The sequence below is a fragment of the Rhodococcus sp. NPDC003383 genome (assembly GCF_053589115.1).
Genome location: NZ_JBSFRG010000031.1, coordinates 1 through 57,420 on the forward strand (window position 1 = coordinate 1; position 57,420 = coordinate 57,420).

Here is a 57,420-nt window from a genome sequence, read left to right on the forward strand (position 1 = left end):
CGGTAGCAGTCCGTCCGATCGGGATGTCGATCATCTCTGTGTCCGTTCCCCGCGTTGGTTGCCGGGTGTCTCACGACCATCCTGGCAACCAACGTACAGCGTGAGCGGATTCGCACTCGCCGCGTGGATCGCCCCGGCGGGCGGTTCGGGGCCGCGGCGTGGCTGGCACACTGGGAGCGGTGCGCGCCGGAACCACGACAGCAAGAGGCCCGCTGCGGCCGTTCGAGATCGCGGCCGCGGCGGTGTTCGGAGCACTGACAGCCGTCGTCACCGTCGTCACCGGGTTCATCCCGGTCGGAGCCGCGCAGGTTCTCATCACCCTGCCGATCGCATTCCTCGCCGCAGGAAACCGGATGCGGTCCGCGATCGCAGCGACCGTCGCGGCGAGCGTCGTAGCCCTGATCGCCGGCGGCCCGTTCGGGGTCGTGATGTTGCTCGTCCTCGTCGGCGTGGGAATCCTCGTCGGATATGCCGAACGCCGCTGGGGCAGGAACGCGGGCTTCGTGGTGTTCGCCGGGTCGATCCCCATCGGGCTCGTGCTCGCGGGATTCACCGTCGGGATGCTGCTGTTGTTCGAACGGACCCGGATCCTGCTGCTCGACTCTCTCGCCGCCTCGCTGCAGGGCGCCCTGCGGGCATTCCGGGCAGCCGGTGCGGGACAGGCATTCGTCGACGCCTTCACCCGCACCGCCGATTTCCTCGTCGAGTACTGGTGGCTGTGGATCGGCGGTGCCACGGTCGTCGGCATCGTCGGCAGCGCACTGCTCAGCTTCGGGATCTTCCGCACGATCGCGCTGCGCACGCGGTGGAGCAGCCCGCCCACCGAATGGCCGGCCACGGCCCAGGCGGAACCGGCACCGCTGCCCGTGCACCTGCGGTCGGTCACCTACCGCTACCCGGGAGCCACCACCGACGCGCTCACCGACATCGATCTGACGATCACCGCCGGGGACTTCGTCGCGGTGGTCGGAGCCAACGGCTCGGGCAAGTCCACCCTCGCGCGGATCCTCGCCGGACTCGACCCGACAACCGGTCTCGTCGACCGTCCCGGCCACGTCGGTCTCGGTGCCCCGGGCGGCACGGCACTGGTCTTCCAGCACCCGGAATCCCAGATCCTCGGCCGCACGATCGCCGAGGACGTGCGCTGGGGACTCGACGATGCCGACGGCACCGTCGACGTCGACGCATTGCTCGAGAGGGTCGGGTTGGGTGGGCTCGCGGACCGTCCCACCGAGGACCTGTCCGGCGGGCAGTTGCAGCGGCTGACGCTCGCCGGTGCGCTCGCCCGCCGCCCGGCCCTGCTGATCGCCGACGAGATCACCGCGATGGTCGACGACGCGAGCCGCGGCGCCCTGCTCGACCTGCTCGCCGGCATCGCCCGCGACGGCACGGCCGTCGTGCTCGTCACCCACGTCGAGGGGGAAGCGGCCACGGCTCGTCGCGTCGTCCACCTCGACCGCGGGCGACTCGTTCCCGCGCCCGCGCGGACCGCCCGGGCCGTGACGGTGGCGACCCCACCGGCCGTCGTCGACCCGATCCTCGAACTCCGCGATGTTACCCACACCTACGCCGCCCGGACCCCCTGGGCGCACACCGCGCTGCGGAACGTGACGCTGACGGTCGGTCGCGGCGAGGGGGTGCTCGTGGTGGGTGCGAACGGCTCCGGCAAATCGACCCTCGCCTGGGTACTGGCCGGACTGCACCGGCCCACCGCCGGCACCTGCACGCTGAAGGGCACCCCGACCGCCGATCTGCGCGGCGACATCGGACTGGTGTTCCAGCAGGCGCGACTGCAGCTGCAGCGACCCACCGTCGCCGAGGAGATCTGCGACGTCGCCGGCCTCGACTACATCGACCGCCCGTACGTGGCCGCGGTGCTGCAACGCGTCGGCCTGGGCACGCACCTGGTGGACCGTGCCGTCGACAGGCTCAGCGGCGGCGAGATGCGGCGCGTCGCGATCGCCGCACAACTCACCCGCGCCCCGCGCGTGCTGGTGCTCGACGAACCGCTCGCCGGGCTCGACGACGCCGGCCGCCACGAGCTCGTCGGACTCCTCGGGTACCTGCGCGAGACCGAGCACATGACGATCGTGGTCATCTCCCACGACCTGCACGGCATGGAAGCGGTGTGCTCGCGCACCGTGGTGCTCGATGCCGGCACGATCGTCGACGACCGGACGGTGGCGGCATGAGACGCACCGGCGCGCGAAGCCCGAACCGGAGCACCCGGCGTCCCCTGATCCTGCTGCGCCCGGTGCCACGTGAAACGCCCGTGCACCGGCTGTGGGCCGGCACCAAACTCCTCGCCGCCTCCGCGCTGGCGGTGACGGTCGCGTTCGTGCCGTCGTGGACCGGCCTGCTGGTGCTGGCCGTCGTCCTCGCGACGGCGATCACCGTGGCGCGGATCCCGCGCGGCGCGGTGCCCACCGTCCCGTGGTGGGTGTTCGCGTCCCTCGGGTTCTTCGCCGTGCTCAGCTCGTTCGGCGGGGGCCTCGACCCGTATGTGCGATCGGTCCTGGTGGGCCTGGCGCTGCTGGTCTGCGCGTCGCTGGTGGGGTGGACGACCCGGCTCGGTGACATCGTCGACACCCTCCCGGTGCTGTTCGCGCCGCTGCGGCTGCTGCGGTGCCCGGTCGACGAATGGGTGACCACGTGCACCCTCGCGCTGCGCGTGCTGCCGTCCATCCGGGAGGAGTTGCGCATGGTCTTCGCGGCCCGTGCGCTGCGCGGCCGCCCCGGTGTGCCGACCCCGCGCGGGCTGTGGCACCAGGTCGTCGACGCCGTCGGAGCCGTCGTGTCGGTGTCGCTGCGTCAGGTCCGCGACCTCGGCGACGCACTGGCGGTCCGGGGGCAGCGGACCGTGGTGCGGACCCGGCCGCGTCTGGGAATCGGGGATCTCGTGACGGTGGTGGCGGTCGCCGCCGCGTGCACGGTGATGGCCGTCTGGGGATGAGCGATCCGTAGGCTGCCGCCATGCCCGAGATTCGCGTCCTCGACACCGAACCCGATCTCATCGCATCGTCGAACCTGTTCCGCACCGCCATGGTCGGCCTGCCCGCCGTGCCCCCGTACGAGCCGGGGCAGATCCGGGAACTGCTCGAACCAGGGCGCACACTCGGCGCATTCGTCGACGGCGTCATGGTCGGGACCGCGGATTCGGCGACCAGCGGCCTGATCCTGCCCGGTGGCCGGAGGGTGCCGCATGCCGCGGTCACCCACGTCGGGGTCCTGCCCACCCACACCCGGCGCGGGGTGCTCACCGCGCTGATGCGTCACCAGTTGCACGACGCCCGCGACCGCGGCGAGGTGGTCGCGACCCTGCGCGCCTCCGAGGCGACCATCTACGGCCGCTTCGGGTACGGGGTGGCGAGCACGTCGCACACCCTCGAGTTGGACGTGCGGCGAGCGCGACTGCTTCCGTCGGTGGCCGGGGGAGGACCGGTGCGGCTGCTCGAGCCGGGTGCGGTGTGGGACGTGCTGCCGCGGATCGTCGACACGCACCCGTCGACACGGCCCGGCACCATCGACCGCATCCCGCTGTGGTGGCGCGGTCGCGAGTTGATGGCACAGGCCGGTAGCGGGCCGAATTATGTTGCTGTCCACGGTGATCCGGGTTCGGAGGACGGGTTCGTCCGGTACCGGCCGATCGGCACCGACCGCTGGTTCGGCGGCCGCGACCGCACCGTCGTCGTCGACGACTTCTACGCCCCGACCCGCACCGCCTATCTGGGACTGCTCCGGTTCCTGCTCGCGCTCGATCTGGTCGACATCCTCGTGTTCAGCGCCGTGCCGGAGGACGATCCGCTGCCGTGGCTCCTGACCGACCGGCGCGCGGTGCGGTTGCGCAGCGCCGACGACGAGACGTGGCTGCGGATCCTCGACGTACCCGCCGCGCTGGATCACCGGGTCTTCGACGGGGACGCCGCGGTGCGGATCGGGGTCGTCGACGAGCTGCTGCCGGAGAACACCGGCACCTATCGGATCGCCGCGACCGGAAGCGGCCGCACGGACGCCGCACCGCAGGTGGAGGTGGAGGTCGCGACGCTTGCCGCGGCGCTGCTCGGCGGAACCCGATGGCACCGGCTCGACCGTGCCGGACTGGTCCGTGTGCACGACGACTCGGCGCTGCCGCAGCTCGAGCGGTTGTTCGCGACCACTGAGGCGCCGTTTGCCGGGGTGATGTTCTGAGGCGCCGTTCGCCGGGGTGATGTTCTGACGGTGTCCTAACGGATCTCGGTGGCCGGGTCCAGGTGCAGCAGCACCTGGGTGGCGACCCGTGCCCCGCCGAGCGCCCGGGCCGCGCGCTGCGCGGTGTCCTCGGCGCTCGCGGTGAACTCGGCGACGTCGATGTTCGGGTCGGCGTGCACCGTCACCGACAGGGTCGGCAGATGCCGCTCGACGACCGCCCGGCTCCGCACCGACCGCACCCCCGGCAGCGCCGCGAGTTCGGCGGCGACCCCGTCGGCGACGGGGCCGAGTTCGACGCCGAGCGTCGCGTCCGTGACCTGGTCGTAGAGCTGCACGGTGGAGGTGCGGCGCCGCGACAGGTTCACCACGAGCAGCACGATTCCGACGGTCAGGCCCACCGCGACCGCGCCCCACAGCGCCGCCGTCCACCACGGCTGGTCGGGCACGTCGATGACGCGGGGCCGGTCGAGCCGCGCGAGGGAGTCGCGGGTGAACGGCACCCGGCCCACCCAGGCCAGGGCGAACGCCCCCAGGCCGAGCAGCGCGAGTCCGACGGCGAACGTCACGAACCGATTGACCAGGACGGTGCGCAGTTTCACCGGTTCACCTTCACGACGAGGGGGATCGGCTCCGCGAGCAGGGCCAGGTTCGGTTCCACCGCGGCCCGGACCGCGGCGGTGAGATCGGCGACCGGGGTTTCGTCCTCCACGGTGATCCGGACGACGGCGCGGCGCCGGTCGACGACGGTGCGGGCGGTCGCCACCCCGCTCAGGGACGACGCGTGGGCACTGCACATGCGGGCCAGGTCGGTGCGCCGCATCCACACCGTCGCGACCGGCCCGGCGACCTGCAACGGCAGGTGGGTGCGGCGCCGCGGTTTGCAGGCGACCGCGAGTAGCACGACCCCGACGGCGACGCACGCCGCGGCGGCCACGGGGATCCACGGCTCCCAGTGCAGCCGCCCGAACCACTCGAAGGAGTTCCGCAGCCACGGTGCGCCGCCGTAGGTGCCCCGCACGATGAGCAGCTCCCGCGCGGCGGTGAACGCCAGGATCAGCGCCGCGACGGCGATGAGCGCCGCCGCGGGAGCAGCGGCCGGGTAGGCGAGCGGCGGCAGCGGCGCGACGACGGGAACGGGGGTGCGTGGTTCCGTACGGCCGGCGACGATGTCCGATTCGAGATACTCGACGGGAATCGCCGCGTCGCTGTCCGCGTCCTCGGGGACGGCCGTGGCGGCGACGACCACGTTCAGTTCGTGCACGGACAGGCCGGTGAGTTCGCGCAGTTGCCGTTCCACCGAATCGTGCACGCGGCGGGTGAGCATCGCCGCGTCGTACGGCCATTCGGCGGCGACGTACAGGTTGACGGCGACGGCGTTGCCGCCCGTGGTCACGTCGGCGCGCGGCAGTTCACGGCCGGTGAGGAGGCTCAGACCGCTGCTGCGCCGGACCACACCGGGAACCTGCAGCGCTGCGGCGGTGGCGATCCGCGCGACCGCGCGGTCCTTGATGAGGAGCGAACCGCGGTGGCCGCGGGTGTCCTCCGGTGCGGGCTCGGCCGGTGTCTGTGTGTGCGGCTCGGCCGCGGTCTGCGTGTGCTGCTCAGCCACGACCCCGGCTCCTGAGCAGGGCACCGAGGTCGAGCAGGCCGTCGCGGTGTGCGCCGATCGCCATGCCGAGGGCGCCGAGCAGTACCGCGAACAGCAGGCCGCTGAATCCGCCGATGATGCCCGCGATGGCCAGCAGCAGTCCGGCGAGGAGACCGATGACGGTGTTGTTGATGGGCGTGTGGTTCACGGTGCCGCCTCTGTGCGCTCGTAGGGCTCTGTGTGCTCGTCGGTCTGCAGATCCTCGATCGTCACCTGCACCGGCACCGCGACCATCGGGGCGATCCGCGCGTGCACCGCCTCGGCGACCGCGGGCAGATCCGCCGGGTAGCGGGCCACGATGTGCACCGCGCACAGGTCCGCGCCGATCCGGATGCCCTCGATGCGCCGGCCGGGCAGATAGGTCGCGATCTCGCCGAAGACGCCACCGTGCAGTCCCGCGACACCGGGGACCGCGAGCGCGGCCTCGGCGACGCGTTCGGCAAGTTCCGCCGTGGGCGGCGTCCCGGCGATCGTCACTGCACTCGCGGCTTGGCGTCGTCGACGAGACCGGCGGCTTCGTCGGGCAGCACGACGTCGAACACGGTGATGTTGACCTCGGTGACTTCGAGACCGGTCATCCGTTCGACCGCGCCGATCACGTTGTGGCGGATGGCGACCGCGAGTTCGTGCAGTGCCACGCCGTATTCGGCGATGATGCCGATGTCGATCGCGGCCTGCTTCTCACCGACCTCCACGGCGACACCCTGACCGTGGTTGATGCGCGCGCCGGGGATCCGGTCGCGCAGCGCCCCCACGACGCGGGTGGTGCCGGCGCCGACGTCGAACACGCCGCTGATCTCGCGGGTGGCGATGCCGGCGATCTTGGCGACGACGGCGTCGGCGATGATCGTGCGGCCCTGTGTGTCGACGGGGCCGGGCGAGACGCCGGCGCCGAACTGTACGCGGCTGATTCCTGCGCCGCTGTCGCTGGTCATGAAGGACTCCTCGGAAGCGCTGCCGGTGTGTCCGTGGTCGACTCCGTTGTCTGCACGTTGTCCTCGACTCTAGTGACTCCCGGGACCGGATGGGACGCGCGTGGGGCGGTGTTTCCCGGACCGGCTGCCGAAGCGTAGGACTGTCGCCCGTGATCACCGTTTGGTAGAAAAGTTGAACGGTATCGAGGGTGACCGGCGTCACCACTATCGAAGGATGAATACGTGTCGACTGATCATGTGACCGAGGGCGGGACGGGGAGGGTCGTCGTCGTCGGCGCCGGTCTGGCCGGGGTTCGGACCGCCGAGGAGCTGCGGCGGGCCGGATTCGACGGTGAGATCGTCCTGGTCGGTGCGGAGCCGCACCTGCCCTACGACCGCCCGCCGCTGTCGAAGGACGTGATCCGCGGCGAACGCGAGGACACGACGCTGCGGCCGCGCGAGTTCTTCGACGAGCAGCGCATCGACCTGCGGCTCGGCGTCGCGGTGGAGTCGCTCGACGACGCCGCGCGCACCGTCGCGCTGGCCGACGGCACCTCGCTCGGCTACGACGAGCTGGTCGTCGCGACGGGTCTGCGTCCCCGCCGCATCCCCGGCCTGCCCGAGCTCGCCGGAGTGCACGTGCTGCGGTCCGTCGAGGACAGTGTGGGTCTGCGCGCCGACATCCGCCCCGGCGGCACGGCCCTGATCGTCGGCGCCGGTTTCATCGGCTGCGAGGTCGCGGCGAGCCTGCGGGCGTGCGGCATGGACGTCGTGCTCGTGGAGCCGCAGCCCACACCGCTCGCGTCGGTGCTCGGTGCCGAGGTCGGCGGGTTCGTCGAGCGCCTGCACACCGCCGAGGGTGTGGACGTGCGCTCCGGGGTCGGGCTCACCGAGCTGCGCGGCGACGACCGGGTCACCGGCGCGGTCCTCGGGGACGGCACCGAGGTCGCGGTGGACCTGGTGGTCCTCGGTATCGGATCGGTCCCGGTCACCGAGTGGCTGGACGGTTCGGGTGTGACCGTCGACAACGGCGTGGTGTGCGACATCGTGGGCCGCACCTCCGCCGATCACGTGTGGGCGGTCGGCGACGTCGCGTCCTGGCAGCTGCCCGAGGGCGGCCGGAAGCGGGTCGAGCACTGGACGAGCGCAGGGGAGCAGGCCGCCGTGCTCGCGAAGGCGCTGCTCGGCGCCGACGGCGACCGGGCTGCTCAGGTCCCGTACTTCTGGAGCGACCAGTACGACGTGAAGATCCAGGGTCTGGGCGCGGTGTCGGCTCAGGACACCGTGCACGTGGTGCACGACGACGGCCGTAAGTTCCTCGTCTACTACGAGCGGGACGGCCGACTCGTCGGGGTGGTCGGCGGTGGTCTGCCGGCCCGGGTGATGAAGACGCGCGCGAAGATCGCGGCGGGTGCTCCGATCGAGGAGATGCTCGCACCGACCTCGTGATCGGGCACGTCCTGTGCCCGCCCCCGCCCGCCGCATCGGCGTCGCGCGCTAAATTCGTACGGTGATCGTTGCGCTCATCGACTCGGGATTCGGTTTGCTGCCGACCTCGGCGTGGCTGCGCCGATTGCGGCCCGACCTGGATCTGATGCTGTCGATGGACCCGGCCGGAGCGCCGTGGGGCCCGAAGCCGCGGGACTGGGTGATCGAGCGGGTCGTCACCACCGCGCGGCGCGCGGTCCGGCGCGGCGCCGACGTGGTGGTGCTGCCGTGCAACACCGCCTCGGTCACCGCCCTCGACGAGGTCCGCCGCGACCTCGGCGACGGCGTTCCCGTGGTCGGCACGGTCCCGGCGATCAAACCGGCCGCGGCGGTGTGCGACTCGGTGGCGATCTGGGCGACCGCCGCGACCACCGCCAGCAGCTACCAGGCCGATCTCATCGCGCAGTTCGCGAACGGCAGCGAAGTCGTCGGCGTCGCGTGTCACGGGCTGGCCGACGCCATCGACCGCGGCGACCGGGCGGGCGCCGCAGCGGCCATCGCCTCCGCGGTCGAGCGCACCCCGGCCGACGTCAGCGGGGTCGTGCTCGGCTGCACGCACTATCCGCTGGTCGCCGACTCGATCGCGGCGCAGCTGCCCGCCGGTGTGCGGTTGTTCGACAGCGCCGAGGCCGTCGCCCGCCAGACCCTGCGCCGCATCGATGCGCTCGGCCGGGAGGATCGCGGAGCGGGCCGCGTCGAGGTGTTCCTCAGCGGTGAACCGGGAGCGTTGCCGGCGGGGGCCCGGGCCTTCGAAGCCGGGAGGATCCTGCTCGCCCCCGCCGGTGACGCCGTCGGCTGACCGCTCATCCGAACGAGAGCTTCCCCATTCCGGTCATCCCGGCCGCGATGACCCGGGCGACGGTACGCAGGTCCTCGCGGTTGCGGGGCAGTCCGTCGAGGTCGAGCCACCGGTCGGTGCTGGCCGCCGAGAACATCGCGGACACCCACGCGGTCGCGCAGGCCCGCAGGGTGCCCGGCTGCACCGGGCCGGGGGCGCTGGCCTGCAGCAGCCGCACGGTGATGTCGTGCAGGTGCGAGCGCAGCCGGTACAGGTGGGACCGGATGTCCGGATGGGTGTCGGCCTCGCGCCAGATGATCACCCGCAGCACCGACGACCGGTGGTCGCGCAGGTTCAGCGCGGTGTCGAGGTTCACGAGGCTGGCGGCCGGGTCGCCGGGTTCGACCAGCGCGTTCACGTCGTCGATGGGTTCGGTCGGCATTCGTTCGGCGACGAGTGTTTCGAGAATGGCCTCCTTGGTCGGGAAGTAGTAGAAGATCAGGCCTTTCGGCACGTCTGCCGCCGCAGCGATGGACGCGGTGGCGGTTGCGTCGAAACCGTGGGTCGCGAACAGCTTTTCGGCGGCATCGAGGATGCGGGTGCGGGCCTCGCCGTCCTGTTGCGGGCGGCGCCGGCGTCGCCGGGGAACGTGTGTACTCACCTGCGCACCACCTTCGGTGATCCGAGAGGGGGCGAGGGCACGTCGGCCGCTCGCCCCGGGTCCCGGTATCAGGTGCGGATCAGTGATGGGTCGCCAGTCCGCCTCCGTGCATGCGAGCGTTCATGACGGGCAGGGCCGCGACGGCGACGACGACGGTGAGAACACCGACGATCCACGCGGTCCACGAGGCGCCCGTGTACTCGGTGTATCCCAAGACCCAAGGGGACAGGAACATCAGCACACCGAAGACACCCATTGCGTAGTCGATCGCGGCCATCGTCGGCCGTGCGATCTGCGCAATGCCGCACAATGCGACCAGCACACCGAGAACGATCAGCGACCACATGGCCGCGTCGTTGGTGTCCAGCCACAACGGCGACAGGGCGGCGAAGACGCCCAGAACCACGGCCACATAGTCCTGCAGCCGGCTGTCGGAGAACATGGTGAGCCTCCTCGTGAGAGTGTGTCCTTCCGTCTTTCGGTATAGGTCTGATCGACCGGTCGGTCAAGATGTCCGACGGTTGCGGTGCGGTAACGCTGCTCCCCAGGTCAGGGCGCGTTTTTGCCGGATCGTCATCTGGCGGTCGGTGGGCGTGACAACGGCCCCGATCCGGGTCGATCCGCCACATGATTCGGAATCCGCCCACGCTGCAGGATGAGCGAATTCCGGCTCGTGCGGCCGATCGGAAGGCGCGCCGGTGCGGACGCCGTACTCTCGTCAGCCGTGACCGATGAGAAGAGCGCCGAAGACGTGCGGGTCGCCCTCGACGCCCTCGCCGACCCGGCCGCGGCCGCGCACCTACGCCGGTTCTTCAAGACCGGACCGGGCGAATACGGGGAGGGCGACGAGTTCCTCGGGCTGCGGGTCCCGCAGACACGGGCGGTCGTCCGCCGCTTCCGGACATTGCCGATCGCCGAGGCGCGGGCCCTGCTCGACAGCCCGATCCACGAACACCGCCTGGCGGGACTGCTGATCCTCGCCGACCGGTTCGCCCGCGACCGCGACGCCCGGGACCGGATCGTCGAGTGCTACCTCGACGCACTGAACCGCGGTCGCGTGAACAACTGGGATCTGGTCGACTCGTCGGCGGACCGCATCGTCGGCGAATGGGTGCGCGAGCATCCCGACCGGGCCGGGCTGCTGACCGAACTCGTCGACGACCCGGACCTGTGGCGCCGCCGGGCCGGGCTGCTCGCGACCTTCGCGTTCGTCAAGGCAGGGGAGGCCGAACCGACGCTGACGCTGGCCGCGCGAGTACTCGACGACCGGCGGGACCTGATCCAGAAGGCGACCGGGTGGATGTTGCGGGAGGTCGGCAAACGCGTCGACCGCGCGCTGCTGGTGAGTTTTCTCGACGTCCACGCCGCGGCGATGGGCCGCACCGCGCTGAGCTACGCGACCGAGCACCTCGAGCCGGCCGAACGGGCCCGGCTGCGGGCACTGCGCTGAGCCGGCGGACACCCGGGCGCCCGCCGTCTCAGCGCTTCAGCGTGTCAGAACTGGATCTTGAGGTTGTCGCTGACCGGCTTGGCCTGGCAGCCCAGGATGTAACCGGACTCGATGTCCTCGGGGTCGAGGATGTCGCAGTGCTCCATCTCCACCTCGCCCTCGAGGACGGTGCACGCGCACGAACCGCACTCGCCTTCCTGGCACGAGTAGGGCACGTCGATGCCCTTCGCGAGCATGATGTCGACGAGCGTCTGCTTGCGCGGCCACGTCAGGGTGTGGGTCTCGCCGTCGAGCTCGACCTCGACGGTCGCGGCGTCGGCGGCTTCCTCGTCGCTGACCTCGACCGGCGCGACGTCGGCGAACGGATCACCGGCGAGCGAGTTGAACACCTCGGCGTGGACCCGGCTGCGCTCCATACCCGCGGCGTGCAGCGCGGCGTGCACGGTGTCCATGAACGGGCCGGGGCCGCACATGAACGCCTCGTACCCGGTGTACGGGGCGGCGAGCGCGGCGAGCTGGTCGGCCGTGGGCAGACCCTGCACGGATTCGAGCCAGTGCACGACGGTCAGGCGCGTCGGGTACTTGTCGGCCAGGGCGCGCAGTTCCTCGGCGAAGATGACCGACGATTCGTCGCGGTTGGCGTAGACGAGCACGACGCGGCCGCTGCCCTGGGTCAGCGCCGACTTGAGGATCGAGATGACCGGGGTGATGCCGCTGCCGGCGCCGAACAGCAGGAAGTCCTGGTCGAGCGACTTCGGGGTGAACACGCCGGACGGCGGGAGCACCTCGATGCGGTCGCCGGCGGAGATCTTGTCGCACAGCCAGTTCGAGCCGTAGCCGTCGACGGTGCGCTTGACGGTGACCTTGGGAGAGTCGTCGGTGAACGGCGAGCTCGCGAGCGAGTAGCAGCGTGCCACCGAGCCGGTGAGGTCGCTGGGGATGCGCAGGGTGAGGAACTGCCCGGGCTTGTACGCGAACTTGTCCCGCAGGTCGGCGGGTACGTCGAAGACCAGCGAGCGTGCGTCGGACGTCTCCTCGATGACGGCTGAGACGGTGAGAATCACCGATCGTGAGCCGTGCGGCACCTCGACTGTCGTCATGGGGTGTTTCGTCCTCTCGTCGTGCAGGCTGCGCTTTCGAACAGCTGGGCCTCGGAACAGCCGGGCCTTGAACATGTGGTGCGGTCGCCGCCCACTCAGCCGAACCAATCTAGAACGTGTTCTAGTTCAAGGGTAGCAGCCGGACCAGGCGACAAGGAAACGGTACCGGGCACCCCGTGGCATCGACGTCGCCGCATCCCGGTCGGCGGGACATGCACCCTGCCCGATCGGGCAGGTGGCCGCACTCGACCGGACGGCTTCGGTGCGTAAACCGGACGGTTCCGGCCGGTAGCTCTTCACCGGCGGGCGGGCGTCGGCCACGGTGGACCCCGGATGAGATGTGGGTCACAACCGTGAGCCACCCGGCGACCGAGGAGAGACACGATGGCCATCGAGCTCAATCAGATCTGGGACTTCCCGATCAAGGAGTTCCATCCGTTCCCGCGCGCACTGATGGGTGTGGGCGCACACGACATCATCGGTGTCGAAGCCAAGAACCTCGGATTCAAGCGTGCCCTGCTGATGACGACGGGTCTGCGCGGCTCCGGCATCATCGAGGAACTGATCGGCAAGATCGAATACCAGGGGGTCGAGGTCGTCCTCTACGACAAGGTCGAGTCCAACCCCAAGGACTACAACGTCATGGAGGCCGCCGCCCTCTACCAGCAGGAGAAGTGCGACTCGATCATCTCCGTCGGCGGCGGCTCGAGCCACGACGCCGCCAAGGGCGCCCGCGTCGTCATCGCCCACGACGGCCGCAACATCAACGAGTTCGAAGGCTTCGCGAAGTCCACGAACAAGGAGAACCCGCCGCACATCGCCGTCTCCACGACCGCCGGCACCGGCTCGGAGACGTCCTGGGCGTACGTCATCACCGACACCTCCGACATGGATCACCCGCACAAGTGGGTCGGCTTCGACGAGGCCACCATCGTCACCCTCGCCATCGACGACCCGCTGCTGTACTACAGCTGCCCCCAGCACTTCACCGCCTACTGCGGCTTCGACGTCCTCGCCCACGGCTCCGAGCCGTACGTCTCGCGCCTGGACTTCGCGCCGTCGCTGGGCAACGCGCTCTACTCGATCGAACTGGTCGCGAAGAACCTGCGCGAGGCCGTCTTCGAGCCGCGCAACCTCAAGGCCCGCGAAGGCATGATGAACGCCCAGTACATCGCCGCGCAGGCGTTCAACTCCGGCGGCCTGGGCATCGTGCACTCGATCTCGCACGCCGTCTCGGCGTTCTTCGACAGCCACCACGGCCTCAACAACGCGATCGCGCTGCCGCGCGTGTGGGAGTACAACCTGCCCTCCCGTTACGAGCACTACGCCCGCATCGCGACCGCGATGGGCGTCGACACCCGCAACATGACCACCGTGCAGGCCGCCGACGCCGCGGTCGAGGCCGCGATCCGGCTCGCCAAGGACGTCGGGATCCCCGACAACTTCGGGTCCGTGCGCACCGACTCGTACGAGAAGAACCAGATGAACACCAAGAAGTACGCGGGTCGCGGCGACACGATCCGCGGCGACGAGAAGACCGTGCGCGCCATCTCCGAGCACATCCAGGGCGACTGGTGCACCCCCGGCAACCCGCGCGAGGTGACGGTCGAGTCGATGATCCCGGTCGTCGACCACTGCATCAACCGGTCCTACTGACCCTGCATCCACCGGTCCGACGGACCGACCGATCTCGCGCCCGGGGCGGCGTTCCCCTGCCCTGCCCCGGGCGCGTTCTCACCGCGCGACAGGAGTACCGATGACCGCCTTCGCCGACAGTGCCGCACTGAAGGACGCGCTGCGCCGCCACGACTACATCGCCGACGACGAATTCGCGGTCGTCGTGCACCTGGCCACCGTCCTCGACCGGCCACTGCTGCTCGAAGGACCCGCCGGGGTCGGCAAGACCGAACTCGCCAAGGCCCTCGCCGCGGCCGGCGGACGCAAACTCGTGCGGCTGCAGTGCTACGAGGGCCTCGACGACAGCCGTGCCCTGTACGAATGGGACTACGCCAAACAGTTGCTGCACGTGCAGATGCTGCGCGACCGCATCGGCGACCGGCTCGCCGCGTACCCGGACCTCGCCGACGCCTCCCGCTTCCTCGCCGAGCAGGACTTCGGACTGTACTCCGAGAGCTTCCTCGCCGTCCGCCCGCTGCTCGAGGCCGTGATCTCGCCCGAGCCGGTGGTCCTGCTCGTCGACGAGGTCGACCGCACCGAGGAATCCATGGAAGCGCTGCTGCTCGAGATCCTCGCCGAACGCCAGATCACCATCCCCGAGGTCGGCACGTTCACCGCACGCTCCGCGCCCTGGGTGATCCTCACCTCCAACGACACCCGCGAACTGTCCGCCGCGCTCAAACGCCGCTGCCTGCACTACCACGTCGGTTACCCGACGCCCGAACGCGAACGCGAGATCGTCACCGCCCGCGCTCCCGAGGTGCCGGCCGCGACCGCCGCGGAGGTCGTCGAATTCGCTCGTACCCTCCGCGAGATGCCGCTGCGCAAGAGCCCGTCCATCTCCGAGGTCATCGACGCCGCCCGCGCGGCCACCGTCCTGAGCGCGCACGCCGGGGACGGCTCGATCCGGCACGTGCGCGACGTCCTGCTCGCGGCGCTGCTCAAGTACACCGGCGACGTCACCCTGGCCCGGACCCGGCTCGACGGCACACCGGACCCCGAGGAATCGGTCGCCGACGTGCCACCGGCCGAACGGGTCACGGTCGCGTCCCGGCCGGCGAACACCACCACCGCGGTGTTCCGCGGTCGCGGTGGGGGAGGGCGGGACACCGCCCGTGTCGGCGCGAGGCGGTGACACCGTGCGCGTGAGCGACCTCGACGCCCGCCGCCCCGCGTATCCGCTCGACGTGGTCGCGGCCGTGTTCGCGCGACTGCTGCGACGCCACGGGGTCGCCGCATCGCCCGCCGAAACCATCGAGATACGAAGGGTTCTCGGCCTCATCGGTGCCCACGACCGCGACGTCCTGCGCGCGGCGCTGCGGGCGGTGTGCGCGAAGTACGCCCACGAACAGGCCGGGTTCGACCGTGCCTTCGACGCCCTGTTCCTCACCACCGGCCCCGACGCCGGCGGCGACGACAGCCGGCCCCTGCGCGCGCAGTTCGCGGAATCCCTGCCCGCCGCACTGGAAATCGACGACGAACAGCAACTCGCCCGCTACGCGGAGTACAACGAGCGCGCCGCGGAGGTCGGCGACCTGTTCGACACCCCCGAGGCGGACAAGGGGTTCAACCCGCACAAGGACGACGACGATGTGTCGATGACCTCGGCGGACGCGGATCTGTCCGTCGACACCGGCGCCGATTCGGGGCGCCGCGGCGTCACCTACACCGTCGACGTCGACCGGGCCGCGACCGCGACGGTCGGCGACTTGTCGGCGAATCCCGGTGCGGCCGTGTCGGGTTCGCTGTCGTGGGACGATCCGACGTCGATCCTGGCGTGGCTCGACGCCTACGATCCGCACCGCGCCTACGGCGGCGACACCGCCGACGAACAGCTCACCGAGGCACAACTGAACCGGCTCGTCGAGGCCGTCGAGGCGTTCGTCGCGGCGCTCGCGCAGACCGTCGAAGCGCCGGCGGACGATCCGTCCGAGGCACCGGTCGACCCGACCGCCGCGCACCGCGCCGAGATCGACCTGGCCTGCCACGAGGTGCTGCGCCGCATGCGCGGCCCGGCCCGTCCCCGGCCGCGCGAGCGGGCCCGCGGCCGCCTCGACCTGCGCCGCACCGTCCGCGGATCGATGCGCACCGAGGGGGTGCCGTTCCACCTTGTCGTCCGCTCACCCCGGCCGGACCGGGTGCGGCTGCTCGTCCTCGCCGACGTGTCGCTGTCGGTGCGGCCGGTCACCGCGTTCACGCTGCGTCTCGCCCAGGCGATGCACGGCCGGGCGCACCGGTGCCGCGTCGTCGCGTTCGTCGACCGGCCCGTCGAGGTGACACAGCAACTGCTCGCCGGTGGCGGCGACGGCGCGCTGGCACGGGTACTGGCACACCCGGCCGTGGACCTCGAGGCGTCGAGCGACTACGGACGGGTCTTCGACGAACTGCTCACCGACCACGCCGGTCTCCTCGATGCGCGCACCTCGGTGCTCGTCGTCGGCGACGGTCGCTGCAACGGCCTGCCCGCGCGCGCCGACCGGCTCGCGGACCTGCGCCGCCGCGTGCACCGCCTAGCCTGGATCACCCCGGAACCGGAACGGTACTGGCAGCAGGCGACGTGCGCGATGCCCGACTACGCGGAGGTGTGCGACCGGGTCGTGGTCGCCCGCGACGGCGCGCAACTGCTCGACCGCGCCGCCGAACTCGGCCACGCCCTGCGCTGACCCCGCCGCATTCCGGGTGAATGTGCCCCTCATCCGGTTTCGGGTACGGGGGACCGGTCCGGGGGATACGGTGCAGGCACACCCTGGTACACCAGTTGGGCGGGGGGAATTGCGATGACCGACCGCACAGTGGCCGAGCGAGCGGAGTCACTGCGGCACGACCTCGGTGCACTCGACCGGCGGGTCGGCGACCTCGTCGAGTCGCTCGAGGTATTCGACCGGGAGGACATGCACGGGGCCGGCGAGTCCGCGCGGCGGGAGATGCTGGACCTGCTCAGCGACGCCCGTCTCGATCTGCACGCCGCCCGCGACCACATCGAGAGGCTGGTCCGGTACGCCGCCAAGTTCGATCTGTGAGCGTGCGCGCCGAACCGCCCCGGCGACCGGCCGGCCGCTGTTAGCGTCGAACGGGTGAGGACGCCAGCCGAGGTCCGCCCGGGTGTCCGGGCCGCAATCGCCGCGGTGGCCGCCGTCGGAGTGCTCGGAGCGTGCACGTCGGCGGTGGGCGACGCGCAGGACACCTCCGCGGCGTGCACCGCGGCACCGAACGGCACACCGCTCACGGCACCGCCGGCGCCGCAGGAAACCGATCGCGACCTGTCCACCAACCCGGAGATCGCCACCGGATATCGCGACGGGATGGTCGCGGTGAATGCCGGAGAGTTCGCGGTCTCGACCGCCAATCCGATTTCGACGGAGGCGGCGTGCGAGGTGCTGCGCGACGGCGGCACCGCAGCGGACGCGCTGGTCGTCGCCCAGGCCGTGCTTGGCCTGGTGGAGCCGCAGTCCTCGGGTATCGGGGGCGGCGCGTTCCTGATGTACTTCGACGCGGCGACCGGGCAGGTCCAGGCGTACGACGGCCGGGAGACCGCGCCGGCAGCGGCCACCGAGAACTATCTGCGCTGGATCAGCGACACCGACCGCACCGAACCGCAGCCCGACGCCCGCGCCAGCGGCCGTTCCATCGGCGTGCCCGGCGTGCTCCGGATGCTCGAGGATGTCCATCGCGACCACGGAAAGACCGACTGGGCACAGCTTTTCGAACCGGCGGTGACGCTTGCCGACGACGGTATCGAGATCAGCGATCGGCTCGCGCAGTCGATCGCGGACTCCGCCGCCGACCTCGCCCGGGACGAGGCGGCCGCCGCGTACTTCCTCGAAGCGGACGGCGCTCCCAAGACCGAAGGCACCGTGCTGACCAACCCGGCGATGAGCAAGACCCTCGGGGCGATCGCCGCCGGTGGGGCGGACGCCTTCTATACCGGTGCCATCGCGACCGCGATCGTCGACGCCGTCGACACGACCTCCGGCGGGCGGACCCCCGGAGAGATGACCGTCGACGACCTCGCCGGGTACCGGGCGAAGCAGCGAACCGCGCTGTGCACCCCCTACCGGTCCTACGAGATCTGCGGGATGCCGAACCCGTCGTCCGGCGGCATCGCGGTCGCCGCGACCCTCGGCATCCTCGAGAACTTCGACCTGTCGGCCTTCCCGCCGGCCGACGTCGACGCGAACGGCGGTGTCCCGGACGTGGAGGCCGTCCACCTGATCGCCGAGGCCGAACGGCTCGCGTACGCGGATCGCGACAAGTACGTCGCGGACTCCGATTTCGTGCCGCTGCCCGGTGGCTCACCCGAGACCCTGCTCGACGAGACCTACCTGAAGGAACGGGCCGCGCTGATCGACCCGAACCGCAGCATGGGCACCGCCCGGCCCGGTGACTTCGGGCCCGTCCCGATCGGGGCACCACCGCAGGTCCCCGAGCACGGCACCAGTCACATCTCCGTCGCCGACCGCTACGGGAACGTCGCCGCGATGACCACGACCATCGAATCGGCGTTCGGTTCGTTCCACATGGTCGACGGATTCCTGCTGAACAACCAGCTCACCGACTTCGCGGCCGAGCCGGTCGACGAGACCGGCACGCCGGTCGCGAACCGGGTGGAGCCCGGCAAGCGACCGCGCAGTTCGATGTCGCCGACCCTCGTGTTCGAGCGCACCCCCGACGGCGCCCGCGGCGCACCGGTGCTCGTGACCGGCTCGCCCGGCGGCTCGGTGATCATCCAGTTCGTGGTGAAGACCCTGGTGAACATGCTCGACTGGGGTCTGGACCCACAGCAGGCGGTGTCCGCCGTCTCGTTCGGCGCCGCGAACACCCCGGTCACCGGTGTCGGAGGGGAACATCCCGCGATCGACGGGTCCGACGACGGCGCCCGCGACCCGCTCGTCGCCGCCCTGCGCGAACGCGGGCACCAGGTGTCGGTCGCGCCCCAGTCCAGCGGCCTCAGTGCACTGTGGCGTACGGACACCGGCTGGGTCGGCGGTGCCGATCCGCGCCGGGAGGGCGCGGTCATGGGTGCCCAGGGATGACGCCGGCACCACCCGGGTGGCCGGGAGGTTGCCGCGAACCGGCGCTCTACGTGCAGGTACCGGCCTATCGGGATCGGGAGCTCGGGCCCACCCTGCGGGACCTGTATGCGCAGGCAGCGCACCCCGAGCGGCTGCGGGTCCGGGTCATGTGGCAGCGGACCGAGGACGACGTGCTGCCCGACGACGTCGTGGCGCTTCCCGGGTTGGAGATCGACGAGATCGCGGCGAGCAGGAGCGAGGGCTGCAACTGGGCTCGACGACGATTGCAGGGTGCGTGGAAGGACGAGCCTTACACCCTGCTGATCGACTCCCACCACCGATTCGCCGCCGGCTGGGACGAAACGGCGGTGGGGATGCTGGAAGGACTGCGCGCGGCCGGGATCGCGAAGCCGATTCTCACGGGGTATCTGCCCGCGTACAGTCCGGACGACGACCGCTGCCGGGGGATGCGCCCGCTCCGGATCTACCCGTACCTGCGCGACCGAGGTGTGCTCACCCGGCTGCGGGGTGCGGCAATGCTGGGCTTCCCGGAACTCGGGGCTCCCGCGCCCGCGGACTTCGCGTCCCTGCACTTCCTGCTCGCCGACGGCCGCTACAACGAGGAAGTGCGGTTCGACCCCGGGGTGTACTTCTTCGGCGACGAGGTGCTCACCAGCGTCCGGGCTTTCGCCGCCGGATATCGACTCTTCCACCCGCACCGGGTGATCGGTTGGCACGCGTACGAACGCGACACCCGGCGGACGCACTGGTCCGACCACGGCGGATACGACGAACGTCAGGAGCGATCGCTCGAGGCACTTCGGCGCTACCTCACCGGTGACGGCGAGGTCTCGCCCGCGGACGTCTCCGCATTCGAATCACACGTCAGCCTGACCCTGGTGACGTCATGATCGACACCGCTGTCACACTTCGCCCGGGAACGGTGACGTGCGTCGACGAGTTTCTCGACGCCGACGAGTGCGCCCTCATCGGCGACGATCTCCGGTTCACCTATTGGCGGCCGAGTTCGGTGCTCCGCCGCGACGCCGAGGGGCGGCGATTCACCGGGCTTTCGATCGATCGCACCAGTTCGACCACCGACGAGACCTGGCTGAGCGACGAAGCGCGCGAACTGCTCAGGCGGGTCGAGGCGAGACTGGCCGGCGACTTCGGGGTCCCCGCCGATCGTTTCGAACCCTGGCAGATCGTGCGGTACCGGGCGGGAGAGCGCTTCGAGGAGCACTACGACAGCGGCTACTTCTCCGGAGACCGGTGGGGTGAACGGTCGGTGTCCGTGCTGATCTACCTCAGTGACTCGCAGTCGGGGGGAAGCACCTGGTTCCCGGTCCTCCGAGAACGATTCCGGCCGCGCGCGGGGAGACTGCTCGCCTGGCCGAATCTCCTGCCGGACGGATCCGTCGATCAGCGGATGCGGCACACCGCGCGACCTGCCCGGCGAGTCAAGACGATCCTGACCACGTGGGTGCGTGAGGCGCCGACGACGACGAATCCCGCCGAGTGAGAGGTAGCGCCGTGGCTGTGTCGGACCGAGAACGTCGCGTAGTTCAGCAGATCATCAGGGAACACGGCCCGACCCTGGACCTGATCGCACATCCGGAGGTCCTGGTCGAGATCATCCGCAAATGGGCATTCGACCTGGTCGAAGTGCCCGATGGTGGCCTACCGGGCGGTGTGGGGCCGGTGAATCCCCCGACGAGCCACGTCGAAGGCCCGGAACTGGAGGACGTTCTCAGGGCGATCCTGGCGGTGGGCCGGAAGGTCGACAAGATCAGCCGCAGGCTCGGCGACTGAGCCCGAGGCCGCTCCCGACTTCGCCGGTACCTACCCGATCGGGTAGGTACCGGACCTACCCGTCGACCCGGTGCCCCGGCCGCCCACCCGGCCTACGCTCGAAGGACCGTAAGCTGGATCACACGCCGCAATCGCCGGGGACGTCAGGAGTGCTGCAGTGGCCGTCGCCATACCGGAACGTCGAACCGAATCGGGGAACGCCGGAAGGGAGACGCCCACGCCGGCGAAGTTCCATGCCCCCGAGATCGTGTTCGGTGCCGGATCCCTCGCCGAGGCCGCGCACGCGACCGTGCGCCTCGGCGGCAGTCGGCCGATGCTCGTCACCGATCCGGGACTCGTCGAGGCCGGATGGGTCGACGAACTGCGCCACCACCTGGACGAACAGGGCCTGGCCCCGGTCGTGTGGAGCGAGCTGACCCCGAATCCGAAGGACTTCGAGGTTGCCGCCGGTCACGAGCTCTACCGTGCCGAAGGCTGCGACGTGCTGGTCGGGCTCGGCGGTGGCTCGGTGATCGACGCCGCCAAGGGCATCGCCGTGCTCGCCGCGAACGGCGGCAGCATCCTCGACTACGAGGGCGTGGACCGGGCACCGCTGCCGATCCCGCCGATGGTGATGGTGCCGTCCACCTCCGGCACCGGCGCGGACGTGTCGCAGTTCTGCGTCGTCACCGACACCACCCGCAACACCAAGATCACCATCATCGGCCGGTCGCTGGTGCCCGACCTGACCGTCATCGACCCGCGGCTGCTGACCACCATGCCCGACGACCTGAACGCGGCGACCGGGCTCGATGCGCTCACCCACGGCATCGAGGCGTTCGTCTCCCGCGCCCACAACCCGCTCACCGACCATCACGCGCTGCGGGCCGTCGCGATGGTCACCGGCACCCTCGTCCACACCATCGACGACCCCCACGAGATGACGCACCGCACCGCCATGGCCCAGGCCAGCCTCGAGGCCGGCCTGGCGTTCACCAACGCGATCCTCGGCGCGGCGCACGCGATGAGCCACCAGGTCGGCGGCCTGCTCGACCAGCCGCACGGCGTCATCAACGGGGTGCTCCTCCCGCACGTGATCCGATTCAACGCCGCCGCCGACCCGGCACCGTTCGCGGCGATCGCCGCGGCCCTCGGCCTGGACGAACACCGCGGCCCCGCACAGGAGGCCGCCCTCGCCGTCGCCGACCGCGTCGAACGACTCGCCCGCGAGGTCGGGGTGCCGCGCGGACTGCGGGAACTCGGTGTGCGAGAACAGGATCTGACCCGCCTCGCCGAGGGTGCCCTGCGCGACGCGTGCATGTCCACCAACCCGCGCGCGGCGACCCACGAACAGATGGTCGCGCTGTTCCGGGCGGCGTTGTGAATCCCGCTTCCCCGGACCTGTCCCAGCTCACCGGCCTGCGGTCGGGCAAGCCCACGTTCTACCCGCAGTATCGCGGCGCCGCCGAACGTCTCGAACGGGTAGTGCACGCCCTCGAACTCATCTCGCGGGCGCTCGTGCGCACCGTCGAGGGACCCGAAACGCTGATCTGCGCGGTCGCGGAGGCCGCCCGGGCACACCTGAGTGCCCGCTGGGTGGTGTTCGCGCTCGCCGACGGCATGCTGCCCGACGCCGGACCCCGCCGGCTCGTGCTCGGACCGGATGCCACGCCCTTCCTCGTCGACAACGTCGAGGGCCCACCGCTGCCCGACGAGGTCGTGCGCTGCCTCGACGACATCCGCGGTGGCAGCGTCGACCGGGATCCGATCGTCGAGGGCCATCACGCGTTCGTGCCGATCGTGCTCGGCGGTGGTGTCGCCGGGGCGATCGCGGCGTGGACACCGGAGCATCGGACACTCGACGCCACCGACCGCGCGGTGCTGTCCATCCTGGCCAGCCAAACTGCTGTGGCCCTGCAGAATTCGGCCCTCTATCAGCGGGGCCAGCTGCTGCTCGAACGCGCCGAGGAAGCCTACCGGGAAGCGAACCGGGCCGCCGCCGACCTGCAGTCACGCAACGCCGAACTCGAAGCGACCCTGCGCGAACTGGAACGGACCCAACGGCAACTCGGTGCCGCCCACCGGCAACAGGCACTCGACGACGAACGGCACCGCATCGCGCGCGAACTGCACGACAGCGTCACCCAGGCCGTGCTGTCGGCGGGCATGCAGATCGAGGTGTGCCGCAGCGACATTCCCGACAGCGAACGCGCCGAACGTCTCGACCTGGCAAAGGAATTGACACGCCGCGCCGTCGAACAGCTGCGGTCGGCGATCTACGCGCTCAACCATCCGTCGGACGCGGATCGGTCGTCGCTGCCGGAGATGCTCGAGCAACTGCGGGTCGCGCACACCCCGGGCGAACTCGACATCGTGATCCGGGTCGGCGGCACTCCCGTCGAACTGTCCGGCGACGTCGAGCACGCGTTGCTGCGGATCGCGGGGGAGGCGCTGTTCAACGCGGTCGTGCACGCGAACGCGACCCGCGCCGTCCTGCGGCTGACGTACGGACCCGAGTCGGTGCTGCTCTCGGTCGCCGACGACGGCGACGGTGATCCCGCCCGCATCCGGGTGATGTTGCGGCTGGCCGCCGGCAGCGACTTCGACGGCCGGCACCGCGGCCTGGCGAACATGCAGGCGCGTGCCCACGAGCTCGGCGGCCGGCTCGAGGTGCGCCGCGCCCGAATCGGGGGAGTCCGGGTAGCGGTGCGCATCCCCATTCCGAAAACCGTTCCGCAGGAAGAGGATGCGGCGAGAACAGGAGAACAGCAATGACGGTGACACCGCCGCGGACCCGCCGGGACACCGTGAGGATCGTGCTCGTCGACGACCATGCGATCCTCCGTCAGGGGCTGCGGTCGATCCTCGACCGGGAACCCGACCTCGAGGTCGTCGGGGAGGCGTCCTCGGAGAACGAAGCGCTCGTACTCGTCGACCGGATGCGCCCCGACATCGTCCTGATGGATCTGAAGCTCTCGGCCGGGTCGGACTACGAGGGGCTGACCCTGTGCAGCCAGTTGTCCGCTGCCCATCCCGGGCTCGGGCTGCTCGTGCTCACCACGTTCCTCGACGAGCAACTCGTCGTGCGGGCCGTGCACGCCGGCGCGCGCGGCTACGTCGTCAAGGACGTCGACACCACGGAACTGGTCCGCGCGATCCGGGCCGTCTCGCGAGGCGAGAGCGCGTTCGACTCGCGCAGCGCCGCGGCGGTGGTGCGCACGCTCAGTGGGAAGGTCCCGCAGACCGAACAGCTCACCGACCGCGAACTCGAGGTGCTGCGACTACTCGCCGCAGGACTGTCGAACGCGAAAATCGGTGAGCAGCTGTTCATTTCGGCCACGACGGTGAAGTTCCACGTGAGCAACATCATGCGCAAGCTCGGCGTCGGCCGCCGCGCCGAAGCGGTGTACGCGGCGAGCAAGCAGGGACTGATCTAGCCCCTCGTGCGCGCTTTCGGCACCTCCCGCAGCCGAAAGCGCGCACGACGTCAGCACGTGCGAGGGGTTTCCTCGCCCGCGAAGCGCTTGGTGAGGAAGTCCATCGCCTGCCCGAGGCCGAGTACCGCCGCCGACATGTGGTCGGGGGTCGGGGTCTCGAGGCTCTGGACGTGCGCGCCCGCCGCGCAGTACCGGGCGAGCGTCGCGGTGATCGAATCGACGGGGATCAGCGCGTCGGTAGGGCTGTGCCATTCGAAGATCGGCATCGGGGGAACGCCGGGGTACAACTCCAGGCTGTTCTCGTCGACGACGGCCAGGGCGCCCGGTTCGTCGGTCAGCCGGCTGATCGGGCTGACCTGCGGCAGGCTGCCGCCCGCGCCGATCCGCAGGATGTCGTTGGTGCACGCGGCGCTGAGGCCGTCACGCATCGCTTGCCCGGCGGGGGTGAGCCGTCCGCTGAGATCGATGCGGTCGGGGTATTCGCGTTCGAGGCCGAGGGCGGCAGCGAACGCCAGGCCGAACGCCGGATGCGGATCGGTGCCGATGCCGTCGGCCATCTTCCGCAGGTTCATCGGGACACCGCCCATCGCGGCCCCGACGATGTTCAGTTCGGGAGCGTAGGTCGGGGCGAGGGCGGCCGCCCACCCGGTGGCCATGCCGCCGCCGGAGTACCCGGCGAGCGTGACCGGGCTGTTGGCGACCTGCAGTTCCGGTGCCCGCTGGACCGCCCGGATGCCGTCGAGCGTGATCTGGCCGCCCAGCTTGGCGGCCCCGTACGCGCTGGTCGGTCCGAGATGGTCCGGGATCGCCACCGTCCAGCCTCGCTGCAGCGCGACGTTCAGGCCGACAGCCTCGCGGATCTCCAGGTTCGGGTCGGTGGTCCACAGCGTCTGCGACGGTGCGCACTGCGGTCCGAGTGCGTTGATCACGTGCTGGAACGACAGCAGCGGCCCGTCCGGTGCCTTGCCGACGGGAGCGAGCACCGTCGTCACCGCGGTGATCGGCTCGCCCTGTGAATTCGTGGAGCGGAAGCTGAGCTGCCAGGTGTCGGCCCCGGTGATTCCCGCCGGGGTCGGCATGCGCCGGATTCCGAGAACGTCACCCGGTGTGGAGGAGGAAGCAGCGGCGGCGGGCCGGTAGAACGGGTCGGCCGGCAACGGCGGGTACACGGGTGCGGCGCCGGCCGGGGCGGTGGATGCGATGGTTGCGACCGCGGCTGCGACGCACACGGCCCCGGACAGAATTCCACGGCGCAGAATTCCACGGCGAACTCGGGTACCCACAGACAACCTCCACAGACGAACAACCCCGCCGACAGTGGCGGGAGACAACGATCCGTCGCATTATCGACCATCGATCACAGTTCGTTACGAACGGGACACTGTGCCCTCGACTCGTTACGCAACAGAAACCATCGGCTCGCGCGGTACCGAGAACCTCGTGCGGTTCCGAGAACCCGGCGCCCGCAGCCACTCCCGAGTAGCCTCCCGAACATGACGAAGGCACTCTCCGTAGTTCAACTCGTCAAAACCTTCGGCTCGACCCGAGCCCTGGACGGCCTCGACCTCGAGGTGCGCGTCGGGGAGGTGCACGGCTTCCTCGGACCCAACGGCGCCGGTAAATCCACCACCATCCGCATCCTCCTCGGCCTGCTGCGCGCCGATTCCGGCCGGGCGGAACTGCTCGGCGGAGATCCGTGGAGCAACTCCGTGGACCTGCACCGGCGGCTGGCCTATGTGCCGGGCGATGTGAACCTGTGGCCGAACCTGACCGGGGGTGAGGCCATCGACCTGCTGGCCGGGCTGCGCGGGGGCATCGACGAGCGCCGCCGGGCCGACCTGCTGGACAGATTCGAGCTCGATCCCACCAAGAAGGCCCGCACCTACTCGAAGGGCAACCGGCAGAAGGTCGCGATCGTGGCCGCCCTCGCCTCGGACGTGGAGTTGTTCCTTTTCGACGAACCCACCTCCGGGCTGGACCCGCTCAAGGACGAGGTGTTCCGGGACTGCGTGCGCGAAGCCGTCGCCGACGGCCGATCGGTCCTGCTGTCCAGCCATACCTTGTCCGAGGTCGAGGCCCTGTGCGACCGGGTCACGATCATCCGGCAGGGACGCACCGTCGAATCGGGAAGCCTGAGCGAGCTGCGGCACCTCACCCGCACCTCGATCCGTGCCGAAACGGCCCGTCCCGCAGTGGGTTTCGGTGATCACCCCGGCGTCCACGACCTGGAGATCGAGGGGCTGCGCGTGCAGTGCGAAGTCGACACCGCCCAGCTCGACGAGGTGCTGCGCCGGCTGCTCGACTTCGAACTGACGTCCCTGACCTGCACCCCACCCACGTTGGAGGAGCTGTTCCTGCGGCACTACGGCGACGAGGTGCCCGGCGGGAGCGGACTGTGAGCACCGTCGCGACCGGCAGGCATCCGAGCCCCGCCTATGCAGGCACGGGCAGGCTGATCCGCCTGGCGCTGCGCCGCGACCGCGTGCAGATACCGGTGTGGCTGGTGGCGTTCGCCGTCGTCTACGCGATCTCGGTGGTGAGCCTGAAGGACCTGTACCCGACCGCGAACGACCTGCACCTGATCGCGGTCAGTTCCGCCGTGTCCCCGGTGGTGCTCGCCACCAACGGGCTGGTGTCGGGTGACAGTCTCGGCGCCGTGGTGGCCGCCCAGACGCTGCTGTTCCTGGCGCTCGCCGCCGGGCTGATGAACTCGATGATGGTGGTTCGGCACACCCGCCAGAACGAGGAGACCGGGCGGGCGGAACTGGTCGGCGCGGCCGTCGTCGGACGCCGGGCCATGCTCACCGCGGCGCTGCTGGTTGCACTCGCCACGGACGTGGTGCTGACGGTGCTGCTCACGGTCGTCTCCGTCGCGTTCGGACTGCCCGTGGGCGGTTCGCTGGCGCTCGGAGCCGCGACGGGTGCCACCGGGCTCGCCTTCGCCGGAATCGCTGCGGTGACGGCGCAGGTCGCCGAGGGATCCCGCGCCGCGAACGGGCTCGCGGGCGCCGCCCTGGGCCTGTCGTTCCTGCTGCGCGCGGTCGGCGACACCACCGGCAGCGTCGACGAGTCCGGGATCCGGGTCACCAGCGCGTGGCCGTCGTGGCTCAGCCCGATCGGCTGGGCACAACAGGTCCGGCCGTTCGACGCCGACAAATGGTGGGTCTTCGCGGTCTTCGCGCTGTTCGTCGTCGCGACCGTGTGGCTCGCCTACGCCTTGACCGGAAGGCGCGATCACGGTGCCGGACTCGTGCAGCCGCGCCCGGGCCCGGCCCGGGCCGCTCCGCGCCTGCCGACGGCTCTCGGATTCGCGTGGCGCATGCAGCGCACCACGCTGCTGTGGTGGGCGCTGGGCATCGCGGTGCTCGCGGTGACGTACGGGAGCATTGCGGACGAGATGGACAACTTCCTCGACGAGGGCGGCGCGGTCGCCGACATGATGACGCAACTCGGCGGTGGCGCCGAGGCGCTCACCGATGCGTACTTCGCCGTGACCTTCCTGATGATGTCCTTCTTCACTGCCGCGTACGCGGTGCAGGCGGTGCTGCGGATGCACGGTGAGGAGAGCTCCGGCCGCGTGGAACCGCTGCTGTCGACCGCGCTCGGCCGCGCCCCGTGGATGCTGTCCCACGTCGTCGTGGTGGTCGTGGGAATCGTGGTCCTGCACGTGATTCTCGGTGTCGCGGTCGCGGTTCCGTACGGCATCGCGATCGGGGACCTCGGGGGACCGCTCGGCGAGCTGATGTCGGCTGCGCTCGCGTTCGTCCCGGCCGTGCTGCTGGTCGCCGCGACGGCCGTCCTGTGCGTCGGCGCCTTCCCGGGACGCGCGGCGAGTATCGCGTGGGGCCTGTTCGTGGTGTGGGTGCTCATCGGCCAGATCGGGCCGCTGCTGAACCTGCCGCAGTGGGTGATGGATCTGTCACCGTTCGTGCACGTGCCGGCGCTGCCGGCGGCCGAGCTGCGAGCCCTCCCGCTGGTCGTGCTCACCGTCCTGGCGGTCCTGCTCGCCGCGGCCGGCGTTGCGGCCCTGCGCCGCCGCGACATCGCCGTGCAGTGACCGGTTCACCCGTGCTTCGCGGCCCGGGCTGCCTCGGCGAACGCCTGCATGCTGGGAAATTCGGCGTCGAAGCTGTACTCGACGGACGGGACCGGGGTCGCGCCCTGGCCGGGACGGTCGTGGCGACGGTTGATCCAGACCGAGCGCAGGCCGTGACGCTTGGCGGGAACGTGGTCGTGGAACAACGACTGCGCGACGTGCAGCAGGCGCTCGCGGGGAATCTCCAGTTCGGTCAGCGCGTCGTCGAGCGCCTCGAAGTGGTTCGGAGCGGGCTTGTAGGCGCCGACGTCCTGCGCGGTGATGATCCGGTCGAACGTGACCCCGAGACGGGCGTTGCTGCCCGCGAAGCCCTCGCGGTGCACGTTGGAGACGATGATCAGCGTGTAGTCCTGCGCCAGTGACGCCAGGGCCGCAGCGGAATCCGGAAACGCGGGCCAGTCCGGAACAGATGCGCCGAGCCGGGTCGCCCATTCGTCGGACACGTCGGCGCCGAGCGTCGCACCGGTACGACGGAACGCTTCGGCCAGGATCTGCGGGTACAGCGCGCCGGGCATGTCCTGTTCGGCGGCGGCCTCGCTGTCCCCGTACGCCAGGAGGAGGTCCTCGCCGGAGACGTCGAGTCCGGCTTCGCGCGCCCACGGGGCCAGTACGGCGGTGAGGCCGGTCTCCCAGTCGATGAGCGTGCCGTAGCAGTCGAAACTCAGTGCGTCGTACGCGGACAGATCCAACCCGGAGAGATTCACAGCCGCGGCCTCCTGACATGTGCGTTGGGAGGCAGTGTACGAGCAGGGACCTTCCGATGCTGCCCGGGACGAAGTACTGTCGACGCTCGCCCGGCGGCTGCGCGATGCACGATCCCGCGAACCGTCACCACACCTCATCAGGAATCGGAGCCATGACCGGAGTCACCGACATCGAACTGCGCGGCTGTGCGGGGGCACACGAGCTCGCCCGGCTCGTGGAGGTGTGGCGGAGCGCGGTGCGCGCCACCCATCACTTCCTCACCGCGGACGACATCGCCTTCTACGAAGACCGGATGGCGCAGGAATACCTGGCTGCCGTGGACCTCACGGTCGCTGTGACCGGAGGACGGATCGTCGGATTCTCCGGGCTCGCCGACGGCCGGCTGGAGATGCTCTTCGTCGAAAACGAGTACCGCGGAACCGGTGTCGGGTCGATCCTGCTGGAGGATGCCTTGCGCCGGCATCCCGCACTCACGCTGGATGTCAACGAGCAGAATCCCGCCGCGGTGGCGTTCTACCGGCGACGCGGCTTCGTCGTCACCGGACGATCCGAGACCGACGGCGACGGCCGCCCGTTCCCGCTCCTGCACCTGTCCGCCCCGGCAGCGACCCGCTGACCGGCGGTCCGATGTAGGCGGTTCGACTCAGGAGGCGTCGAGCACCAGCCACCCGCCGTGATGTTCGAACGCCTCGAAGTTCCGGCCGGTGGATTCGCCGAGCCGCGTCAGTGCGTCGAGGTCGAAGGTGCGCACGTGGCCGTGGCAGGCGGTGGCCTCGTCCTCGAACGGCACTGCGATCACCACCCGCTCCCGGGCGATCCGCAGCGCTTCGGCGACGACGGCGGCACCGATCGTGTCGTCGACGTGTTCGAGCAGGTGGATCGCCGTGACCGTGTCGGCGCTGTCGTCGGGAACCGGCACGTGCGCGGCGTCGCACACCAGGGTGTCGACGGACAGGCCGAGACGTGGGGCGACGGCGTCGAGCAGGGACATGGTGCCCGGAAGGATGTCGGTGGCGGTCACCTGAGCTCCCGCGCCGGCCAGGCGCAACGGCAGGAAACCGAAGCACGACCCGAGGTCCAGCACGCGACCGCGGACCAACTCCGCCGCCTTGTCGTGGATGGGTGCGAAATCCGCTGTGCCGTCGAGAAGTTCACCCAGGGAGTTGCGGTAGTAGGTGACCCACGCGTCGAGGGGATCGGGGACGGTCGAACGCACCAGCCCGACCATCGTCAACTCGAACTCGTCCTGTCCGAAGTCGGCGTCCTCGATCGATGCGGTGACGCCGGCGACGAGCCGTTCGCTGAGATCGGCCGGTCCGAGCGAATGCGTCACGTGCAGGCGGCCGTCGTTGCGGCGCAACGTCAACGGGCCGGACTCGACGCGTTCGACCGTGACGTGATCGTGCGTCCAGCGTCCGGGTGTGCAGGGGGCGAGGGAATCGAGCACGCTCATGACTGGGCCTCGTTCGGTGGGACGGCCGGGGAGTTCAGCCCACTGTAGAGGGTGCGCATCCCCGAGGCCAGCAGGTCGGGTAGTTCGGCGGAGTCGTCGGCGAGCCATTGTTCGTATGCCGAGACCGCCACGGCGAGCATGAGATAGGCGACGGTACGCGGGAAGTGATCGTCGGCCGAGGCGCCGGTCCGGGCGGCCACGAACTCGGCGATGACCCGCCGCCAGCCCTGGTACATCACCGACGAATACGCCTGCAGGGTCGGGTTGCGCAGGATCAGTTCCATGCGGGCGCGGTGTCGCTGCGCCTCGGACTCGGGGAAGGTGTTGAAGTCCAGCAGCGCCGACGCCAGGGCCTCGGCGAGGGGCATGTCCTCGGGAAGTGCGGACAGGTGGGCGCGCATGTGCGCGAGGTGCTCGTCGAAGTCGCCCCACGGCACCGCGTTCTTGGACGGGAAGTAGCGGAAGAACGTGCGGCGTGCGATCCCGGCGGCTTCGGCGATCTCGTCGACGCTGGTCTCGTCGAAGCCGCGTTCGCGGAACAGTTCGATGCCGACGGCGCTGAGTCCCTCCCTCGTGGTGGAGGGGCGCCGACCTGTCCGAGCGGACGGTTTCCGACGGCTACGCATGATTCCCTCGATCCATAGATGACATTCTGCACTCGATGCCATTACAGTGGTGAACCGAGTCACAACGCAAGACTGGTTGTGGCGTCGACTCCACACCTGGAGCAGAAATCCGAGGAGGAAACATGTCCGATCGTGACAACGCGGTGATCGAGTCCGAGCTCATCGAGGAGTCCCTCGTGGAAGAGGTCTCCATCGACGGCATGTGCGGCGTGTACTGACATGTCCGCACCCGGAGCCACCGCCGTGGCAACTGCACAGTTCGATCCGGGCGCCATGTGGCGGCTCCACCCGCAGGTAGCGCTTCGCCCCGAGCCGTTCGGGGCGTTGCTCTACCACTTCGGCACCCGCAAGCTGTCGTTTCTGAAGAACACCGTGATCGTCGAGGTCGTCCGCTGTCTGGGCGAGCACGATTCGGTGCGGGATGCGTTGCGCGCCCACGGAATCGACGAGAACGCCGAGCGGCCCTACCTGCATGCCCTGCGCACGCTGGCCGACTCCCACATGATCGTCCCCGCCTGACGCCCCGAACCAGCAAGGACCCGCCATGACGTCTCTGCTCGAACCACCCGTCACCTCTGCACCCCCGAAAGTGGGTCGTCTCGTCGACCAGTTCGAGAAGGGCCTCGATGCCCCGATCTGCCTGACCTGGGAACTGACCTACGCGTGCAACCTGTCGTGCGTGCACTGCCTGTCCTCGTCCGGTAAACGCGACCCGCGGGAGCTGTCGACCGAGCAGTGCAAGGCGATCATCGACGAACTGCAGCGCATGCAGGTCTTCTACGTCAACATCGGTGGTGGCGAACCCACCGTGCGCTCGGACTTCTGGGAACTGGTCGACTACGCCACCGAGCACCAGGTGGGCGTGAAGTTCTCCACCAACGGGGTGCGCATCGACAAGAAGGTCGCTGCGCGCCTGGCCGCCTCCGACTACGTCGACGTGCAGATCTCCCTCGACGGCGCGACCGCCGAGGTCAACGACGCCGTCCGCGGCCCCGGATCGTTCGCGATGGCCGTGCGCGCGCTGGAGAACCTGTCCGAGGCCGGCTTCCGCGACGCCAAGATCTCCGTCGTCGTCACCCGCGAGAACGTCGACCAGCTCGACGAGTTCAAGGCTCTGGCCGACAAGTACGGTGCCACCCTGCGCATCACCCGGTTGCGTCCGTCCGGACGCGCGGTGGACGTGTGGGACGAGCTGCACCCGACGCACGAGCAGCAGCGGCAGCTCTATGACTGGCTCGTCGCGCACGGCGAGGGTGTGCTCACCGGCGACTCGTTCTTCCACCTGTCCGCGTTCGGCGGCCAGAGCGGTGCCGGTGCGCTGCCGGGGCTGAACCTGTGCGGCGCGGGTCGGGTGGTGTGCCTGATCGACCCGGTCGGCGACGTCTACGCGTGCCCGTTCGCGATCCACGACAACTTCCACGCCGGCAACATCCTCACCGACGGCGGATTCGCCTCGGTATGGAAGAACTCCGAGCTGTTCAGGCAGCTGCGCGAGCCGCAGTCCGCCGGCGCGTGCTCCTCGTGCAACTTCTTCGACGCGTGCCGCGGCGGCTGCATGGCCGCGAAGTTCTTCACCGGCCTGCCGATGGACGGCCCGGACCCCGAATGCGTCCAGGGCTACGGCCAGTCCGCGCTCGCCGGCGAGCGCACCGTGCCGCAGTCCAGCGTCGACCACTCGCGCACCGGCAAGCGCGCCGAGCGCCGCACCCCGGCCGCGCCGGTTCCGCTGACCCTGCTGACCAAGCCCCCCGCCAAGTTCTGCGACGAAAACCCGCTCGCAGGACTGTAATTCCCGAGGAGACCACAGACCATGGCCAAGCCATCCTGGTTGAAGAACCCGTGGGCGACCGACCCCTGGTTCGAAACCGTCGCCGTCGCGCAGGAACGTGCCCGCAAGCGGCTGCCGAAATCCGTCTACGGCGCGCTCGTCGCCGGCTCCGAAGCGGGCCTGACGGTCGACGACAACATCGCCGCGTTCCGGGAACTCGGTTTCGCGCCGCACGTCGCCGGACTGTCGGACAAGCGGGAAATGGGTACCCACGTCCTCGGGCAGGACGTGGCGATGCCGGTGTTGATCTCGCCGACCGGTGTGCAGGCCGTGCACCCGGACGGGGAGGTCGCGGTCGCGCGGGCGGCCGCCGCCCGTGGGGTCGCGATGGGCTTGAGCTCGTTCGCCTCGAAGTCCATCGAGGATGTCGCCGCGGTCAACGACAAGACGTTCTTCCAGATGTACTGGGTCGGCAGCCGGGACGTGCTGGTCCAGCGTATGGAGCGGGCCCGCGCAGCCGGAGCCAAGGGCCTGATCATGACCCTGGACTGGTCGTTCTCCAACGGCCGCGACTGGGGCAGCCCGGCGATCCCGGAGCGGATGAACCTCGAGGCGATGGTCAAGTTCGCGCCCGAGGGCATCTTCCGCCCGAAGTGGCTGCTCGAGTGGGCCAAGACCGGTGGCGTGCCGGACCTGACCACCCCGAACCTGACCCCGCCCGGCGGTGCGGCGCCGACGTTCTTCGGTGCCTACGGCGAGTGGATGACCACCCCGCTGCCCACCTGGGAGGACGTGGCCTGGCTGCGCGAGCAGTGGGGGGATGCCCCGTTCATGCTCAAGGGCGTGATGCGGGTCGACGACGCCAAGCGCGCCGTCGACGCCGGTGTCACCGCGATCTCGGTGTCCAACCACGGCGGCAACAACCTCGACGGCACCCCCGCGCCGATCCGGGCGCTGCCGGCGATCGCCGAGGCGGTCGGCAAGGACGTCGAGGTGCTGCTCGACGGCGGTATCCGCCGCGGCAGCGACGTCGTCAAGGCCCTCGCGCTCGGTGCGAAGGCGGTGCTCATCGGCCGTGCCTACCTGTGGGGTCTGGCCGCGAACGGTCAGGCCGGCGTCGAGAACGTCCTCGACATCCTCAGCGGCGGAATCGGTTCGGCGCTGATGGGCCTGGGCAAAACCTCGATCCACGAGCTCACCCCGGACGATGTGGTCGTGCCCGAGGGCTTCCGTCGCGACCTCGGTATCTGACCGGGGTCCACGAAGCTCCGTGCTCACCGATCCCATCACCCTCGCCGGACGGACCGCGCCGGCGAGGGTGATCTTCGGGCCGCACGAGACCAATCTCGCTGCGGGTAGAGCACTCTCACGGCGGCACGTCGACTACTACGCACGGCGTGCCCGCGGCGGTGCCGGCATCGTCGTCACCGAGGTCGCCTCGGTGCACGCTGCCGACCACCCCTACGAGCGGGCACCGCTGGCTGCCGACTGTGCTGCCGGCTGGGCGGAGACGGTCGCCGCGTGCCGCCCGCACGGCACGCTCGTGCTCGCCGGGCTCGGCCACGCCGGGCTGCAGGGATCGAGTGCCTGGACCCGGGCGCCGCTGCACGCGCCGTCGCGGGTTCCGGATCCGGCGACCCGGGAGCTGCCCGCCGAGATGACCGCGGCCGACATCGATTCGGTGGTCGACGGTTTCCGCGGGGCTGCCGCGACCGCGGTCGCCGCCGGCGTCGACGGCATCGAACTCGACGCCGGTCCGGCCTCACTGTTGCGGCAGTTCGTCTCGGGGCTGACCAATATGCGTACCGACCGCTACGGCACCGACCGGACCCTGCTGCTGAACCGCGTAATCACCACGGTCCGAAGCGAGCTCGGTCCCGGACGGATCCTTGCGTTGCGGCTGTGCTGCGACGAGAACGCGCCGTGGGCCGGGATCACACCCGACCTCGCCGCCGCGCACGCGGCCGAATTCGCGCCGCACCTAGACCTGCTGACGGTCGTTCGAGGCGGCCTGTTCACCCCCGGCTCGTACCGGCCCGACGCGCACACCCCACCCGGTTTCAACGCAGAACTGTGCCGCCACATCCGCGACGCGGTCGCCGGAACCGTTCCGATCGTGTTGCAGGGCAGCATCGTCGACGCGGAGCACGCTTGTCGCATGCTCACGGGCGGCGTCTGCGATGCCGTCGAGATGACCCGCGCGCAGATCGCCGACCCGGATCTCGTCGCGACCGTCCGTGCCGGACGCGACCCGCGACCGTGCGTGCTGTGCAACCAGGCGTGCCTCGTCCGCGACTTCCACAATCCGGTGGTCGGATGCATCGGCAATCCCGAGGCGGGGCACGAGGATGAGCAGTCTGTTTCGCCGGCCTCCACATCCCGGGACGTTCTCGTCGTCGGGGGTGGCCCGGCCGGTCTCGAGGCCGCTCGCACCCTCGCCGCCCGGGGTCATCGGGTGCAGGTCCGCGAGCGTGCCGACCGGTGCGGTGGCCTGCTGCGGACCGCGGCCGCCGGCGTCGGACGCGACCGCCTCGCGACCCTCGCGGACTGGCTCGAGGACCGGTGCCGCGACAGCGGTGTCGATTTGCGGTGCGGTACCGAGGTCACCGCCCCCGACCTCGACGACGCGCACGCCGCCGGTACCGCGATCGTGCTCGCGACCGGCAGCCGGGACCGGCAGCCTGGGTTCCCGGTCGCTGCCGACGCCGCCTGCTACACGACCGCGCGCCGGGTCCTGGATCGTCCACCGGCCGAGCCGCGGACGATGCTCGTGTGGGATCCGGCCGGCGGGCCGATCGCGGTCGCGGTCGCCGAGCGACTGGCCGCGCTCGGCCACCCGGTGCACTACGCGACCTGCGATCCCATCGCAGGATCACGGCTCGCACCCACCGGCGACCTGGTCGGCGCGAACGCCCGGCTGCGACGGGCCGGCATCACCCGGCACCGCAGCGTCACGGTGCGCGCGGTCGACCCGACCGGTGTCCACCTCGAACACCCGATCACCGGGGAACGGAGCACCGTTCCGGATGCATTGTTCGTGGACTGCTCAGCGGGATTGCCTGATGACAAACTCGCCGGAATCAGGCGCAATGGAATCGGTGACTGCGTCGCACCACGGACGGTGCGGGAGGCGATCCGGGAGGGGTATCGTCTCGCCGCAGAACTGTAATAGGTTTCAATCGCGGATCGAAGGGGAACGCCACATGGGCGAGTTCGACGGCAAGGTCGTCTTCATCACCGGCATCGCGCGCGGGCAGGGCCGCAACCACGCGCTGCGTTTCGCACGGGAAGGGGCCTCGATCATCGGCGTCGACGTCGCCGGACCGGTCTCCGAGTACGTCTCCTACGAGCAGGCGACCCGCGAGGACTTCGACGAGACCGTGCGGCTCGTCGAGGAAGCCGGCGGCAAGATCGTCGCCCGCATCGCCGACGTGCGCGACAGTGCGGCCCTCAAGGCTGTCGTCGACGAAGGGGTCGCCCAGTTCGGCCGCCTCGACGTCGTCGTCGCCAACGCGGGCATCTGCTCGTGGAACCGTTTCTGGGAGATGCCCGACGAGCAGTTCGAGGAACTGATCGACATCAACCTGACCGGTGTCTTCAAGACCATCAAGGCCGCCACTCCCGCGATGATCGAGGCGGGCAACGGCGGCTCGATCATCCTCGTCAGCTCGGTCGCGGGCCTGAAGGCCATGCCCGGCCAGATCAACTACGCCGCAGCCAAGTTCGGTCTCGTCGGCATGACCCAGACAGCCGCGAAGGAGCTGGGCGAGTACCGCATCCGCGTCAACTCGATCCACCCGTACGGCGTGAACACGCCGATGGGCACCGACCCGGGTGCGCTGAAGATGTTCGAGAAGTACCCGCACTGGCTCCCCAACTTCGCGCCGATCCTCACCGAGAAGCCGATCGCCGACCCCGACGACACGTCCGACGCCGTGCTGTTCCTCGCGAGCGACCGCGCAAAGACCATCACCGGCAGCCAGATGGCGCTCGACCAGGGCAACTCGAAGGTCTGACCGGTGCCGCGTGACGTGACCGGCGCCGACCCGCACGATCTGTTGCGGCTCGGCCCGGTCACGCTGCGCAACCGCATCGTCTTTCCCGCGCACCTGACGAACTTCGCCGTCGACGGCGAGGTCACCGACCGGCACATCGCCTACTACGTCGCGCGCGCCCGCGGCGGCGCGGCGATGATCGTCACCGAAGAGCACACGGTGCACCCGTCGGATCGGCCGTACGAGAAGCTGATCCGCGGCTGGGATCCGGCGGTGCTGCCCGGGTACCGTCGTCTCACTGAAGCGGTGCACGCCCAGGGCGCGCGAATTCTCGCCCAGCTCAACCACAACGGCGCCCAGGGCACCGGAATGTACACCGGCCGGCCGCTGTGGGCGCCCGCGCCGGATCCGGACCCGCTGTTCCGTGAGGTGCCCGTCGCGATCGGCGCGGACGAGATCCGCGAACTCGTCGCGGGCTACGCGGACGCGGCCCGGCGCTGTGCCGACGGCGGGTTCGACGGTGTCGAGATCCAGTGCTCGCAGGCGTCGATCCTGCGCGCGTTCCTCGCCCCCGGCGCCAACCCGCGCACCGACGACTACGGCGGCGACCTCGACCGACGCGCCCGGCTGCTGCTCGAGGTCGTCGCCGCGGTGCGCGCAGCGCTCGGTCCCGGATACGTCCTCGGGGTCCGGTTGAGCGGGCACGACGGCACCCCCGGTGGCATCGACATCGACGATGCCGTGCGCGTCGCGCGCATGCTCGAAGCGACCGGGCACGTGGACTACCTGAGCACCTCGGTCGGGGTCGCGACCGAGACCCTGTATCTCGTCGAGGCGCCCATGTCGACGCCGCACGGCTATTCGCTGTTCGTGCCCGACGCCATCCGCACCGCCGTCGACCTGCCCGTGGTCGGGGTGGGCCGCTTCACGACCCCGGACCAGGTCCGCGCCGCCCTGGCCGACGGGGTCTGCGATCTAGTCGGGGCGGTGCGCGCCCACATCGCCGATCCCGGTTTCGCGGGCAAGGTCCTCGACGGACGCGGCGACGAGATCCGCCCGTGCATCGGCTGCAATCAGGACTGCATCGGACGGGTCGGGCTGGGCCGTCCGATCGGATGCGCGGTCAACCCGTATGCCGGATACGAGGACGCGACGCGGCCCGATCCGGCCGTGCCGGGGAAGGTGCTCGTCGTCGGCGGGGGACCGGCGGGCCTGCAGGCCGCGGTGACCGCCGCCGAGCGCGGACACGCCGTGACACTTCTCGAACGGGAATCTCTGGTGGGAGGTCAGATTCGTGTCGCCGCGTCCGCGCCGCACCGCGGTGAGCTGCTCGGTGCCGTCGCGAGTCTGGAAGCCGAGTGCCGTCGGCTCGGTGTCGAGATCCGCACCGGCGTCGACGTCGACGCCGCGACCGTCCGGGCATACCGGCCGGACACTGTCGTGATCGCCACCGGGGCCCGGCCGCGGCGGCCGGACTGGGCGGGGGAGTCGTCACGGGTGGTGGACGTGCGCGACGTGCTCGGCGGTCGCACCGAACCGGCAGGGCGGGTGCTCGTCGTCGACGACCTGGGATTCCATCAGGCGACCTCGGTCGCGGAGCTGCTCGCCGACCGCGGTTGCGCGGTCACCGTGTGCACCAGCGGAATGATCGTCGGCCAGGACCTCGGGCTCACCCTCGAGATGAACGGCTGGGTCCGGCGCGCTCACGACAAGGGCATCGAGCAGGTCACCGACGTGGTGGTCGCCGCCCTGACGGACACCGACTGCGTCGAGGTGACACTGCTGAACCATTTCACCGCCGAAAGCTCCGTCCGCACAGTCGATTACGTGGTCGTGGCGACGCACCAGGAGCCGGTCGACGAGCTGTGGCGCGACCTGCAGGGCGAGAGTTTCCGCGTGGTGCGTGTCGGCGACGCGGTGACGCCGCGGCGACTCGACTCGGCGATCATCGAGGGGATGCGCGCGGTCGCCGCGCTGTGACGGAACGGCCGTAGTGATACCAGGCCGTTCTCACAGCTCCCGGCGCATCGCGGTCCTCGGCCACCGGTCCAGGCCGTGGCGCGCCTCCGCGGCGCGGATCTCCCGCAGTTCGGGGCCGAGGTGCGCGTCGTCGACGAACCGGAACCCGAGGCGCTCGTAGTACGGGCCGTTCCAGGGCACGTCCACGTACGTGGTGAGCGTCAAGGCGCGGTGGCCGCGGTCGCGGGCCCACTGCGTGACGTGCTCGATGAGCATCCTCCCGATCCCGCGGTGCGCGTGGTCGGGATGCACCGAGACCTGCTCGATGTGGGCGTGCCCGTCGACGACGTCGACGATCAGGTAGGCGTCCGGCCGGTTCCCGGAGTCGAGATGCACCCAGGCGCGGTCGCCGTCGCAATAGTGTTGCAGCTCTTCGATGGTGGGCGGCTCGTCGTCGGCGACCACCGTCATGCCGATCTCCGCGAACGGTGCGCCCGCCGCTCGCTCGATGTCCTGGAGGAGCGGCAGATCCGACGAGGTGGCCAGCCGAAGCGGCGGCAGCGCCTTGCTGTAGTAGCGCGCGAACTCGGTGTGCGCGTACCGGCCGTACCGTTCGGCCATCGGGGTGTAGCCGCTCGCCTCGTACAGGGCGATCGCCTCGGGTTGCGCGGTACCGGTCTCCAGGACGATCCGGCGTCGCCCGGCGTCGGTGGCGGTGCGTTCCAGGGCGCCGAGAAGACGCCGGGCGATCCCGCGTCGCCGGGCCGTGTCCCGCACGTACATGCGTTTGATCTCGGCGTCGTCGGGGCGGATACCGGGACAGGACCCGTCGAGGGTGCGCCAGCCGCCCATACCGACGGCCTGTCCCTCGTCGCGGGCGAGCAGGAAGGTGCCGTGGGGTGCGACGAACTCGGCCGGAAGGAGTTCGTTGTCGTCGGGGCCGCCGTAGCGGTGGACGTATTCGAGTTGCAGTTCACCGAGGAGTTCGAGGACAGCCGGGTCGTCGAGGGTGCGCGGTTCGATCAGCACGGAGGGCAGCCTACGCGCTGCGCTTGCCGACGATTCTTGTAACCCCGTAAGGTGGTTACATGGTGATGCTGCGTTCCCCGGAGGGGATCGACTTCGAGGTCGATTCCGGATCGCTGTGTGTGGACTTCGTCTACACCGGCGGCGCGGCGGAGCGGGCCCGGTGGGAAACACTCCACACACCCGACGACCTGACGAACTGGATCGCCGCCCGCATGCGGGTCCCGGCCGCACACGTCCGGCTCGGCCCGCACGACGTCGCGCAGGCCAAGGACCTTCGGGAAGCGCTGTGGCACAGCCTGAACCGATGCATCGACGGCTGTGGACCCAGCCCTTCGGACACCGCGGTCATCGATGCCGCCGCGGCCCGGCCGGACATCGCGCCGCAACTCGCGGCGCCCGGCACGGTCGTCCCGATCACCGGCGACCAGGCCCTGTCGACCCTGGCCCGCGACGCCGTCGACCTGCTCGGCGGACCGCGCGCGTCCAGGATCAAACGCTGCGCCGCCGACGACTGCCCGCTCGTTTTCGTCGACACCTCGCGCGCCGGCAACCGCCGGTGGTGCTCGATGGCCCGGTGCGGCAACCGGGACAAGGTCCGCGCACATCGACGGAAGGAACAGGCATGACCGACACCGTCGGCAAGACCAGGGACGCCGGCTGGCAGATCGGCGTCTCCAAGACACTCCCGCACCCGATCGACGCGGTGTGGTCGCTGATCGTCGAAGAACCGGGCCTCTGGCTCGGCGCAGGCGCCGTGATCCCGCTCGAGAAGGGAGAGCAGTGGCAGGCGGACGACGGAACCGGTGGGGAACTGCGCAGCCGTCACGAGTCCGATCGCGTGCGCCTGACCTGGCGCCCTCCGACGTGGCATCACGACACCACGGTGCAGGTGGCGGTGCAGGCCGGCCCGACGGGCACCGTCCTGAGATTCCACCAGGAACGCCTCGCCGGGCCCGACGAACGGCAGCGGCAACGCACTCATTGGCAGGCGGCGCTGGCCCGGGTCGAACGCGCGCTCGAACAGGTGACGGGCACCGCATAACATCGGGGCGGTGAACCGGAACCTCGACACCGCCCGCTGGCCCGACATCGCGCCGGGCCATGCGACCGTCGCCGTTCCGGTCGGCGCCTTCGAGCAGCACGGACCGCACCTGCCGCTGGACACGGACACGCGCATCGCGACCGCGGTCACGGGAGCGCTGCCGGACGTGGTGACCGCGCCGGCGGTGGCCTACGGGGCCAGTGGTGAACACGAGGCGTTCGCGGGCACCGTCTCGATCGGCGCCGAGGTCATGGAATCACTGCTCGTCGAATACGGCCGGTCGGTGTGCCGGTGGGCCGCGCGCGTCGTGTTCGTCAACGGCCACGGTGGCAACGCGCACGCCCTCGCGAAAGCGGTTGCCCTGCTGCGCTACGAGGGCCGGGACGCCGCGTGGCTGCCGTGCGCGGTACCCGGTGGGGATGCGCATGCCGGGGACACGGAGACCAGCCTGCTGCTGCACCTGGCACCCGAGGTCGTGGCAATGGACCGCGCCGAGGTGGGTTCGACGGAATCCATCGCGACTCTGCTGCCCCGATTGCGGGAGGGCGGTATCGTCGCCGTGTCGGCGAACGGGGTGCTGGGCGATCCCACGGCCGCCACCGCGGAGCGGGGAGCCCGGATGTTCGCAGACCTGGTCGAACGTGCGACTGCACAGGTTGCCCGCTGGCAGCCCGGTGCAGAGGGGAGACTCCGGTGACACAGGGCGCAACGAAGCGCACTCCCACGTCGCGGCTGCCCGACGGTTTCGGCGTCCGGATCGACCCTCGGGTGCGAGCGTTCTCCGCCGGACGGGTGCTCATCGGTGGGTCACCGACCCGCATGCTCAAACTCGCCCCGGCCGCGGCTGCGATGCTCGACGACGGCTACCTGAGGGTGGTCGATTCGAGGACCGCGGTCGTGGCCCGCCGGCTCCTCGACTCGGGGGTCGGCAACCCCCGGCCCACAGCCCTGCCGTCGACCTCGGACGTGACCGTCGTGGTCCCGGCGAAGGACAACCCTGCCGGTCTGCGACGGCTGCTGCAGGCGCTCGAATCGGTCCGGGTGATCGTCGTCGACGACGGATCCGAAACCCCCTTCGTCGCACCCGAGACCGGTCAGGTGACGGTCCTGCGCCACGAGACGTCGCGGGGACCCGCGGCTGCCCGGAACACCGGAATGCGGGCGGCCACAACACCGTTCGTGGCATTCCTGGATTCCGACGTGGTGCCCCGCATCGGCTGGCTCGAGGCGATTCTCGGGCACTTCACCGATCCCGCGGTCGCCCTCGTCGCTCCGCGCATCGTCGCGCTCGACCCGGACAGTGCCCCGCTCGCACGGTACGAACACGCCCGGTCGTCGCTGGATCTCGGACGCCGTGAAGCCGCGGTGGTCGCGGGCAGCCCCGTCGCCTATGTACCGAGCGCCGCGATGGTGGTGCGCCGCGACGTGCTGGACGAACTCGGCGGGTTCGACGAGACCATGCACGTCGCGGAGGACGTCGACCTGTGCTGGCGGCTGCAGCAGTCCGGCTGGCGGCTGCGTTACGAGCCGGTCGCGCGGGTCGCGCACGATCACCGGATCGGATTCCGGAAGTGGTTCACCCGCAAGGCTTTCTACGGAACCGGTGCCGCTCCGCTGGCGGCGCGGCATCCCGGGTCCGTCGCCCCGATGGTGATGTCGGTGTGGACGTTGTTCGCCTGCGTCGCCGCCGCCACGTGCACCCGCCTCGGGGCGCTGGGTTCGGCGATCTCGCTGCTCGTGACCCTGCTGCGGTTGCGGCGCATGTTCACCGAACTGGACCAGCCCACCCGCATCGCCGCGGTGCTCACCGCGCAGGGTTTCGCCGGAGGCATGTGGCAGCTCGCCTCCGCTCTCTGCCGGCACTACTGGCCGGTCACCCTCGTCGCTTCGCTGTTCTCCGCCCGGATACGGCGGACGGTCGCGGCTTTCGCTGTCGCGGAAGGACTCTGGGACTGGTTCGGGCATCGCGAGGAAGGCGGTCTCGACCCCGTGCGCTACGTGCTCTACAAACGGCTCGACGATCTCGCATACGGTGCCGGACTGTGGAAGGGTGCGCTCGATGCCCGCGACCCGGCCGCGCTGATCCCCGACATCCGGAACTGACGTGCTGCCGGCACACGCCGACGTCGTCGTGGTCGGTGGAGGAAGCTGCGGGTCCGTGGTCGCGGCACGGCTCAGCGACGATCCGGATCGATCCGTGCTGCTTCTCGAGGCCGGACCCGGGTACCGGACCGTGCACGATACCCCGGACGAAATACGCACTGCCGCAACCGTTCCCGTCGGTCCGGGCAGTTTCTGGGCGGCCCGGTACACGGCGCGGCTCACCGCCGAGGTCGCCACCACGGTGGCGCGGGGACGGGTCCTCGGCGGTTCCGGTGCCGTCAACGGAGCGTACTTCGTGCGGGCCCGGCCCGGTGATCTCGCCCGCTGGCCGGCGTCGTGGGCGTACGACGAGGTGCTCGCCGACTTCCGAGCCCTCGAAACCGACTCCGACTTTCCCGGCGACCTGCACGGCAGCGACGGTCCCGTGCCGGTAGGGCGGGTCCCGTGGGATCGGCTGCACCCGGTGTCCGCCGCGTTCCACGAGACCGCGGTCGCGGCGGGATTCGCGGCCGTCGACGACCTCAATGCTCCCGGTCCCGACGGCGTCGGCCGCGTCCCGCTCAACATCCGCGACGGGATGCGCGTCGGTCCCGCGCTCGCGTACCTGCTGCCGGTCCTGCGCCGGACGAACCTGACGGTGGCCACCGGCACGGAGGTGCTGCGGATCGTCCTGGCGAACGGTCGCGCGGTGGGGGTCGAGGTCGCCGACGGAGCGGGCACCCGACAGATCACGGCCGGCCACGTCGTGGTGTGCGCTGGTGCCGTGCACTCACCGCAACTGCTGATGCTCTCCGGCATCGGCCCCGCCGACGAACTGCGGCGACTCGGAATCGCTGTGCTGCACGACCTTCCGGGGGTCGGCCGGGACTTCACCGACCATCCCGAGGTGGCGATCGGATACCGCTATCGGCGTGAACTGCCGACGAGGGGGCCGCTGCTCGAGACGGTTCTGCACACCCGGTCGCTCGAATTGCGCCCGTACACCGTGCCGTTCGGCACGGCGATTCCGGGAAGCGGCGTCGCCGACCCGGTGCTCGGCGTCGTGCTCACCCGGCCCCGCAGCCGCGGACGAATTCTGCTCGATCCCGCCGATCCCCGGTCCGCGCCCGTCCTGGACTACCGCTATCTCGAGCACCCGCAGGATCGTGCCGACCTCCGGGAGGGTGTCCACCTCGCCACAGACATGCTCGGCGCGATGACCGACCTCGTCGACACGGGCAGTCGCACCACGCACCTCGGGACGTCCTTGCACCTGTCCGGCACGTGCCGGATGGGCACGGACGACGGGTCGGTCGTCGACGAACGGTGCCGCGTCCACGGCATCGACGGTCTGAGCGTCGTCGACACCTCCGTGTTCCCCGAGGTGCCGAGCCGCGGCCCCCACGCCACCGCCGTGATGCTCGCCCACCGCGTCGGTGTGTCTTTGTGGCGGTCGGGGGCGCCACAAAGACACACCGGGCGCTTGGCGCCACCTGTGTGACCTGGACTACAGTGTCGGCAAGGAGGACGCCGGTAGATGACCCAGACAACGAAGCCGTCGGTGAACCCGTGGGTGGCGCTGCGGCCCGGGGACGACGCCGCCGCACACGCGCTGCGCATGTCGTCGGCCCACCGGACATTCCTGGATGCGCGCGAGGGCACGTCGGCGGTCCGCTCGGTCGTGCGCGACTCGTGGTTGCGCAGCGTCGAACGTGGCATCGACCCGGATTCGGTGGACCAGCCGAGCCTGCTCACCGGCGTCGACCTGGAGGAATACCGCTCGGGGCATCCGATGGCGCTGATCCGTCCGGTCGTGCGCAAACTCCTCGTCGAGGACGCCGCCGACGACGGTCTGCTCGTCGCGATCAGCGACGAGCGCGGCCGGTTGCTGTGGGTCGAGGGTGATCACTCCGCCCGCGACCGGGCGCTGTCGATGAGTTTCGTCGAGGGCGCCGACTGGAGCGAAGACCACGTCGGCACCAATGCTCCCGGAACCGCTCTGGCGCTGGATCATTCGGTGCAGATCTTCGCGGCCGAGCATTTCAACCGGACCGTGCACGACTGGAGTTGTTCGGCGGCGCCGGTGCACGATCCGATCAGCGGCCGCATCCTGGGTGCCATCGACATCACCGGCGGTCCGCGTGTCGCCGTGCCGGAAGTGCTGCAACTCGTCCGTGCGACCGTCGCTGCCGCCGAGGCGGAGCTGCGGTTGCACCTCATGAGCGCCCCGCATCTGCTGACCGGATCGGCGTCCCGCCTCGAGACGTTCGGGTCGGGCCGGCCGATGCTGCACCGCAACGGGCAGCGGATCCCGTTGTCGCAGCGGCACGCCGAGATCCTGTTGCTGCTCGCCGATCATCCGGAGGGGCTCGGTGCGGACCGTCTCGCGGTCCTGCTCGACGAGGCCGAACTCGACTCGGTGACGATTCGCGCCGAGATGTCGCGGCTGCGCAAGACCTTCGGATCGGATCGGGTGGGATCGCGGCCGTATCGGCTGCTCGGCGACCTCGTCACCGATGTCGCCGACGTCCGTGCCGCTCTCGACCGCGGCGACACCGCGACCGCGGTGCGCTTGTACACCGGGCCGGTGCTGCCCGGATCGGCCGCGCCGGGGATCGAGGAGATCCGCGACGAACTGCGCACCCGCGTGCAGGCGGCGCTGCTGCGCGCCGGCGATGCGCACCTGCTGGCGCAGTGGACGTCGTCGGTGCACGGCCGCGACGACCTCACCGCCTGGTCCGCGTACCTCACCGCCCTCGATCCCGGTTCGGCGATGTATGCGCAGGTCAAGGCCAGGATCGATCTGTTGGATCGGCAGCTCGCAACGTAGTTGCAACCCCGTTGCTCCTAGTGTTCCGGATCACACCCCGCGAGGGGACGATCCGACCGTCCCGCACCCAGTGCGGCCCGACGACACGCAGGAGAGACACCGATGACCGTGTACGCCCGCCCCGGTTCACCCGACGCCCTGATGTCCTTCCAGGCCCGCTACGACAACTGGATCGGCGGCCAGTGGGTCGCGCCGGTCAAGGGGCAGTACTTCGAGAACGTCACCCCGGTCACCGGGCAGCCCTTCACCGAGGTAGCCCGGTCCACCGAGGAGGACATCGAACTCGCGCTCGACGCCGCGCACGCCGCCGCCCCGGCGTGGGGCAAGACCTCGCCCGCCGAGCGCGCGATCATCCTCAACAAGATCGCCGACCGCATCGAGGAGAACCTCGAGTCGATCGCGCTCGCCGAGTCGTGGGACAACGGCAAGCCGATCCGCGAAACCCTCAACGCGGACATCCCGCTCGCGATCGACCACTTCCGCTACTTCGCGGGAGCCATTCGCGCGCAGGAAGGTTCGATCTCCGAGATCGATTCCGAGACGGTCGCGTACCACTTCCACGAGCCGCTCGGTGTCGTCGGCCAGATCATCCCGTGGAACTTCCCGATCCTCATGGCCGTGTGGAAGCTCGCTCCCGCGCTGGCTGCGGGCAACGCGGTCGTCCTCAAGCCGGCAGAGCAGACCCCGGCGTCGATCCTGTACCTGATCTCCGTCATCGGCGATCTGTTGCCGCCCGGTGTGGTGAACATCGTCAACGGTTTCGGTGTGGAAGCCGGCAAGCCGCTCGCGTCGAGCCCGCGCATCCGCAAGATCGCGTTCACCGGCGAAACCACCACCGGCCGCCTGATCATGCAGTACGCGTCGCAGAACCTGATCCCGGTCACCCTCGAACTCGGCGGCAAGAGCCCGAACATCTTCTTCTCCGACGTCCTGTCCGCGAACGACGACTACCAGGACAAGGCGCTCGAGGGCTTCACCATGTTCGCGCTCAACCAGGGCGAGGTGTGCACGTGCCCGTCCCGCGCGCTGATCCAGCAGGACATCTTCGACGAGTTCCTGTCGCTCGCCGCGGTCCGCACGAAGGCGGTCCGTCAGGGCAACCCGCTCGACACCGACACCATGATCGGCGCGCAGGCATCCAACGACCAGCTCGAGAAGATCCTGTCCTACATCGAGATCGGCAAGAACGAGGGCGCCACCGTCATCACCGGTGGTGAGCGCGCCGACCTCGGCGGCGACCTGTCCGGGGGCTACTACGTCCAGCCGACGGTGTTCAGCGGCCACAACAAGATGCGGATCTTCCAGGAGGAGATCTTCGGTCCCGTCGTGTCGGTCACCTCGTTCGAGGACTTCGACGACGCGATCTCCATCGCCAACGACACCCTGTACGGTCTCGGCGCCGGCGTGTGGTCCCGCGACGGCGGCGTCGCCTACCGGGCCGGTCGCGCCATCCAGGCCGGGCGGGTGTGGACGAACACCTACCACCAGTACCCGGCGCACGCGGCATTCGGTGGCTACAAGCAGTCCGGCATCGGTCGCGAGAACCACCACATGATGCTCGACCACTACCAGCAGACGAAGAACCTCCTGGTGTCCTACGCCCCCAAGGCCCAGGGCTTCTTCTGATCGACCGCCCGCTCACCCGCCAGTACTCCCGAGCGAATGTATCGTTCAGTCGATTGAAGGAGACGAACGATACATTCGCTCGGGTGCGGGTGGTGGGCAGCAGAACGTCGGGACGCCAGAAAGGACCGCACGCATGCCTGTTCCGCCGCGCGTCGTCGCCACTGCAGACGCCGTCGAACTCCTGCGCCGCCTCGTCGACCGGCACGGGCCGCTGATGATGCACCAGTCCGGCGGGTGCTGCGACGGGTCGGCGCCGATGTGTTACCCGGACGGCGAGTTCGTCGTCGGCGACCGCGACGTGCTGCTCGGTCTGCTCGACCTGCGGCTTGCGGTGGGGGAGACCGCCCCCACGCTTCCCGGCGACCGGGACGCGGTGCCGGTGTGGATCTCCGGTTCCCAGTTCGACGCGTGGAAGCACACCCGGCTCGTGCTCGACGTCGTACCCGGTCGCGGCTCGGGGTTCAGTCTGGAGGCGCCCGAGGGGTTGCGGTTCCTCAGCCGCGGCGTCGTGTTCACCGACGACGAGAACGCGGCACTCGCCTCCGCCACACTCATTTCCGGGGCGCCCCTGCTCGGCAGGGACTGGGCGGCCGGTGCCCGCCCGGAACCGGCGACCGAGCCGACCGTGGTCGCCGAGGCCGCCGACGCGTGCCCCGTCCCACCCACGCGCGGCGCCACCTCGTAACTCTTCCGTGACCTTGCGCTGACGCAGCATGTACACATCGCCCGTACCGTGAGATCGCGCGGTGTTCTCGGCGTGCCCGGTCGACCCGGCGGGCTCCCGTCGACGAGAAGAGGAACCATGGCTCCACCCGATCCGATCGCAGCCGGTGCCGAGGCAGCCCTCCACCACGACGGCGTCGACGCCCACCTCGAAAGCAGCGAGTACCTCGAGAAGCGCAGCCTCCGAAAGGGTTCCGCGGGCTGGGTGCTGCTCGCCGGTCTCGGCGTGAGCTACGTGATCTCCGGCGACTACGCCGGCTGGAACAACGGCCTGGCCGAAGGCGGGTTCGGCGGCCTGCTCGTCGCCTCGATCGTCATCGCCGGCATGTACTCCGCCATGGTGCTCGGCATGGCCGAACTGTCCTCGGCGCTGCCCGCCGCCGGCGGAGGCTACACCTTCGCCCGGCGTGCGCTCGGTCCGTGGGGCGGGTTCGCCACCGGCACAGCGATTCTCATCGAATACGCGATCGCTCCTGCCGCCATCGCCACGTTCATCGGCGCCTACGTCGAATCACTGGACCTGTTCGGCATCACCGACGGCTGGTGGGTGTACCTCGCGGTCTACGCGATATTCATCGGCATCCACCTCACCGGCGCCGGTGAGGCGCTCAAGGCGATGTTCGTGATCACCGCCATCGCCCTCGTCGGGCTCGTGGTGTTCGCCGTGTCCGCGGCCGGGCTCTTCGACAGCGCCAACCTGACCGATATCCCCGTCGACGAGAGCGCGGCCGGGGCATCGGCGTTCCTGCCGTTCGGACTGATCGGCGTGTGGGCGGCCGTGCCGTTCGCGATCTGGTTCTTCCTCGCGGTCGAAGGGGTCCCGCTCGCGGCCGAGGAGGCCACGGAACCGGAGAAGAACGTCCCCAAGGGGATCATCGTGTCGATGGTAGTCCTGTTGGTCACCGGTGCGACGGTGCTGTTCCTCGCGACCGGCGCCCTCGGCTCCGAGGAGCTGTCCACGTCCGGGAATCCGCTCGTCGAGGCGCTCGGCGACACCGGCGCGGCCAAGGTCGTCAACTACATCGGTCTCGCCGGGCTGATCGCGAGCTTCTTCTCGATCATGTACGCGTATTCGCGTCAGACGTTCGCGCTCTCGCGGGCGGGCTACCTCCCGACGAGCCTGTCGGTGACCAACAGGCGCAAGGCGCCGATGCTCGCGCTGATCGTCCCCGGCGTCATCGGCTTCGCGCTGTCGTTGACCGGCGAAGGTGCGATGCTGTTGAACATGGCAGTGTTCGGGGCCGCTCTGAGCTATGTGCTGATGATGGTGAGCCACATCGTGCTGCGCGTCCGCGAACCCGGCATGCCGCGTCCGTACCGCACGCCCGGCGGCGTGGTCACGACATCCTTCGCCCTGGTCGTCGCCGCGATCGCGGTCGTCGCGACCTTCCTGGTCGACCCGATCGCCGCACTGTGGACCCTCGGCGCCTTCGCCGCGTTCATGGCGTACTTCGGGCTCTACAGCCGGCACCGGCTCGTCGCGAACTCCCCGGACGAGGAATTCGCCGCCCTCGCTGCCGCGGAGGCCGAACTGAAGTGACGATCTACACCCGGCAGCTCGCCGGCACGACCTACCGTTTCGACGGCCTCGTCGACCTGCTCGCCAAGGCCACCCCGCTGCGGTCCGGCGACGAATTGGCCGGGTGCGCAGCCGAATCCGACGCAGAACGCGCCGCGGCACAGTGGGCGCTCGCCGAGGTCCCGCTCGACCGGTTCCTCACCGAGACGGTGGTGCCGTACGAGTCGGACGAGGTCACCCGGCTGATCCTCGACCGGCACGACCGTGACGCGTTCCGGCCGATCGCGCACCTGACCGTCGGAGGCCTGCGCGACCGGTTGCTCACCGACGCCACGGCCCCCGACGCGGCCGACACGTTCGCCGCCCTGGCGCCGGGCTTGACACCCGAAATGGTCTCTGCCGTCAGCAAACTCATGAGCAATCAGGATCTCGTCGCGGTGGCCCGCGCGGTCACCGTCACGACCGGGTTCCGCACGACCGTCGGCCCGCCGGGCCGCCTCGCGACCCGCCTGCAGCCCAACCATCCGACCGACGACCCGCGCGGCATCGCCGCCGCGACCCTGGACGGGCTGCTCATGGGTTGCGGCGACGCCGTCGTCGGTGTCAATCCGGCGTCCGATTCCCCGCAGGCCACTGCGGATCTGCTGCATCTGCTCGACGAGATGCGGCAGCGTTTCGCGATTCCGATGCAGTCGTGTGTGCTCTCGCACGTCACCACCACCGTCGGGTTGATCGAGGCCGGTGCCCCGGTCGATCTGGTGTTCCAGTCGATCGCCGGCACCGAGGGAGCGAACACCGGTTTCGGGGTGAACCTGTCGATGCTGCGGGAGGCGCACGACGCGGCACGTTCGCTCGGGCGCGGCACCGTCGGCGACAACGCCATGTACTTCGAGACCGGTCAGGGCTCGGCGTTGTCCGCCGGTGCGCACCTCGGTACCGGCGGCCGCCCGGTCGATCAGCAGACCCTCGAGGCCCGCGCCTACGCGGTCGCGCGAGAGTTCGATCCGCTGCTGGTCAACACGGTCGTCGGGTTCATCGGGCCGGAATATCTCTACAACGGGAAACAGATCGTGCGGGCCGGCCTCGAGGACCACTTCTGCGGCAAGCTGCTGGGCCTGCCGATGGGCGTCGACGTCTGCTACACGAACCACGCCGAGGCCGACCAGGACGACATGGACACGCTGCTCACGCTGCTCGGCGTCGCCGGCGTCTCGTTCGTGATCACGGTGCCCGGCGCCGACGACGTGATGCTCGGCTACCAGTCCCTGTCCTTCCACGACGCCCTGTACGTGCGGCGGGCCCTCGGGTTGCGGCCTGCCCCGGAATTCGAGCACTGGCTGCGCGGACTGGGCATGGCCGACGACGACGGGAGGATCCTGCCGGTCGACCCGGCCGCCTCCCCGCTGCGTGCACTCACCGGTGGTGCCGCATGACGGCGGACTTCTGGGGACCGCTGCGCGCGGTCACGCAGGCGCGCATCGGACTCGGGCGGGCGGGCGACGGTGTCCCGACCGCGCGGATGCTCGAGTTCCGGGCCGCGCACGCCGCTGCCCGCGATGCCGTGCACCAGCCGCTCGACGTGGAAACCCTTGCCGCGCAGATCGACCGGGTGGGGATCGGCACTCCGGTGGTGGTGCGCAGCCGGGTCCGTGACCGTGGCGAATACCTGCGGCGGCCCGATCTGGGCCGGATCCCCGACGACCTCGGCGACGTTCCCGCGACCGGCGCGGACATCGGCATCGTGCTCGCCGACGGACTGTCGCCGCGTGCGCTGGCCGAGCACGGTGCGGCGCTCGTCGCCGCGATCGTCGCCGCCCTGCCGCGGCACCTGACGGTGGCGCCCCCGGTGATCGCGACCTCGGCGCGGGTCGCGCTCGGCGACCACATCGGTGCGGCCCTCGGTGTCCGCACCGTGCTGGTGGTGATCGGGGAGCGGCCGGGGCTGTCCGTGGCCGACAGTCTCGGGGTGTATCTCACCCACGATCCGAAGCCCGGCCGGACGGACGCCGAACGCAACTGCGTGTCCAACATCCATCCGCCCGGCGGGCTCGGCTACGACAGTGCCGCCCGGGTCGTCGCCGGTCTGGTCGACGGCGCGCGACGGCTGGGCCGGTCCGGTGTCGAGCTCAAGGACACCTCGCGTGCCGTCGGACCGGGGGAGACCGTCGCCGGATCAGTTGCCGGTGAGTAGCCGCTCGAGGTCGTCGAGAACCCGCATGGCACCGGTGGGTCCGAGGCCCAGGAACCACGTCTCGTCGCTGACGGCCACGGCCTTGCCGTTCTTCACGGCTTCCAGGTTCGCCCACAGCGGGCCGCCGACGACCTCGGCCTGTGCGTCCTGCGCGCCGTAGTTGGAGTAGAAGACCCAGTCGCCGTCGGCTTCGGTGATCGTCTCCGGACTGATCTCCGCGGCGAGTTCGTCGATGTTCTGGATCTCGGGGCGGCGCAGGCCCACGTCCTGCAGGATCACGCCGATGAACGACTTGTTCGCGTAGAGCCGGATCTTGCCGGACATGAAACGCACCAGCGAGATGCTCGGATCACCGGAGATCGCGGCGCGCACCTCGTCGGCACGGGTCTGGTACGCGTTGAGCTGCGCTTCCGCGGTGTCCTCCTCGCCGAGCGCGTCCGCGACGAGCAGGAAGTCCTCCTTCCACGGGAAGCCGGGGCGGATCGCCAGCACGGTCGGGGCGATCGTCGACAGCTGCGGGTACAGCTTGTCCACGCGCAACTTGCTGCCGAGGATCAGGTCCGGCTTCAGCGCGGTGATGGCCTCGAGGTCGAGGTTGTTGATCGTGCCGACGTCGGCGACGCCGTCGAGCTTGTCGGCGAGGTAGGAGGGCTGCCCGGCGGCGCCTTCGGGGCTGGCAAGGCCGACGGGCGTAACGCCCAGCGACAGCACGGCGTCGAGTTCGCCGCTGTCGAGGACAACGACGCGCTCCGGCTTCGCGGGGATCTCGACTTCGCCGAGGGCGTGGGTGACGGTGCGGGGGAACCGGCCCGGGGCGGCGTCGCTGCCGAGCTTCGCGGTCTCCTCGTCGGCTGTGGAGAACAGTTGGCCGCCGGTGGCCACGTCGGTGTTGCCGGCGGCCGAGCCGCTGCTGCCGGGGTCGGTGCCGCCGCACGCGGTGAGGGCGAAGGTGAGCAGGAGGGAGGCGGCGACGAACCGGCCGCGGGTGGAGCGAATACGCATGGATGCGGAGCCTATCCTAACTCCATCGTCCCGGGGCGGGCCGTGAACGCCGAGGTCGGGTTCTGTGCACCCGCACCCCGTGGGCGAGAATCGAGGCACCGTCCGACCGGGCGGGACGGACCCGCCCGCGGGCCGGGCGATGAGGAGTGGGATATGGCGTTCGCAGGAAATGTCGACGAGCTGGCGCTGCTGCAGACGGTGTCGTTGAAGAAGGCTGTCACCGCGGAGGTGATCGCCGCTCACCTGGGGGTGGGGGTGAGCGCGGGGCAGGCCGCCTACGACGCGCTGATCGAGCAGGGCAAGGCCACCGAGGAGGGCGGGGCGATCTCGCTGACCGACAAGGGTCGCTCGGAGCTGTCCGATCAGCTCGACGCCGAGCGTGTGTCCATCGACGAGGACTCGATCGCCGAGCTGTTCGAGCAGTTCGAGGCGCTCGACGAGGAGCTCGCCGGCATCCTGGCGGATGTGGAGGCGGACGGCTTCGTCGACGCCCTCGTTGCGCTGGATCGCAAGGCGCAGAACGTTTTCGACGACGTGTCGGCGTTCGTGCCGCGCCTGTCCCGGTACCAGGATCTGTTCGCCGAGGCGCTCGGCAAGGTCAAGGGCGGCGCCCTGACGTGGGCGACCGCCGGCAACATCGATTCCTATGCCACGGTGTGGAACGAGATGCGGGCGGAGCTGGCGGGCGCGGCGGGCCGCTGACGCCTGCCGTCGCCACACGCGTTATCTTTCGTTAAGCGAACTATGTGACCCGTCTCACACCCACCCCCCTTTCGGGGGTAGTGGGGTAGTGAGGCGGGTCACTACTTTTTCCTCCAGTCGCAGCGGACGCCGCCGCGGCCCGGACGGAAAACCAACGGAGGACAACCGTGACCACTGTGTCGACACCGGGGAACGAACCCTCGGTCGCGCCCGGGGGCCGGCGCCCAGTCGCCCCGCCCGCATCCAGCAAGCGCGGCCCCGGCATCCGGCGAGTCGCGATCGCCAGTTGCATCGGCACCACCATCGAGTTCTACGACTTCTTCATCTACGGCACCGCCGCCGCCCTCGTGTTCCCGACGGTGTTCTTCCCCGCCCTCGGAGCCACGGCCGGCACCGTCGCCGCCTTCGCGACGTTCGCCGTCGCGTTCATCGCCCGGCCCGTCGGCGCGATGCTGTTCGGACACTTCGGCGACCGCATCGGCCGCAAGAAGACCCTCGTGTCCACCCTGCTGCTGATGGGTCTCTCGACCCTGCTCATCGGTCTGCTGCCCGGCGCCGAGACCATCGGCGTGGCCGCCCCGATCATCCTGGTGCTCCTGCGATTCGCCCAGGGCTTCGCCGTCGGCGGCGAATGGGCGGGCGCGACCCTGCTCACCGCCGAATACGCCCCGCCCGGCAAACGCGGCCTGTATGCGATGTTCCCCCAGCTCGGGCCCGCGATCGCCTTCGCCCTGTCGAGCGGCACGTTCCTGTTCACCGGCCTCGCGCTCGGCGACACCAACGACGCCTTCCTCACCTACGGCTGGCGAATTCCGTTCCTGTTCAGCATCGTTCTCGTCGCCATCGGCCTCTACATGCGGCTCGCCATCGAGGAGACTCCGGTCTTCCGTGCCGAGGCGGCAGCCCGCGCAGCTGCGGATGACGGAACTGCGGCCACCGGGAAGCGCACCCTGCCGTTCCTCGACGCGCTGCGCTACCAGACCAAGGAGATCCTGCTCTCGGCCGGCGCGCTGGCGATCATGTTCGCCTTCTTCTACATGGGCACCGCCTACCTGACCAGCTACGCGACGAAGACCCTCGGATTCTCGCGACCGTTCGTGCTCGTCGTCGGCATCGCCGCCTCGCTCGTGTTCGGCCTCTCGATCGTGCTCTCCGCGCTGTACTCCGACCGGGTCGGACGCCGCCGCGTCATCATGATCTCCTGCGGCTTCTCCGTCGTGTGGGCGCTGGCGCTGTTCCCGCTGCTCGACACCGGTTCGCCCGCCGCGTTCATCGTCGGCATGGTCGTCACCCTGGCGATCTTCGGCATCGCCTACGGCCCCTGCGGCGCGCTCCTGCCGGAGATGTTCCACACCCGGTACCGCTACACCGGTGCGGGCCTCGGCTACAACCTCGCCGGTGTCCTCGGCGGCGCCATCCCGCCGATGCTCGCCGCACCGCTGGCCGCGTCCTACGGCGGCATCGCGATCGGCGTGATGCTCGCTGTCCTCGGCGTCCTGAGCCTGGTTTGCACCAGGGCGCTCGTCGAGACCCGCGATCGCGCTCTGTAGATCGCGCAGGCGCCCTCCCCATCACCCCCGGGGAGGGCGCCGTTCTCGGCTGTCGTGACGGCAGCAGCTGTCCAGAATTCGAAACATCGGTGGCCCGGAAAGAGTAAGGATGGTGGACGAGTACCACCTACCCGGGCTGCGCACACCCCAGGAGAAATCGATGACCGGCATCGCCACACCCGAACTCCCCAGCTACGCCTCGGGCGCGTGGGAGGTACCGCTGCTCGGTGACACGATCGGCGACAACTTCGACCGAACCGTCGCCCGGCACGGAGACCGGGACGCCCTCGTCGACCGTCCCACCGGCCGGCGCTGGACGTACACCGAGCTCGCCGCCGAAGTCGACGCGCTCGCGCTGGGCCTGCTGCACGCGGGCATCGGCAAGGGCGATCGGGTCGGCATCTGGGCGCCGAACTGTGCCGAATGGGTGCTCGTGCAGTACGCCACCGCCAAGATCGGGGCGATCCTCGTCAACATCAACCCCGCCTACCGGTCGCACGAACTGCAGTACGTGCTTACCCAGGCCGGGATCCGGATGCTGGTCGCCGCGCCGAGTTTCAAGACCTCCGACTACGCCGCGATGATCGCCGAGGTGCGCGGCGACTGCCCGGATCTCGAGCAGGTCGTGCTGCTCGGACTCCCCGAATGGAACGACCTCGTCGAGACCGGCCGGAACGCACTGTCCACGGACCGCACCCGGCTCGCCGCCGCGCAGGCGGACCTGTCCCCGGACGACCCGATCAACATCCAATACACCTCGGGAACAACGGGTTTCCCCAAGGGAGCCACCCTCAGCCACCACAACATCCTCAACAACGGCTTCTTCGTCGGGGAACTGTGCCACTACACCGAGCAGGACAAGGTGTGCATCCCGGTGCCGTTCTATCACTGCTTCGGGATGGTCATGGGCAACCTGGCCTGCACGAGCCACGGTGCCACCATGGTGATTCCGGGTCCGTCGTTCGAACCGGCGCAGACGCTCGCGGCCGTCGCCGAGGAACGCTGCACCTCGCTCTACGGCGTCCCCACGATGTTCATCGCCGAACTCGCCGACCCCGGCTTCGAGGGCTACGACCTGTCGAGCCTGCGTACCGGCATCATGGCGGGCTCGCCGTGCCCCGTCGAGGTGATGAAGCAGGTCATCGATCGCATGGGCATGACCGAGGTGTCCATCTGCTACGGCATGACCGAGACGTCGCCGGTGTCGTTGCAGACCCGCAGCGACGACAGCATCGTCCAGCGGACCGCGACGGTCGGCCGCGTCGGACCGCACCTCGAGGTCAAGGTCGTCGATCCGTCGACCGGTCTGACCGTGCCGCGCGGCGAACCCGGGGAACTGTGCACGCGCGGATACTCCGTGATGCTCGGCTACTGGAACCAGCCGGACAAGACCGCCGAAGCCATCGATGCCGCGCGGTGGATGCACACCGGCGACATCGGTGTCATGGACGCCGACGGCTACGTCTCGGTCACCGGCCGCATCAAGGACATGGTGATCCGCGGCGGCGAGAACATCTACCCGCGCGAGATCGAGGAGTTCCTCTACACCCACCCGGACATCCTCGACGCCCAGGTCGTCGGCGTCCCCGACGAGAAGTACGGCGAGGAACTGATGGTGTGGATCAAGATGCGTGAGGGCGCCGAACCGCTCGACGCCGACTCGCTCCGCGAGTACTGCATCGGCAAGCTCGCGCACTACAAGATCCCCCGCTACGTCCACGTCGTCGACGAGTTCCCGATGACGGTCACCGGGAAGATCCGCAAGGTCGAGATGCGGGAACTGTCGGTGGACCTCATCGGCCGATAGTGCGGCTCCGCCGCCGGGTGCCGTTGTGGCGGCTCCGCCGCCGTGTGCCGTTGTGGTGGCTCCGACCGCCACAACGGCACACCGCTCACGCGAGCATCCGGTGCCGCAGGCTGTCGTAGATCGGAGCCGAGCCGGCGAGCTGGGCGACGAGAACCGCCGCAGCGGATGCCGCGGCCATCGGAACGGTGATCGCGGAGACGGCGGTCATCTCGATCACGAGCACGATGCCGGTGAAGGGTGCGCGTACCGTCGCGGCGAAGAACGCCGACATGCCGACGATCGCCATCGACACGCCGAGACCCGGATCATGAATGGGCAGAACGAGATCGGCGACGTCGGCGAAGATCGACCCCCACAGGGCGCCGACGGCGAGCAGAGGGGCGAACAGGCCACCGGGTGTCCCCGCCGCATAGGACAGCGGTCCGGCGACGAATCGCATGAGCAGCAACCCCAGAGCGCCGGGCAACAGCACGCCTTCGCCGCCCACGATGCGTTGGGAGAGGGTGTCGCCGCCACCGGCGGCGAGCGGATCGAGCACGAGCAGCAGTCCGACGATCGCCCCGATCACCGC

At 70.1% G+C, this 57,420-nt stretch carries 56 protein-coding genes (1 of these 56 only partly in view); 41 read left to right on the plus strand and 15 right to left on the minus strand.

Annotated elements, in window-relative coordinates:
• The first annotated feature begins 158 nt into the window (after positions 1-158).
• From ACWDTS_RS22660 to ACWDTS_RS22670, 3 genes are read left to right on the plus strand one after another with little or no spacing between them, the layout of a single operon-like run.
• Positions 159-2,192, plus strand: coding sequence for an ABC transporter ATP-binding protein (locus ACWDTS_RS22660; protein ID WP_450119075.1), 2,034 nt, complete (start codon positions 159-161; stop codon positions 2,190-2,192).
• Complete coding sequence (locus ACWDTS_RS22665; protein ID WP_450119076.1) at positions 2,189-2,953, plus strand: energy-coupling factor transporter transmembrane component T family protein; 765 nt, start codon at positions 2,189-2,191, stop codon at positions 2,951-2,953. The genes ACWDTS_RS22660 and ACWDTS_RS22665 overlap by 4 nt, the downstream gene beginning before the upstream one ends.
• Before the next feature lie 20 nt (positions 2,954-2,973).
• Entirely contained in the window at positions 2,974-4,188 is a 1,215-nt protein-coding gene (locus ACWDTS_RS22670; protein WP_450119077.1) for a GNAT family N-acetyltransferase, read from the plus strand.
• Positions 4,189-4,223: 35 nt separating this feature from the next.
• Here ACWDTS_RS22670 and ACWDTS_RS22675 read toward each other — a convergent pair whose 3' ends face one another.
• The 5 genes from ACWDTS_RS22675 to ACWDTS_RS22695 are packed head-to-tail and all read right to left on the minus strand — an operon-like array spanning position 4,224 to position 6,771.
• Positions 4,224-4,787, minus strand: a complete 564-nt coding sequence (locus ACWDTS_RS22675) for an Asp23/Gls24 family envelope stress response protein (RefSeq protein ID WP_197256545.1) — start codon at positions 4,785-4,787, stop codon at positions 4,224-4,226.
• The gene (locus ACWDTS_RS22680) at positions 4,784-5,797 is read right to left on the minus strand and encodes an Asp23/Gls24 family envelope stress response protein (protein ID WP_248676691.1); all 1,014 of its coding nucleotides are present in this window, start codon (positions 5,795-5,797) and stop codon (positions 4,784-4,786) included. The genes ACWDTS_RS22675 and ACWDTS_RS22680 overlap by 4 nt, the downstream gene beginning before the upstream one ends.
• Positions 5,790-5,969, minus strand: coding sequence for a DUF2273 domain-containing protein (locus tag ACWDTS_RS22685; RefSeq protein WP_197256555.1), 180 nt, complete (start codon positions 5,967-5,969; stop codon positions 5,790-5,792). Before ACWDTS_RS22685 ends, ACWDTS_RS22680 begins: the two co-directional genes overlap by 8 nt.
• An 11-nt stretch (positions 5,970-5,980) precedes the next feature.
• A complete protein-coding gene (locus tag ACWDTS_RS22690) occupies positions 5,981-6,307 on the minus strand; it encodes an Asp23/Gls24 family envelope stress response protein (protein ID WP_197256553.1) in 327 nt (108 codons plus the stop codon).
• 2 nt (positions 6,308-6,309) lie between these two features.
• Positions 6,310-6,771, minus strand: a complete 462-nt coding sequence (locus ACWDTS_RS22695) for an Asp23/Gls24 family envelope stress response protein (protein WP_197256541.1) — start codon at positions 6,769-6,771, stop codon at positions 6,310-6,312.
• Between the two features lie 222 nt (positions 6,772-6,993).
• On the opposite strand from ACWDTS_RS22695, the gene ACWDTS_RS22700 reads away from it, so the two are divergent.
• Entirely contained in the window at positions 6,994-8,199 is a 1,206-nt protein-coding gene (locus ACWDTS_RS22700; RefSeq protein WP_450109630.1) for an NAD(P)/FAD-dependent oxidoreductase, read from the plus strand.
• 61 nt (positions 8,200-8,260) lie between these two features.
• The gene (locus ACWDTS_RS22705; protein WP_248675884.1) at positions 8,261-9,037 is read left to right on the plus strand and encodes a glutamate racemase; all 777 of its coding nucleotides are present in this window, start codon (positions 8,261-8,263) and stop codon (positions 9,035-9,037) included.
• A 4-nt stretch (positions 9,038-9,041) separates the two neighbouring features.
• Here the strand turns inward: ACWDTS_RS22705 and ACWDTS_RS22710 are convergent, their stop codons facing one another.
• Complete coding sequence (locus ACWDTS_RS22710) at positions 9,042-9,677, minus strand: TetR/AcrR family transcriptional regulator (protein ID WP_197257253.1); 636 nt, start codon at positions 9,675-9,677, stop codon at positions 9,042-9,044.
• 79 nt (positions 9,678-9,756) lie between these two features.
• A complete protein-coding gene (locus ACWDTS_RS22715; RefSeq protein WP_197257255.1) occupies positions 9,757-10,119 on the minus strand; it encodes an SPW repeat domain-containing protein in 363 nt (120 codons plus the stop codon).
• A 282-nt stretch (positions 10,120-10,401) separates the two neighbouring features.
• On the opposite strand from ACWDTS_RS22715, the gene ACWDTS_RS22720 reads away from it, so the two are divergent.
• Positions 10,402-11,127 (plus strand): DNA alkylation repair protein, encoded by a 726-nt coding sequence (locus tag ACWDTS_RS22720; protein ID WP_450109631.1) that lies wholly within the window; start codon positions 10,402-10,404, stop codon positions 11,125-11,127.
• Between the two features lie 44 nt (positions 11,128-11,171).
• Here the strand turns inward: ACWDTS_RS22720 and ACWDTS_RS22725 are convergent, their stop codons facing one another.
• A complete protein-coding gene (locus tag ACWDTS_RS22725; RefSeq protein WP_450109632.1) occupies positions 11,172-12,227 on the minus strand; it encodes a 2Fe-2S iron-sulfur cluster-binding protein in 1,056 nt (351 codons plus the stop codon).
• 384 nt (positions 12,228-12,611) lie between these two features.
• Between ACWDTS_RS22725 and mdo the strand changes: the two genes are divergently transcribed.
• The 11 genes from mdo to ACWDTS_RS22780 all read left to right on the plus strand — a co-directional run bounded on the left by mdo (position 12,612) and on the right by ACWDTS_RS22780 (position 24,144).
• Positions 12,612-13,883 carry an NDMA-dependent methanol dehydrogenase gene (gene mdo / locus ACWDTS_RS22730; RefSeq protein ID WP_248675886.1) on the plus strand — a complete coding sequence of 424 codons (1,272 nt, stop codon included), beginning with the start codon at positions 12,612-12,614 and terminating at the stop codon, positions 13,881-13,883.
• 100 nt (positions 13,884-13,983) lie between these two features.
• Positions 13,984-15,039: a MadB family AAA-type ATPase gene (locus ACWDTS_RS22735; protein WP_197257259.1), complete on the plus strand. Its 1,056-nt coding sequence runs from the start codon at positions 13,984-13,986 to the stop codon at positions 15,037-15,039.
• Positions 15,040-15,049: 10 nt separating this feature from the next.
• Positions 15,050-16,567: a MadC family VWA domain-containing protein gene (gene madC / locus ACWDTS_RS22740; RefSeq protein WP_450109633.1), complete on the plus strand. Its 1,518-nt coding sequence runs from the start codon at positions 15,050-15,052 to the stop codon at positions 16,565-16,567.
• 114 nt (positions 16,568-16,681) lie between these two features.
• Entirely contained in the window at positions 16,682-16,924 is a 243-nt protein-coding gene (locus ACWDTS_RS22745; protein WP_197257263.1) for a hypothetical protein, read from the plus strand.
• A 54-nt stretch (positions 16,925-16,978) separates the two neighbouring features.
• The gene (gene ggt, locus ACWDTS_RS22750) at positions 16,979-18,937 is read left to right on the plus strand and encodes a gamma-glutamyltransferase (RefSeq protein WP_450119078.1); all 1,959 of its coding nucleotides are present in this window, start codon (positions 16,979-16,981) and stop codon (positions 18,935-18,937) included.
• Positions 18,934-19,827 carry a GlcNAc-transferase family protein gene (locus ACWDTS_RS22755; protein WP_450119079.1) on the plus strand — a complete coding sequence of 298 codons (894 nt, stop codon included), beginning with the start codon at positions 18,934-18,936 and terminating at the stop codon, positions 19,825-19,827. Before ggt ends, ACWDTS_RS22755 begins: the two co-directional genes overlap by 4 nt.
• Complete coding sequence (locus ACWDTS_RS22760; protein ID WP_450119080.1) at positions 19,824-20,438, plus strand: 2OG-Fe(II) oxygenase; 615 nt, start codon at positions 19,824-19,826, stop codon at positions 20,436-20,438. Before ACWDTS_RS22755 ends, ACWDTS_RS22760 begins: the two co-directional genes overlap by 4 nt.
• 11 nt (positions 20,439-20,449) lie before the next feature.
• Positions 20,450-20,728 (plus strand): hypothetical protein, encoded by a 279-nt coding sequence (locus tag ACWDTS_RS22765; RefSeq protein ID WP_248675891.1) that lies wholly within the window; start codon positions 20,450-20,452, stop codon positions 20,726-20,728.
• 169 nt (positions 20,729-20,897) lie between these two features.
• The gene (locus ACWDTS_RS22770) at positions 20,898-22,091 is read left to right on the plus strand and encodes an iron-containing alcohol dehydrogenase (protein WP_248675909.1); all 1,194 of its coding nucleotides are present in this window, start codon (positions 20,898-20,900) and stop codon (positions 22,089-22,091) included.
• Positions 22,088-23,482 carry a MadS family sensor histidine kinase gene (locus ACWDTS_RS22775; RefSeq protein WP_450119081.1) on the plus strand — a complete coding sequence of 465 codons (1,395 nt, stop codon included), beginning with the start codon at positions 22,088-22,090 and terminating at the stop codon, positions 23,480-23,482. Before ACWDTS_RS22770 ends, ACWDTS_RS22775 begins: the two co-directional genes overlap by 4 nt.
• Entirely contained in the window at positions 23,479-24,144 is a 666-nt protein-coding gene (locus ACWDTS_RS22780) for a MadR family response regulator transcription factor (RefSeq protein ID WP_197257273.1), read from the plus strand. The genes ACWDTS_RS22775 and ACWDTS_RS22780 overlap by 4 nt, the downstream gene beginning before the upstream one ends.
• 50 nt (positions 24,145-24,194) lie before the next feature.
• Here ACWDTS_RS22780 and ACWDTS_RS22785 read toward each other — a convergent pair whose 3' ends face one another.
• Entirely contained in the window at positions 24,195-25,427 is a 1,233-nt protein-coding gene (locus ACWDTS_RS22785) for a lipase family protein (RefSeq protein WP_248675893.1), read from the minus strand.
• Between the two features lie 210 nt (positions 25,428-25,637).
• On the opposite strand from ACWDTS_RS22785, the gene ACWDTS_RS22790 reads away from it, so the two are divergent.
• Positions 25,638-26,543 (plus strand): ABC transporter ATP-binding protein, encoded by a 906-nt coding sequence (locus ACWDTS_RS22790; RefSeq protein WP_197257275.1) that lies wholly within the window; start codon positions 25,638-25,640, stop codon positions 26,541-26,543.
• Positions 26,540-28,201, plus strand: coding sequence for an ABC transporter permease (locus ACWDTS_RS22795; protein ID WP_450109635.1), 1,662 nt, complete (start codon positions 26,540-26,542; stop codon positions 28,199-28,201). The genes ACWDTS_RS22790 and ACWDTS_RS22795 overlap by 4 nt, the downstream gene beginning before the upstream one ends.
• A gap of 5 nt (positions 28,202-28,206) precedes the next feature.
• On the opposite strand, the gene ACWDTS_RS22800 is transcribed toward ACWDTS_RS22795, so the two are convergent.
• The gene (locus tag ACWDTS_RS22800) at positions 28,207-28,944 is read right to left on the minus strand and encodes a haloacid dehalogenase type II (protein ID WP_450109636.1); all 738 of its coding nucleotides are present in this window, start codon (positions 28,942-28,944) and stop codon (positions 28,207-28,209) included.
• A 152-nt stretch (positions 28,945-29,096) separates the two neighbouring features.
• Between ACWDTS_RS22800 and ACWDTS_RS22805 the strand changes: the two genes are divergently transcribed.
• The gene (locus ACWDTS_RS22805) at positions 29,097-29,561 is read left to right on the plus strand and encodes an acetyltransferase (RefSeq protein WP_450109637.1); all 465 of its coding nucleotides are present in this window, start codon (positions 29,097-29,099) and stop codon (positions 29,559-29,561) included.
• A gap of 27 nt (positions 29,562-29,588) precedes the next feature.
• On the opposite strand, the gene mftM is transcribed toward ACWDTS_RS22805, so the two are convergent.
• Both mftM and mftR read right to left on the minus strand, forming a co-directional pair.
• Positions 29,589-30,398 carry a mycofactocin oligosaccharide methyltransferase MftM gene (gene mftM, locus ACWDTS_RS22810; RefSeq protein ID WP_450119082.1) on the minus strand — a complete coding sequence of 270 codons (810 nt, stop codon included), beginning with the start codon at positions 30,396-30,398 and terminating at the stop codon, positions 29,589-29,591.
• On the minus strand, positions 30,395-31,024 hold the full coding sequence (gene mftR / locus ACWDTS_RS22815; RefSeq protein WP_197257283.1) for a mycofactocin system transcriptional regulator: 630 nt from the start codon (positions 31,022-31,024) through the stop codon (positions 30,395-30,397). The genes mftM and mftR overlap by 4 nt, the downstream gene beginning before the upstream one ends.
• A gap of 122 nt (positions 31,025-31,146) precedes the next feature.
• Here mftR and mftA point away from each other — a divergent pair, with 122 nt between their 5' ends.
• From mftA to ACWDTS_RS22850, 7 genes are read left to right on the plus strand one after another with little or no spacing between them, the layout of a single operon-like run.
• On the plus strand, positions 31,147-31,242 hold the full coding sequence (gene mftA, locus ACWDTS_RS22820) for a mycofactocin precursor MftA (protein ID WP_068159438.1): 96 nt from the start codon (positions 31,147-31,149) through the stop codon (positions 31,240-31,242).
• 1 nt (position 31,243) lies between these two features.
• The gene (gene mftB, locus ACWDTS_RS22825; RefSeq protein ID WP_450119083.1) at positions 31,244-31,543 is read left to right on the plus strand and encodes a mycofactocin biosynthesis chaperone MftB; all 300 of its coding nucleotides are present in this window, start codon (positions 31,244-31,246) and stop codon (positions 31,541-31,543) included.
• 25 nt (positions 31,544-31,568) lie between these two features.
• A complete protein-coding gene (mftC, locus tag ACWDTS_RS22830; RefSeq protein WP_197257289.1) occupies positions 31,569-32,813 on the plus strand; it encodes a mycofactocin radical SAM maturase in 1,245 nt (414 codons plus the stop codon).
• A gap of 21 nt (positions 32,814-32,834) precedes the next feature.
• A complete protein-coding gene (mftD, locus tag ACWDTS_RS22835; protein ID WP_450109639.1) occupies positions 32,835-34,043 on the plus strand; it encodes a pre-mycofactocin synthase MftD in 1,209 nt (402 codons plus the stop codon).
• The gene (locus tag ACWDTS_RS22840; RefSeq protein ID WP_450119084.1) at positions 34,000-35,961 is read left to right on the plus strand and encodes a mycofactocin system FadH/OYE family oxidoreductase 1; all 1,962 of its coding nucleotides are present in this window, start codon (positions 34,000-34,002) and stop codon (positions 35,959-35,961) included. Before mftD ends, ACWDTS_RS22840 begins: the two co-directional genes overlap by 44 nt.
• A gap of 34 nt (positions 35,962-35,995) precedes the next feature.
• Positions 35,996-36,808, plus strand: a complete 813-nt coding sequence (locus ACWDTS_RS22845) for a mycofactocin-coupled SDR family oxidoreductase (protein ID WP_197257293.1) — start codon at positions 35,996-35,998, stop codon at positions 36,806-36,808.
• 3 nt (positions 36,809-36,811) lie between these two features.
• Positions 36,812-38,767 (plus strand): mycofactocin system FadH/OYE family oxidoreductase 2, encoded by a 1,956-nt coding sequence (locus ACWDTS_RS22850; RefSeq protein ID WP_307846624.1) that lies wholly within the window; start codon positions 36,812-36,814, stop codon positions 38,765-38,767.
• Between the two features lie 30 nt (positions 38,768-38,797).
• On the opposite strand, the gene ACWDTS_RS22855 is transcribed toward ACWDTS_RS22850, so the two are convergent.
• A complete protein-coding gene (locus ACWDTS_RS22855) occupies positions 38,798-39,775 on the minus strand; it encodes a GNAT family N-acetyltransferase (RefSeq protein WP_197257295.1) in 978 nt (325 codons plus the stop codon).
• Between the two features lie 59 nt (positions 39,776-39,834).
• On the opposite strand from ACWDTS_RS22855, the gene ACWDTS_RS22860 reads away from it, so the two are divergent.
• The 11 genes from ACWDTS_RS22860 (at position 39,835) to eutC (ending at position 51,788) form a co-directional block, all read left to right on the plus strand.
• A complete protein-coding gene (locus ACWDTS_RS22860; protein ID WP_450119085.1) occupies positions 39,835-40,401 on the plus strand; it encodes a CGNR zinc finger domain-containing protein in 567 nt (188 codons plus the stop codon).
• Positions 40,398-40,817: an SRPBCC family protein gene (locus ACWDTS_RS22865; RefSeq protein ID WP_450119086.1), complete on the plus strand. Its 420-nt coding sequence runs from the start codon at positions 40,398-40,400 to the stop codon at positions 40,815-40,817. The genes ACWDTS_RS22860 and ACWDTS_RS22865 overlap by 4 nt, the downstream gene beginning before the upstream one ends.
• 10 nt (positions 40,818-40,827) lie before the next feature.
• On the plus strand, positions 40,828-41,514 hold the full coding sequence (gene mftE, locus ACWDTS_RS22870) for a mycofactocin biosynthesis peptidyl-dipeptidase MftE (protein WP_450109643.1): 687 nt from the start codon (positions 40,828-40,830) through the stop codon (positions 41,512-41,514).
• The gene (gene mftF, locus ACWDTS_RS22875; RefSeq protein WP_450119087.1) at positions 41,511-42,920 is read left to right on the plus strand and encodes a mycofactocin biosynthesis glycosyltransferase MftF; all 1,410 of its coding nucleotides are present in this window, start codon (positions 41,511-41,513) and stop codon (positions 42,918-42,920) included. The genes mftE and mftF overlap by 4 nt, the downstream gene beginning before the upstream one ends.
• A 1-nt stretch (position 42,921) precedes the next feature.
• A complete protein-coding gene (gene mftG / locus ACWDTS_RS22880) occupies positions 42,922-44,400 on the plus strand; it encodes a mycofactocin dehydrogenase MftG (protein ID WP_450119088.1) in 1,479 nt (492 codons plus the stop codon).
• A gap of 36 nt (positions 44,401-44,436) precedes the next feature.
• Positions 44,437-45,729, plus strand: coding sequence for a sigma-54-dependent transcriptional regulator family protein (locus ACWDTS_RS22885; RefSeq protein ID WP_197257313.1), 1,293 nt, complete (start codon positions 44,437-44,439; stop codon positions 45,727-45,729).
• Between the two features lie 102 nt (positions 45,730-45,831).
• Complete coding sequence (adh, locus tag ACWDTS_RS22890; RefSeq protein ID WP_197257315.1) at positions 45,832-47,355, plus strand: aldehyde dehydrogenase; 1,524 nt, start codon at positions 45,832-45,834, stop codon at positions 47,353-47,355.
• Positions 47,356-47,488: 133 nt separating this feature from the next.
• Entirely contained in the window at positions 47,489-48,040 is a 552-nt protein-coding gene (locus tag ACWDTS_RS22895; RefSeq protein ID WP_197257317.1) for a DUF779 domain-containing protein, read from the plus strand.
• Between the two features lie 117 nt (positions 48,041-48,157).
• Positions 48,158-49,618 carry an ethanolamine permease gene (gene eat / locus ACWDTS_RS22900; protein ID WP_450109646.1) on the plus strand — a complete coding sequence of 487 codons (1,461 nt, stop codon included), beginning with the start codon at positions 48,158-48,160 and terminating at the stop codon, positions 49,616-49,618.
• Positions 49,615-51,030, plus strand: coding sequence for an ethanolamine ammonia-lyase subunit EutB (locus ACWDTS_RS22905; protein ID WP_450109647.1), 1,416 nt, complete (start codon positions 49,615-49,617; stop codon positions 51,028-51,030). The genes eat and ACWDTS_RS22905 overlap by 4 nt, the downstream gene beginning before the upstream one ends.
• Entirely contained in the window at positions 51,027-51,788 is a 762-nt protein-coding gene (eutC, locus tag ACWDTS_RS22910) for an ethanolamine ammonia-lyase subunit EutC (RefSeq protein WP_197257319.1), read from the plus strand. Before ACWDTS_RS22905 ends, eutC begins: the two co-directional genes overlap by 4 nt.
• Here eutC and ACWDTS_RS22915 read toward each other — a convergent pair.
• Complete coding sequence (locus ACWDTS_RS22915; RefSeq protein WP_197257321.1) at positions 51,771-52,790, minus strand: ABC transporter substrate-binding protein; 1,020 nt, start codon at positions 52,788-52,790, stop codon at positions 51,771-51,773. The two genes, eutC and ACWDTS_RS22915, sit on opposite strands and share 18 nt — an antisense overlap.
• 153 nt (positions 52,791-52,943) lie before the next feature.
• On the opposite strand from ACWDTS_RS22915, the gene ACWDTS_RS22920 reads away from it, so the two are divergent.
• The 3 genes from ACWDTS_RS22920 (at position 52,944) to ACWDTS_RS22930 (ending at position 56,849) form a co-directional block, all read left to right on the plus strand.
• The gene (locus ACWDTS_RS22920; RefSeq protein WP_248676539.1) at positions 52,944-53,492 is read left to right on the plus strand and encodes a hypothetical protein; all 549 of its coding nucleotides are present in this window, start codon (positions 52,944-52,946) and stop codon (positions 53,490-53,492) included.
• A 167-nt stretch (positions 53,493-53,659) separates the two neighbouring features.
• A complete protein-coding gene (locus ACWDTS_RS22925) occupies positions 53,660-55,042 on the plus strand; it encodes an MFS transporter (protein ID WP_450109648.1) in 1,383 nt (460 codons plus the stop codon).
• Positions 55,043-55,202: 160 nt separating this feature from the next.
• On the plus strand, positions 55,203-56,849 hold the full coding sequence (locus ACWDTS_RS22930; RefSeq protein ID WP_450119089.1) for an AMP-binding protein: 1,647 nt from the start codon (positions 55,203-55,205) through the stop codon (positions 56,847-56,849).
• A gap of 85 nt (positions 56,850-56,934) precedes the next feature.
• Here the strand turns inward: ACWDTS_RS22930 and ACWDTS_RS22935 are convergent, their stop codons facing one another.
• Positions 56,935-57,420, minus strand: the end of a protein-coding gene (locus ACWDTS_RS22935) for a chloride channel protein (RefSeq protein ID WP_450119090.1). It continues 792 nt past the right edge of the window; the window shows 486 of its 1,278 coding nt (coding positions 793-1,278); its start codon lies beyond the right edge, outside the window; the stop codon is at positions 56,935-56,937.

Bases quoted from the DNA above. Each gene is read 5' to 3' on its own strand.
- ACWDTS_RS22665 (WP_450119076.1), top strand. From the start codon at position 2,189: ATGAGACGCACCGGCGCGCGAAGCCCGAACCGGAGCACCCGGCGTCCC.
- ACWDTS_RS22670 (WP_450119077.1), top strand. From the start codon at position 2,974: ATGCCCGAGATTCGCGTCCTCGACACCGAACCCGATCTCATCGCATCG.
- ACWDTS_RS22695 (WP_197256541.1), bottom strand. From the start codon at position 6,771: ATGACCAGCGACAGCGGCGCAGGAATCAGCCGCGTACAGTTCGGCGCC.
- ACWDTS_RS22715 (WP_197257255.1), bottom strand. From the start codon at position 10,119: ATGTTCTCCGACAGCCGGCTGCAGGACTATGTGGCCGTGGTTCTGGGC.
- ACWDTS_RS22725 (WP_450109632.1), bottom strand. From the start codon at position 12,227: ATGACGACAGTCGAGGTGCCGCACGGCTCACGATCGGTGATTCTCACC.
- mdo (WP_248675886.1), top strand. From the start codon at position 12,612: ATGGCCATCGAGCTCAATCAGATCTGGGACTTCCCGATCAAGGAGTTC.
- ACWDTS_RS22735 (WP_197257259.1), top strand. From the start codon at position 13,984: ATGACCGCCTTCGCCGACAGTGCCGCACTGAAGGACGCGCTGCGCCGC.
- ACWDTS_RS22745 (WP_197257263.1), top strand. From the start codon at position 16,682: ATGACCGACCGCACAGTGGCCGAGCGAGCGGAGTCACTGCGGCACGAC.
- ACWDTS_RS22755 (WP_450119079.1), top strand. From the start codon at position 18,934: ATGACGCCGGCACCACCCGGGTGGCCGGGAGGTTGCCGCGAACCGGCG.
- ACWDTS_RS22760 (WP_450119080.1), top strand. From the start codon at position 19,824: ATGATCGACACCGCTGTCACACTTCGCCCGGGAACGGTGACGTGCGTC.
- ACWDTS_RS22780 (WP_197257273.1), top strand. From the start codon at position 23,479: ATGACGGTGACACCGCCGCGGACCCGCCGGGACACCGTGAGGATCGTG.
- ACWDTS_RS22790 (WP_197257275.1), top strand. From the start codon at position 25,638: ATGACGAAGGCACTCTCCGTAGTTCAACTCGTCAAAACCTTCGGCTCG.
- ACWDTS_RS22805 (WP_450109637.1), top strand. From the start codon at position 29,097: ATGACCGGAGTCACCGACATCGAACTGCGCGGCTGTGCGGGGGCACAC.
- mftM (WP_450119082.1), bottom strand. From the start codon at position 30,398: ATGAGCGTGCTCGATTCCCTCGCCCCCTGCACACCCGGACGCTGGACG.
- mftR (WP_197257283.1), bottom strand. From the start codon at position 31,024: ATGCGTAGCCGTCGGAAACCGTCCGCTCGGACAGGTCGGCGCCCCTCC.
- mftA (WP_068159438.1), top strand. From the start codon at position 31,147: ATGTCCGATCGTGACAACGCGGTGATCGAGTCCGAGCTCATCGAGGAG.
- mftB (WP_450119083.1), top strand. From the start codon at position 31,244: ATGTCCGCACCCGGAGCCACCGCCGTGGCAACTGCACAGTTCGATCCG.
- mftC (WP_197257289.1), top strand. From the start codon at position 31,569: ATGACGTCTCTGCTCGAACCACCCGTCACCTCTGCACCCCCGAAAGTG.
- mftD (WP_450109639.1), top strand. From the start codon at position 32,835: ATGGCCAAGCCATCCTGGTTGAAGAACCCGTGGGCGACCGACCCCTGG.
- ACWDTS_RS22840 (WP_450119084.1), top strand. From the start codon at position 34,000: ATGTGGTCGTGCCCGAGGGCTTCCGTCGCGACCTCGGTATCTGACCGG.
- ACWDTS_RS22845 (WP_197257293.1), top strand. From the start codon at position 35,996: ATGGGCGAGTTCGACGGCAAGGTCGTCTTCATCACCGGCATCGCGCGC.
- ACWDTS_RS22860 (WP_450119085.1), top strand. From the start codon at position 39,835: ATGGTGATGCTGCGTTCCCCGGAGGGGATCGACTTCGAGGTCGATTCC.
- ACWDTS_RS22865 (WP_450119086.1), top strand. From the start codon at position 40,398: ATGACCGACACCGTCGGCAAGACCAGGGACGCCGGCTGGCAGATCGGC.
- ACWDTS_RS22885 (WP_197257313.1), top strand. From the start codon at position 44,437: ATGACCCAGACAACGAAGCCGTCGGTGAACCCGTGGGTGGCGCTGCGG.
- adh (WP_197257315.1), top strand. From the start codon at position 45,832: ATGACCGTGTACGCCCGCCCCGGTTCACCCGACGCCCTGATGTCCTTC.
- ACWDTS_RS22895 (WP_197257317.1), top strand. From the start codon at position 47,489: ATGCCTGTTCCGCCGCGCGTCGTCGCCACTGCAGACGCCGTCGAACTC.
- eat (WP_450109646.1), top strand. From the start codon at position 48,158: ATGGCTCCACCCGATCCGATCGCAGCCGGTGCCGAGGCAGCCCTCCAC.
- eutC (WP_197257319.1), top strand. From the start codon at position 51,027: ATGACGGCGGACTTCTGGGGACCGCTGCGCGCGGTCACGCAGGCGCGC.
- ACWDTS_RS22915 (WP_197257321.1), bottom strand. From the start codon at position 52,790: ATGCGTATTCGCTCCACCCGCGGCCGGTTCGTCGCCGCCTCCCTCCTG.
- ACWDTS_RS22920 (WP_248676539.1), top strand. From the start codon at position 52,944: ATGGCGTTCGCAGGAAATGTCGACGAGCTGGCGCTGCTGCAGACGGTG.
- ACWDTS_RS22930 (WP_450119089.1), top strand. From the start codon at position 55,203: ATGACCGGCATCGCCACACCCGAACTCCCCAGCTACGCCTCGGGCGCG.